The sequence below is a fragment of the Chitinophaga sp. CB10 genome (assembly GCA_001870995.2).
Taxonomy (GTDB): domain Bacteria; phylum Bacteroidota; class Bacteroidia; order Chitinophagales; family Chitinophagaceae; genus Chitinophaga.
Map to the genome: position 1 here is coordinate 115344 of MLAV02000008.1, position 57671 is coordinate 173014.

The 57671-nt window shown below is 50.3% G+C and carries 50 protein-coding genes and 1 tRNA gene (2 of these 51 cut by a window edge); 25 read left to right on the plus strand and 26 right to left on the minus strand.

All coding sequences use genetic code 11. The features are described 5' to 3' along the window. Both BOC67_RS13295 and BOC67_RS13300 read right to left on the minus strand, forming a co-directional pair. On the minus strand, window positions 1-99 hold the 5' end (the start) of the coding sequence (locus BOC67_RS13295; RefSeq protein ID WP_291910819.1) for an MFS transporter. 1128 nt of this gene lie to the left of the window's left edge; the window shows 99 of its 1227 coding nt (coding positions 1-99); the start codon lies at window positions 97-99; its stop codon lies beyond the left edge, outside the window. A 54-nt stretch (window positions 100-153) separates the two neighbouring features. After that, window positions 154-843, minus strand: a complete 690-nt coding sequence (locus BOC67_RS13300; RefSeq protein WP_291910820.1) for a FadR/GntR family transcriptional regulator — start codon at window positions 841-843, stop codon at window positions 154-156. A 558-nt stretch (window positions 844-1401) separates the two neighbouring features. Here BOC67_RS13300 and BOC67_RS13305 point away from each other — a divergent pair. The 3 genes from BOC67_RS13305 to BOC67_RS13315 all read left to right on the plus strand — a co-directional run bounded on the left by BOC67_RS13305 (window position 1402) and on the right by BOC67_RS13315 (window position 5327). After that, window positions 1402-3795 (plus strand): prolyl oligopeptidase family serine peptidase, encoded by a 2394-nt coding sequence (locus BOC67_RS13305; RefSeq protein WP_291910822.1) that lies wholly within the window; start codon window positions 1402-1404, stop codon window positions 3793-3795. Window positions 3796-3973: 178 nt separating this feature from the next. Continuing rightward, window positions 3974-4852: an AraC family transcriptional regulator gene (locus tag BOC67_RS13310; RefSeq protein ID WP_291910823.1), complete on the plus strand. Its 879-nt coding sequence runs from the start codon at window positions 3974-3976 to the stop codon at window positions 4850-4852. A gap of 16 nt (window positions 4853-4868) precedes the next feature. Next, window positions 4869-5327, plus strand: coding sequence for a DUF983 domain-containing protein (locus BOC67_RS13315; RefSeq protein WP_291910824.1), 459 nt, complete (start codon window positions 4869-4871; stop codon window positions 5325-5327). Window positions 5328-5434: 107 nt separating this feature from the next. On the opposite strand, the gene BOC67_RS13320 is transcribed toward BOC67_RS13315, so the two are convergent. Beyond that, on the minus strand, window positions 5435-5737 hold the full coding sequence (locus tag BOC67_RS13320) for a hypothetical protein (protein ID WP_291910825.1): 303 nt from the start codon (window positions 5735-5737) through the stop codon (window positions 5435-5437). Window positions 5738-5921: 184 nt separating this feature from the next. Between BOC67_RS13320 and BOC67_RS13325 the strand changes: the two genes are divergently transcribed. Beyond that, window positions 5922-6194 carry a hypothetical protein gene (locus BOC67_RS13325; RefSeq protein ID WP_291910826.1) on the plus strand — a complete coding sequence of 91 codons (273 nt, stop codon included), beginning with the start codon at window positions 5922-5924 and terminating at the stop codon, window positions 6192-6194. Between the two features lie 75 nt (window positions 6195-6269). Here the strand turns inward: BOC67_RS13325 and BOC67_RS13330 are convergent, their stop codons facing one another. Further along, entirely contained in the window at window positions 6270-6803 is a 534-nt protein-coding gene (locus BOC67_RS13330) for an SMI1/KNR4 family protein (protein ID WP_291910827.1), read from the minus strand. Between the two features lie 207 nt (window positions 6804-7010). On the opposite strand from BOC67_RS13330, the gene BOC67_RS13335 reads away from it, so the two are divergent. Together BOC67_RS13335 and BOC67_RS13340 are read left to right on the plus strand one after the other, a co-directional pair. Continuing rightward, a complete protein-coding gene (locus tag BOC67_RS13335; RefSeq protein WP_291910828.1) occupies window positions 7011-7298 on the plus strand; it encodes a hypothetical protein in 288 nt (95 codons plus the stop codon). A gap of 178 nt (window positions 7299-7476) precedes the next feature. Continuing rightward, the gene (locus BOC67_RS13340) at window positions 7477-8193 is read left to right on the plus strand and encodes a hypothetical protein (protein ID WP_291910829.1); all 717 of its coding nucleotides are present in this window, start codon (window positions 7477-7479) and stop codon (window positions 8191-8193) included. On the opposite strand, the gene BOC67_RS13345 is transcribed toward BOC67_RS13340, so the two are convergent. Together BOC67_RS13345 and BOC67_RS13350 are read right to left on the minus strand one after the other, a co-directional pair. Continuing rightward, entirely contained in the window at window positions 8194-9468 is a 1275-nt protein-coding gene (locus tag BOC67_RS13345; RefSeq protein WP_291910830.1) for an erythromycin esterase family protein, read from the minus strand. Window positions 9469-9514: 46 nt separating this feature from the next. After that, window positions 9515-10354 (minus strand): AraC family transcriptional regulator, encoded by an 840-nt coding sequence (locus BOC67_RS13350; RefSeq protein WP_291910831.1) that lies wholly within the window; start codon window positions 10352-10354, stop codon window positions 9515-9517. Window positions 10355-10441: 87 nt separating this feature from the next. Between BOC67_RS13350 and BOC67_RS13355 the strand changes: the two genes are divergently transcribed. After that, entirely contained in the window at window positions 10442-11506 is a 1065-nt protein-coding gene (locus BOC67_RS13355) for an SDR family oxidoreductase (RefSeq protein WP_291910832.1), read from the plus strand. 112 nt (window positions 11507-11618) lie between these two features. On the opposite strand, the gene BOC67_RS13360 is transcribed toward BOC67_RS13355, so the two are convergent. The 11 genes from BOC67_RS13360 to BOC67_RS13410 all read right to left on the minus strand — a co-directional run bounded on the left by BOC67_RS13360 (window position 11619) and on the right by BOC67_RS13410 (window position 22812). After that, window positions 11619-11690: transfer RNA gene (locus BOC67_RS13360), tRNA-Arg, on the minus strand. 57 nt (window positions 11691-11747) lie between these two features. Next, on the minus strand, window positions 11748-13562 hold the full coding sequence (locus tag BOC67_RS13365; RefSeq protein ID WP_291910833.1) for a long-chain fatty acid--CoA ligase: 1815 nt from the start codon (window positions 13560-13562) through the stop codon (window positions 11748-11750). 22 nt (window positions 13563-13584) lie between these two features. After that, window positions 13585-13818 (minus strand): 2TM domain-containing protein, encoded by a 234-nt coding sequence (locus BOC67_RS13370; RefSeq protein WP_291910834.1) that lies wholly within the window; start codon window positions 13816-13818, stop codon window positions 13585-13587. Between the two features lie 84 nt (window positions 13819-13902). Next, the gene (locus tag BOC67_RS13375; protein ID WP_291910835.1) at window positions 13903-14568 is read right to left on the minus strand and encodes a YceI family protein; all 666 of its coding nucleotides are present in this window, start codon (window positions 14566-14568) and stop codon (window positions 13903-13905) included. Window positions 14569-14639: 71 nt separating this feature from the next. After that, complete coding sequence (gene paaN / locus BOC67_RS13380) at window positions 14640-16295, minus strand: phenylacetic acid degradation protein PaaN (RefSeq protein WP_291910836.1); 1656 nt, start codon at window positions 16293-16295, stop codon at window positions 14640-14642. A gap of 25 nt (window positions 16296-16320) precedes the next feature. Continuing rightward, the gene (locus BOC67_RS13385; protein WP_291910837.1) at window positions 16321-17337 is read right to left on the minus strand and encodes a tetratricopeptide repeat protein; all 1017 of its coding nucleotides are present in this window, start codon (window positions 17335-17337) and stop codon (window positions 16321-16323) included. Window positions 17338-17510: 173 nt separating this feature from the next. Continuing rightward, window positions 17511-18389: a hypothetical protein gene (locus tag BOC67_RS13390; RefSeq protein WP_291910838.1), complete on the minus strand. Its 879-nt coding sequence runs from the start codon at window positions 18387-18389 to the stop codon at window positions 17511-17513. Between the two features lie 105 nt (window positions 18390-18494). Then, entirely contained in the window at window positions 18495-19739 is a 1245-nt protein-coding gene (locus tag BOC67_RS13395) for a DUF1015 family protein (protein WP_291910839.1), read from the minus strand. 118 nt (window positions 19740-19857) lie between these two features. Next, entirely contained in the window at window positions 19858-20928 is a 1071-nt protein-coding gene (gene serC, locus BOC67_RS13400; protein ID WP_291910841.1) for a 3-phosphoserine/phosphohydroxythreonine transaminase, read from the minus strand. A 193-nt stretch (window positions 20929-21121) separates the two neighbouring features. Next, entirely contained in the window at window positions 21122-22102 is a 981-nt protein-coding gene (locus BOC67_RS13405; RefSeq protein WP_291910842.1) for a zinc dependent phospholipase C family protein, read from the minus strand. A gap of 56 nt (window positions 22103-22158) precedes the next feature. Next, window positions 22159-22812 (minus strand): DUF502 domain-containing protein, encoded by a 654-nt coding sequence (locus tag BOC67_RS13410; RefSeq protein ID WP_291910843.1) that lies wholly within the window; start codon window positions 22810-22812, stop codon window positions 22159-22161. Between the two features lie 195 nt (window positions 22813-23007). Here BOC67_RS13410 and BOC67_RS13415 point away from each other — a divergent pair, with 195 nt between their 5' ends. The 6 genes from BOC67_RS13415 to BOC67_RS13440 all read left to right on the plus strand — a co-directional run bounded on the left by BOC67_RS13415 (window position 23008) and on the right by BOC67_RS13440 (window position 32695). Further along, complete coding sequence (locus BOC67_RS13415) at window positions 23008-23619, plus strand: TetR/AcrR family transcriptional regulator (protein ID WP_291910844.1); 612 nt, start codon at window positions 23008-23010, stop codon at window positions 23617-23619. A 3-nt stretch (window positions 23620-23622) separates the two neighbouring features. After that, window positions 23623-24978: a TolC family protein gene (locus tag BOC67_RS13420; protein WP_291910845.1), complete on the plus strand. Its 1356-nt coding sequence runs from the start codon at window positions 23623-23625 to the stop codon at window positions 24976-24978. A 20-nt stretch (window positions 24979-24998) separates the two neighbouring features. After that, the gene (locus tag BOC67_RS13425; protein ID WP_291910846.1) at window positions 24999-26129 is read left to right on the plus strand and encodes an efflux RND transporter periplasmic adaptor subunit; all 1131 of its coding nucleotides are present in this window, start codon (window positions 24999-25001) and stop codon (window positions 26127-26129) included. 22 nt (window positions 26130-26151) lie between these two features. Then, a complete protein-coding gene (locus tag BOC67_RS13430; RefSeq protein WP_291910847.1) occupies window positions 26152-29700 on the plus strand; it encodes an efflux RND transporter permease subunit in 3549 nt (1182 codons plus the stop codon). A 394-nt stretch (window positions 29701-30094) separates the two neighbouring features. Further along, window positions 30095-31363 (plus strand): kynureninase, encoded by a 1269-nt coding sequence (kynU, locus tag BOC67_RS13435; protein WP_291910848.1) that lies wholly within the window; start codon window positions 30095-30097, stop codon window positions 31361-31363. A gap of 9 nt (window positions 31364-31372) precedes the next feature. After that, window positions 31373-32695 carry a 2'-5' RNA ligase family protein gene (locus BOC67_RS13440; RefSeq protein ID WP_291910849.1) on the plus strand — a complete coding sequence of 441 codons (1323 nt, stop codon included), beginning with the start codon at window positions 31373-31375 and terminating at the stop codon, window positions 32693-32695. A gap of 646 nt (window positions 32696-33341) precedes the next feature. On the opposite strand, the gene BOC67_RS13445 is transcribed toward BOC67_RS13440, so the two are convergent. Next, window positions 33342-34079, minus strand: a complete 738-nt coding sequence (locus BOC67_RS13445) for a Bax inhibitor-1/YccA family protein (protein ID WP_291910850.1) — start codon at window positions 34077-34079, stop codon at window positions 33342-33344. 285 nt (window positions 34080-34364) lie between these two features. Between BOC67_RS13445 and BOC67_RS13450 the strand changes: the two genes are divergently transcribed. From BOC67_RS13450 to BOC67_RS13460, 3 genes are all read left to right on the plus strand, one after another. Then, window positions 34365-36215, plus strand: coding sequence for a 2-oxoacid:acceptor oxidoreductase subunit alpha (locus BOC67_RS13450; protein WP_291910851.1), 1851 nt, complete (start codon window positions 34365-34367; stop codon window positions 36213-36215). 166 nt (window positions 36216-36381) lie between these two features. After that, entirely contained in the window at window positions 36382-36969 is a 588-nt protein-coding gene (locus BOC67_RS13455; RefSeq protein WP_291910852.1) for a DUF6134 family protein, read from the plus strand. Between the two features lie 6 nt (window positions 36970-36975). Continuing rightward, window positions 36976-37359: a hypothetical protein gene (locus BOC67_RS13460; RefSeq protein ID WP_291910853.1), complete on the plus strand. Its 384-nt coding sequence runs from the start codon at window positions 36976-36978 to the stop codon at window positions 37357-37359. 157 nt (window positions 37360-37516) lie between these two features. On the opposite strand, the gene BOC67_RS13465 is transcribed toward BOC67_RS13460, so the two are convergent. From BOC67_RS13465 to gldA, 7 genes are all read right to left on the minus strand, one after another. After that, the gene (locus tag BOC67_RS13465; protein WP_291910854.1) at window positions 37517-38713 is read right to left on the minus strand and encodes a Gfo/Idh/MocA family oxidoreductase; all 1197 of its coding nucleotides are present in this window, start codon (window positions 38711-38713) and stop codon (window positions 37517-37519) included. A gap of 4 nt (window positions 38714-38717) precedes the next feature. Next, window positions 38718-39941, minus strand: a complete 1224-nt coding sequence (locus BOC67_RS13470; protein WP_291910855.1) for a nucleoside permease — start codon at window positions 39939-39941, stop codon at window positions 38718-38720. A 126-nt stretch (window positions 39942-40067) separates the two neighbouring features. Beyond that, window positions 40068-40715, minus strand: coding sequence for an endonuclease III (nth, locus tag BOC67_RS13475; protein WP_291910856.1), 648 nt, complete (start codon window positions 40713-40715; stop codon window positions 40068-40070). Between the two features lie 82 nt (window positions 40716-40797). Further along, a complete protein-coding gene (locus BOC67_RS13480) occupies window positions 40798-41016 on the minus strand; it encodes a hypothetical protein (protein ID WP_291910857.1) in 219 nt (72 codons plus the stop codon). 123 nt (window positions 41017-41139) lie between these two features. Beyond that, the gene (locus BOC67_RS13485; protein ID WP_291910858.1) at window positions 41140-41454 is read right to left on the minus strand and encodes a septum formation initiator family protein; all 315 of its coding nucleotides are present in this window, start codon (window positions 41452-41454) and stop codon (window positions 41140-41142) included. Window positions 41455-41544: 90 nt separating this feature from the next. Next, window positions 41545-42837, minus strand: a complete 1293-nt coding sequence (gene eno, locus BOC67_RS13490) for a phosphopyruvate hydratase (RefSeq protein WP_291910860.1) — start codon at window positions 42835-42837, stop codon at window positions 41545-41547. 85 nt (window positions 42838-42922) lie between these two features. Further along, on the minus strand, window positions 42923-43831 hold the full coding sequence (gene gldA / locus BOC67_RS13495) for a gliding motility-associated ABC transporter ATP-binding subunit GldA (RefSeq protein ID WP_291910862.1): 909 nt from the start codon (window positions 43829-43831) through the stop codon (window positions 42923-42925). Between the two features lie 454 nt (window positions 43832-44285). Between gldA and BOC67_RS13500 the strand changes: the two genes are divergently transcribed. Both BOC67_RS13500 and bcp read left to right on the plus strand, forming a co-directional pair. Then, the gene (locus BOC67_RS13500; protein ID WP_291910864.1) at window positions 44286-45980 is read left to right on the plus strand and encodes a peptidoglycan DD-metalloendopeptidase family protein; all 1695 of its coding nucleotides are present in this window, start codon (window positions 44286-44288) and stop codon (window positions 45978-45980) included. A gap of 20 nt (window positions 45981-46000) precedes the next feature. Beyond that, window positions 46001-46462: a thioredoxin-dependent thiol peroxidase gene (gene bcp / locus BOC67_RS13505; RefSeq protein ID WP_291910865.1), complete on the plus strand. Its 462-nt coding sequence runs from the start codon at window positions 46001-46003 to the stop codon at window positions 46460-46462. Between the two features lie 74 nt (window positions 46463-46536). Here bcp and BOC67_RS13510 read toward each other — a convergent pair whose 3' ends face one another. Continuing rightward, entirely contained in the window at window positions 46537-48087 is a 1551-nt protein-coding gene (locus BOC67_RS13510; protein WP_291910867.1) for an SUMF1/EgtB/PvdO family nonheme iron enzyme, read from the minus strand. A gap of 169 nt (window positions 48088-48256) precedes the next feature. On the opposite strand from BOC67_RS13510, the gene porU reads away from it, so the two are divergent. The 7 genes from porU to BOC67_RS13545 form a co-directional block, all read left to right on the plus strand. Then, entirely contained in the window at window positions 48257-51652 is a 3396-nt protein-coding gene (porU, locus tag BOC67_RS13515; protein ID WP_291910869.1) for a type IX secretion system sortase PorU, read from the plus strand. 119 nt (window positions 51653-51771) lie between these two features. Continuing rightward, window positions 51772-52950: a type IX secretion system outer membrane channel protein PorV gene (porV, locus tag BOC67_RS13520; protein ID WP_291910871.1), complete on the plus strand. Its 1179-nt coding sequence runs from the start codon at window positions 51772-51774 to the stop codon at window positions 52948-52950. Between the two features lie 108 nt (window positions 52951-53058). Next, window positions 53059-53547 carry a 2-C-methyl-D-erythritol 2,4-cyclodiphosphate synthase gene (gene ispF, locus BOC67_RS13525; RefSeq protein WP_291910872.1) on the plus strand — a complete coding sequence of 163 codons (489 nt, stop codon included), beginning with the start codon at window positions 53059-53061 and terminating at the stop codon, window positions 53545-53547. 35 nt (window positions 53548-53582) lie between these two features. Further along, window positions 53583-54026 carry a dUTP diphosphatase gene (gene dut, locus BOC67_RS13530; protein WP_291910873.1) on the plus strand — a complete coding sequence of 148 codons (444 nt, stop codon included), beginning with the start codon at window positions 53583-53585 and terminating at the stop codon, window positions 54024-54026. Between the two features lie 3 nt (window positions 54027-54029). Then, window positions 54030-55757: a tetratricopeptide repeat protein gene (locus tag BOC67_RS13535; RefSeq protein ID WP_291910875.1), complete on the plus strand. Its 1728-nt coding sequence runs from the start codon at window positions 54030-54032 to the stop codon at window positions 55755-55757. Window positions 55758-55776: 19 nt separating this feature from the next. Next, window positions 55777-56592 carry a DUF4292 domain-containing protein gene (locus BOC67_RS13540; protein WP_291910876.1) on the plus strand — a complete coding sequence of 272 codons (816 nt, stop codon included), beginning with the start codon at window positions 55777-55779 and terminating at the stop codon, window positions 56590-56592. A 107-nt stretch (window positions 56593-56699) separates the two neighbouring features. After that, a protein-coding gene (locus BOC67_RS13545; RefSeq protein ID WP_291910877.1) for a peptidoglycan DD-metalloendopeptidase family protein crosses the window boundary here: on the plus strand, window positions 56700-57671 show its 5' portion. The gene runs 495 nt beyond the window's last position; 972 of the gene's 1467 nt are visible here — the first part of the coding sequence; the start codon lies at window positions 56700-56702; the stop codon falls past the right edge of the window.

A 57671-nucleotide genomic window follows, 5' to 3' on the forward strand; every position in this document is an offset into this window, starting at 1 on the left:
GTGCGTAAAGCTCAGGGCTATCAGGATAGAGAACACTGTTTGCTGGGCTACTTTTTCCACCACGGCAGGGTCCTGTTGTTCGGCTAATGATGTTGACATGATGTGTTACTTTTTAAGATCAGATCATCTGATGTTTTAAGGTCAATAATCCGGTTACTTACCGTGTGTTGCGATTTTAGTCGCGCAGGACCATGCTTTTTTAGGGTCTTTGTCCGCAATGGCGTGCAGCAGCGCCTCATGCAGTTCCTGCGTTTCCTTGAATGTATCCGTAGTGCCGTAGCGTTGTACGAATGCCTGTTTAAGCATATTGGCTACGGTGGCGTACAGCTCTATCATCAGTTCATTTTTCGCGGCTTCCGCAATGGCGCTGTGAAAGTTGATGTCAGCCTGGATGCATGCTTCCAGTTGGTTGCTGACCGCATATTCGTAACGCTTTTTCAGGAAGCCTTTCATCTTCTCCACATCTTTTTTTGACCTGAGCAGGGCTGCTTTTTCGGCGATTTTTACTTCCAGCACCAGCCTTACCTCATTCAGGTCCTCAAAATCGGCCCGCTGCAGGCGCTGGGTGAGCGGCTCTCCGGAGCCCGTCTGCGAAGTGACGAAGGTTCCCAATCCCTGTTGCACTTTTACATAGCCCTTGTTGGCCAGTATTTTCACGGCCTCCCGGATGCTGCTCCTGCCTACGCCGAATTGCACCATCAATTCAGGCTCCGTAGGGAGCTGATCATCCACCCGGTACCTGCCGGATTCAATTGCGTCCTGTAAAAGGCCGGCCACCTCTTCGGCCAGGCTTATCCGCTTTAAGGGAGAAGTACTACTCATCATATCATCTGATGTTTGCAAAGGTAAGCGATTAAGCGGTTGCCAAAAAAATTGATTTTGGGGGAAAGATACAGTTTCCAGCGGGCAGGTGCTGCGTAACGGAACGCCTGCCCTGGCGGTTATGCCGGATTTCGGAATCCAATCTGTAACGCTAAAGTTATCCAGTAAAACGCGGGGGCAGGGGCCTCTTTTCCGGGAGCCCCGGCACGGGGAGCCGTGGCCTCATAATGAGCTTCACGAGCGCGTGATCCGGCCACCAGGCTGATTTCCGGAAAACAAAGTACCTGTTCAGGTCTATCCGGGCAGTGGCATTAGGCTGAAAACGTTCCCCGGCATAGGGCCAGGTGTCCGCTGGTGGAGTTTCCGGGAAGCTTTGCCCGTACAGCCTTAATGTCTCCCCATAAAAATCCCCAAACTTATTTTTTTTTCCGCCCCCCGCCCAGGGTAGGATGGAGGTAGATCTCCCGGCATATTTCTCCCCACGCTTATCACAATTGATTTTAATTTTCTGTTATTAAATTCTATTTTGGCGGGATAGCCTATACTGCTACGTTACAACCAGTATTAATAAAATTGCATATGAGAAAATTAGTTCTGTCATTAACCCTGTTAATGTCATTCAGGGTGTATGCACAAGATGCGCTAAAGTACCAGACGCCCGCACAGAGCATCCTGGACCTCGCGATGGCCGCCCCGTCGCCTACAGTGGACTTCAATGGAAAAGGGGACGTGATGCTGATCCTGGAAAAATCCAGCTATCCCACCATCGAGGAGCTGTCGCAGCCGGAATACCGCCTTGCCGGCTCCCGCATCAATCCTGCTAACTTTGGTCCCAGCCGCGCGCCTTACTACACCGCTATCAAAATCAAAAACCTGGTAGCAAAAAAAGAATACAGCGTTACCGGCCTGCCGGCTAATGCCCGCATCAGCGGCATTTCCTGGTCGCCTTCGCAAAAGCGTATAGCCTTTACCGTTAGCGATAACAACAGCATTACCCTCTGGGTAGCAGACGTCGCCACCGGCGCGGCCAAACAAGCCACCCAACGCAAGCTGAACCTGAACAGCGGCAACGGTTTCTCCTGGCTGGACGATAACCGTTTCATCGTATTTGCCGTACCGGAGAACATCGGTAACCCGCCGGTAAAGCCACTGGCGCCGGAAGGCCCTACCACCCAGCAAACCAGTGGTAAAGCTGCCCCTGCGGCCACTTACCAGGATATGCTGAAGAATCCATTCGATGAGTTACTGTACGATTATTACTTTCAGTCAGCACTGGTGATCGTGGATGGCGCTAATGAAACCCCGGTCACTAAACCGGGCATTTTCGTGGATGCCACCCCATCTCCCGATAAACAATACTTACTGGTGGCAGAGCAACACCGCCCGTATTCGTACCTCGTCGGGGCGGACCGCTTCCCAACTGTTACGTCTATACGTAAAATTACCGGGGAAGAGGTGAAAGTCCTTTCCGACAAGCCGCTGGACGAAGTACGGCCCAAAGGTTTTGACGCTACCTCCAACTATCCCCGCCGCTTCAGCTGGCGTGCGGATGCGCCGGCCACCATCACCTGGATACAAGCGCTGGATGGGGGCGATCCTAAGAAAGACGTGCCTTTCCGCGATGAGCTGAAAAGCCTCGCTGCGCCATTTACCGGCGAACCTGTTTCCCTGGCTAAAACCTCCGAAAGGCTCTATGGCGTGCTGTGGGCAAATAATCAACTCGCCCTGCTCATGGAGGCCAATTCCTCCAAACAGCGCAGGAAGCTGAGCACCATCGATCCATCCCATCCGGACCAGGCGCCGGTGCTGCTGTTCGACCGCTCCGAGAACGACCGTTATAACGATCCGGGTACGCCTGTCACCACTAAAAATGAATACAACCGCTCCGTGGTATATGTATCGCCCGCAGGCGACCTCCTGATGAACGCGCCTGGCGCTTCTCCGGAAGGCGACCGCCCGTTCCTCGCGAAATTCAACCTGAAATCCAAGAAGCAGGACATCCTCTGGCGTTCCAAAGCGCCTTATTACGAGCAGGTAACCGATGTGATCGATCCGGCCCGCCTGGTGGTAGTAACCGCCCGCGAGTCCGTAACCTCCCCGGTGAATTACTTCATACAGGACCTGAAGAAGAAAACTGCCACGCAGCTGACCGCTTTCCCGCATCCGCAACCGCAGCTGGAAGGCGTGCAGAAGCAACTGCTGAAATACAAACGTAAAGACGGCGTGGACCTCACCGCTATGCTGTACCTGCCTAAAGGCTACGATCCCGCTAAGGACGGTCGCCTGCCGGTGCTGATGTGGGCTTACCCGCGTGAATACAAATCCGCCAGCGATGCCGCGCAGGTACGTGGCTCCCAGTACCGCTTTACCCGCGTAACCTACGGTTCTCCCATCTTCTGGGTTACCCGCGGCTTTGCCGTGATGGACGCTACGGAAATGCCGATCGTTGGGGAAGGCGATAAGGAACCAAATGATAACTTCATTGAGCAGCTGGTGATGAATGCCGAAGCGGCGGTGAACAAGATCAGCGATATGGGCATCGGCGATAAAAACCGCATTGCCGTTGGCGGCCATTCTTACGGCGCGTTTATGACGGCTAACCTGCTCGCGCATACGAACCTGTTCAAGGCCGGTATTGCCCGCAGCGGCGCTTACAACCGTACGCTTACGCCATTCGGCTTCCAGAACGAACAACGTAGTTACTGGCAGGCGCCGGATGTGTATTATAAGATGTCGCCTTTCTCCTATGCAGATAAGCTGAAAACGCCTATCCTGCTCATTCACGGCGAGGCGGACAATAACTCCGGCACCTTCCCGATCCAGAGCGAGCGTTTGTACAACGCCCTGAAAGGTAATGGCGGCACTGCACGCCTGGTATTCTTACCGCAGGAAAGCCATGGGTATGCCGCTAAGGAAAGTATCCTGCACATGCTGTGGGAAATGGACGAGTGGCTGATGAAGTATGTGAAATAATATTGATTTCGAAAGGCCCGCTGCTTACCGGCAGCGGGCTTTGTTTATAAAAGCCTTGCTCATCCTGGCCGCCCCCCGATCACCGGGCGCGCCAAAACTCCTTAATAAGTAAAAAGTACCATTAAACCTCCTTTTATAACAACACGGTTAACCCGGCCGGCCGTACCTTTGTCACATCATGGCAAAGGCGAATATCCCTACATACGATATCTGTTCCCTGGTAATGGGAAAGCCCACCCAGGAGGACGTTGTTGTAGCCAGGTTCCCGGATTATCTGGCCGCCCATAGCGACATCCATTTTCCGCACCGTCACTCCTTTTACCATCTGGCACTTTTTACCAGTGGCGCCGGTACGCACACGATCGATTTCGAGCGTTTTCCCGTAAAGCCGGGTCAGCTGTACTTCATGGTGCCGGGGCAGGTGCATGGCTGGTATTTTGAAGGTAACGTGGACGGCTATGTGATCAACGTATCCGCCGGTTTTTTCAACGTCTTTCTGAAAGATGCGGACTATATCGAACGCTTCCCGTTCCTGAGCGGGGTAGCGGCGGAAGGAGTGGTGGAATTGACTGCCGCCGCCCTGAAGGAAGTGCAGCCCATTTTTGAGGAGATGTTGCAGGAAGTGGCTGCGGAACGGCCCTTTAACATGGATATGCTCCGGTTGCTGATGCTGGAATTATTCATCCGCGTAAGCAGGAGTACCCAGCAGGGGGCCATCAAGCAGGATATGCTGCATAACAACCTCCTGTTGCGCAATTTCCGCAAGCTGGTGGAGCAGCATTACATGCAGCTCCGGCTCCCGAAGGATTATGCCGCCATGTTGTACGTAACGCCCAATTACCTCAATGCTTTTTGTCAGCATATGCTGGGTAAGTCGGCAGGGGAGGTGATCCGCGACCGCGTACTGCTGGAAGCCAAGCGGCTCCTGGTAAACGCAGATACCAACATCTCCGCCATCGCCTACCAGCTCAACTTTGCGGATAACTCGTACTTCACGAAGTTTTTCCGTAAATACGCCGGCGTTACCCCGGAAGAGTTCAGAAAAAATATTGTTTGATAAAATACTTAAAGCCATGTGTGCAGATAAAACTCACGACAAAAGACCGAATTTTTTACTTTCCCTGCTGGGCAATAAATGCGCGCGTTGCCGCCGTGGCAGCATTTATTCCGGTTCCAATCCCTACGATTTGAAGAACTGTTTGAAGATGCCGGAAGAATGCCCCGTATGCGGTCAGAAAGTAGAAGTGGAAGTAGGCTTTTATTACGGTACCGGCTATGTAAGTTACGCTTTGTCCATTGCGATTTGTGTGGCGAGTTTGATTGCCTGGTGGCTGTTCGTCGGCTTCTCCATATACGATAACAGGATTTTCTGGTGGTTAGGTTTCAATGGTTTGTTGTTGTTGGTGTTGCAGCCGCTGATTATGCGTTTATCCCGCACCGTGTGGATGGCCTTTTTTGTGTACTACGATGAGAACTGGCGGGAAAGGCCGCAGGTTACCGGAAGGGAACATACCACGCTGAAAAGCGCCTGATAGCTTCGTGGTATCAAATCCTGTGTTTCAATAACGAAAAAGCCGGAAAGGAATGATCCTGTTCCGGCTTTTATATTTCGACTAAAACTGGCTTGGTTAGTGAGCACCTAATCTTTCTTATTATGTATCTGGCTTGCTTTCAGGTACACTTTCTTACCTTTTCCGTCTACGATATATTTCCTGTCTTTTTTGTCGATATACACCGTTTCGCCATGCGGGCCTTCCTTGCCTTTATACGTTTTATCTGTTATGGTGGAGGCGCCTTTCACCGCGATAGAGGCTGTTTTGTTTCCAATTTTCTTTGCGGTACTGTCAATTCCCTGTGCAAATGCACGCTGTCCTGTTATAGAGGCCACCACTCCCAGCGAGGCGGCAAAAATCAGCATTGACAAATTTTTTGGAGTTTTCATGTCAATATGTTTTTTTGTTAAACTAATTGAACATGATAGTTTCAACAAGTATGCCAGTTCAGGGCCCCAACTGTTAATGAAGTTCTTATGTATTGTTAAATGTTTGTATGTAGAGATTTGAGCCCGCTGAATTGTACTTGCAGCGAAATCTTCGTATATTCCTGATAGATAATTCGCTATACCAATGAATCGTAAAGGTCTGTACCTGTCTATTCCCTCTCCCTGTGATCAAGACTGGGACGAAATGGTTGCTACGCACAACGGTAGGTATTGCAATAGCTGCCGCAAGAGGGTTATCGATTTCACTCAGTGTACCGATGAGCAGATTGTCGAAATGGTCAAAGGCCGCAAAGGCGCTTTGTGCGGGCGTTTTCATGCCGGTCAGCTGGGTAGGAACCTGTTGCCGGTGGCGCCGCAGCAGCGGCTGGTACCTGCTGTGTTGTTAACGCACCCTTAACAGCAATACCATTCATATATTGAATTGGGATACCCGCATCCCTGTTCCCCATGTGCCTTCGTGGCTGCGTAAACGTTAGTCTTTAAAGTGATAGCGGCTGTCTTTCCGCACAATCCCCCATTTTTTTGCGTACACATATTCCCCCCTTTCCAGCGCATCGAGGTAGTTGCCCAGCCATGCTTCAAAGGAAGGCGCGATCATCTCGCGGTGCGCATCGTCATGCCAGAGTGTAATCACCTGGCCTGCTCTGCCGCCCGGCGCAGGATCAAAGTCCAGGCAGAGGTGATTCCCCAACCCGTCATAAGTAAATGGTATCCAGCGGGGATTCCACCAGTCGTCCTTTATGCCGCTGTCCGGTTCGGAAATCAGCCTGTCCCCGTTATGCTGGAAAGCGCCATTGTCCAGCAGTTCCTGCCAGGTGGTCCACTCATCCAGGATATCCTGGACAGACAGCAACTTGTCCCCGTTTACCAGGCCTGCTTTCGATACCATCTGGCCGTCGTGAATACTGTAAAAATGTTTGAATGTATTGGGTAACAGGACTCCGGTGGCGGATTCCAGCTCGGCAATATCGTTGAGAGATACACCGGGGTTAAGGATACTAAGCATTTTTGGGGCGTGTTCACGCATCCATAACTCCCATCTGTTCCAATATTGTTCCATTTGACAGGGGATTTGTAGTGCCTATAAAGATGTGAAAAAAAATGGAGATTTTATAGGTTAACTTTCTTCTTTTGCTGCCGTTTTTATAACTATTTAATCGATACTTTTGTATTATAATCAACACTGAAATTATTCAACAGTAAATAGCGTATTATGGCACAGCTACCTAAATTCCTGATCGCGGACGACCCGGTTACAGATCCAGAGAACGAATATATCTTTCATACGCAGGCTCCGCGCTTCTTCGCAAAACGCGTAGAAGAAGATGAGGACACTGCCTATATCGACATCGTTCATGAAATCGACAACGTTGAAGAGTTCTTCAAAAATGCTCCTGAAAAGAAGGAGGAACTGCTCGGGCAGTTGGAGGACTGGTACTATTCCTACATGGAATGGCTGGATGACGATGGCGAAGAAGAGGAAGAAGAAGACGAAGAATAAACCTGCTTCATACGTTAAAGGGATCATGTATTACTACATGGTCCCTTTTTTGTGCTGCATAGCCGGCTGTAATAAAACCGCAGCCAATGGCAGGCAATCCAACAATTCTCCCGGGCTGCTGCTTTAATTTAGAAGAATCATTGTTATATTAGGTTCACAATCACTGTTTAAGTACTACATGGCGATTTATAAATTCAGCGAAGAAAGGATCAGGGACATGAAGAGGCGGATCATCCGCCGCCAGGTGATAATTTTTGCCGTATTGGTTGCCATGCTATGCTACTTTTACTTCTACCGGGATGATGCGCCCAACCGGATGGAGATGTACCTCATCTTCGGCGTACTCATCATCTACTCCGCCTGGAGCAGCATACGCCGGATTAAAATATCCGTTGATGTTTACAAAAGCTTTGAAATTGAGATCAACGACCTTCATATCGTCCGCCGGCAAAAGCACTCGCCGGACCTTACGCTGTCCGTATTCGAAATAGCCCGTATGGCCGAAACCCGTGGCGGTATTGTCGTACGGGGCGAGTCCCCGGATGCGGTAATGGTCATCCCGGACGGGCTGGAGAACTTCGGGGAGCTGGAAAAGCAACTGGCCGCCATCCGGACCTTCGATGAAACGGACGAAAAGTCGTTCCATGAACAATTCTGGTGGCTGGGAATGATCCTGCTGCTGGGAGGAATTGCCGGCTTCTACCTGAGTGATAACAAAATTATCATGTGTATCTCCGGACTGTCTATCCTCGTATTCATGAATGTATTTGTACGGGGCGCTTACAGGAACCGGCTCTATTCCGACGAGCGCCGGAAAAGAGCCAATTTCACCCTGTATGTGCTTTCCTTTATGATACTTGCTTTCACCATATTGAAAGTGATCGGTTACATCTGATCAGCGGGTTACCGGCGTGGAGGTGTGGATAAAGAACAGCCCGTCGAATATCCGTGGCCATATCGCGGTGGCAGGTACGAAGTCCCCGATGCAGCCCACCTGGTTTTGTTGCAGGATTTTTCCTGCCGTTCTGTAATCCAGCAATGCCGCGGCCTTATTAGTACCGGCCAGCGCTGCTTCAATACTACCGGCCGCCGGAGCAGGTACATCCACTACTTTCAGGCTCACATAATCCATATATTTACCGGCCGCGCCCGAAAACCCTAACGCATATACGTTATTGCCGTAATGCTTTTTCAGTTTTGCGCCCATGGGTATGAAGGTATTGTAAAAATCTTCCAGCGCGCCTTTGCCTTCACTATTGCCCATGGTATTGGCAATGTGGCCGTTGTGCGCCCAAACGATGATCTTCTTTCCCGCGTACACCGTATCTGCCAGCCATATCAGGTTATCCGCCATTTGCAGGTCCCGGTAATTGATTTCGTTACCCTTTGCAAATCCCCAGTAACGGATCGCCTGCGACTCAATGCTGCACACCACCCGGTACCAGAAGCCCTGGTCCTGCAGGAGATCGGCGTTTATCTTATTGGATGCCGGTTTGAGCGCTGCTTTCAGCGTGGCAATCTCCTTGAAGAACAAGCCCATGGAAGCAGTGTCCGGCCTGAAGTCCCTGCTTTTAAAAGTTGGCGGGCAGAGGGTTTTGAATACCTGCCACCCTGTGTCTATTAACCCGGTATGATGGCCGGCCAGGAATTGCTCCATATCCGGCATCATTTCGTTAATCGCTTTTGCGCCGCTGTGTTGACTCTCAAAACCGGTAACTGCCAAGGGTTTGGCGCCCTTCACCTGCTGTTGCAGGTAGTTGAACAAGGGGAACATTTCTTCGCTGGTGGCGTACATATAAAACAGGTTGCCGGGAACCAGCGCTTTAAAGGAAGCGCCTTGCTCCGCCTGCGGCCAGATCTTGTTGATATCATAAAATCCACTTTCAAAAGCCAGCACATCAAACCCCAGCTGTTCATGGAGGTATTGGATGATGCGGGTCTTTGCAAGAAACGTAGAGCCTTCACCGTGAGTCTGCTCGCCCAGCATAACGATACGGCTATTACCGATAGCTTTCTTCAACGCCTGCAGGTCCGAATAGTCCGTATAGGCCGGATCAATACTTGCAATAGCAGCCGCATGTTTGTTGACATAGGCGGGAAGCGCCTGCTGCGCCTGCGTTTGCAGGGAGAGCGCCACACAGCATACAGCGATGATTAATTTTTTCATCATGAGTGGATTTATGTAGGTGAGATGTCGGTTCAGCAGGGCGGAAGTACTACTTATCCGCAATTTTGCTCCTGAAGCTGGAAGGACTCATCTGGTGGTGCTTGCGGAAGAACTTATTGAAATGGCTCATATCGCTGAAACCAAATTCATTGCTGATCTCCTTCAGTGAAAACGAGCTGTGTTTAAGCCTGTTTTCGATGAGGTGCAGTTTATACCGCGTTACATATTCCCGGAGCGTTACGCCGGTTTGCTCCTTGAAGTATGCGCCCAGGTAGTGTTTGGAGTAATCGAACGCCGCTGCCAGCTGCTCTGTTTGTATCTCTTCCGCCTGATGGATATGTTCGTGAATATAATTCAACAGCTGCGTGATTTTCTCACTGTGTTTGCCGGTAATAGTTTGGGTGGTGGGGGAGATGTTATTTTGCACCATGGACAGCAGCGCCTGCACGAGCAATCGGATCGTATGGTTATGCTCATTGTGCTCATCCTGCCATTCCGCTACAATCAACCGGATCAACTGGTCTATTCTTTCTTTTATTTTGGGGGAGAGATGTAAGCGGTCCTGTTGAAAAGCCTGCAGTAAATTTTCCGTGACGCTGTTCCACTGCCGTTGGGTCGTGGCATCTCCTGCGCCCAAATAAGCATTTGTAAATTTCAGAAAGGTGAACGTCGTAGGGGTTGCTATCTCGAAATGATGCGCATCGGAAGGCCCCAGCAGGAATAAGTCCAGTGGCCCGTAGGGAACAGTGACTCCGGATACAACATGCATTCCCGTTCCCTGGTGTACGAATATCAGTTCAAAGTGGTTGTGGTTATGCACGGGATGGTCCCAGACCTTTCCGGTGAAGTGTGATATTTTCAGGTATTCATGTTGTATGTAACGTTTCATCCCCGCTAAGTACAAATTATTCCTACTAAAGTACAACAGATACCCTTTTTGCCCAACTGATCTTTGTGGCATAAAACAACGTAGCATATGAATACCGGAAATAAAAGAAAAGTAGCACTGGTAGCCGGTGCGCAGGGAGTAATAGGCAAGAATTTAATCAACCATCTGCTCACTTTGGATGACTGGGAGGTAATCGGATTATCCAGGCGTGGAGGAAAGGGCGGGGAAAAGGCACAATACATCGCGGTAAACCTGCAGGACCGGGAAAATACCCAGCAACAGCTCCAACATCTCACCACAATAACCCATATTTTTTATACCGCTTACCAGGATGCCCCTACCTGGGCCGCGCTGGTACCGCCCAACATGGCCATGCTGGTAAACCTTATGGAAGCCGTGGAGCCGGTGGCCCAAAACCTGGAACATGTAAGCCTGATGCAGGGGTACAAGGTTTACGGCGCCCACCTCGGGCCTTTTACTACGCCGGCTAAGGAATCCGACGCCGGCAAGCATATGCCGCCGGATTTCAACATGGATCAGCAGTATTACCTGGAACGCCTGCAGCAGGGCAAGCGCTGGAGCTGGTCGGCCATCCGCCCGTCTGTAGTAGGCGGTACCGCCCTGGGCAACCCTATGAACCTGGCGCTCAGCATTGCTGCTTACGCCAGCATCTCCAGGGAATTGAACCTGCCTTTGCGCTTCCCCGGTAAAACCGAAGCGTACAACAAAATCCTGGAAATGACGGATGCGGACCTCCTGGCCAAGGCCACCGTATGGGCAGCCACCACTCCTAAGGCGGCTAACCAGGCGTTTAATATCACGAATGGGGATTTGTTCCGCTGGGAGCAGTTATGGCCTAAAATAGCCGCTTATTTTGGCCTGGCGGTGGCGCCGCCGCTGCCCATGCCACTGGATACCGTAATGGCGGATAAGGGTCCGTTATGGGAGGCTATGCGTGCCAAATACGGCCTGACCGCTTCGTACGAAGCGGTATCTGCCTGGAAGTTCAGCGATTTCGTGTTTTCATGGGATTACGACTTTTTTGCCGATGGTTCGAAGGCGAGGCGCTTAGGGTTTCATGAGTATGTGGACACGGAGGAGATGTTTATGCGGTTGTTTGATGAGTTGAGGAGGGAAAAGGTGGTGCCGTGAGGGGGGAAGTAATCATTTAAATAATCGGTTAACAACTGGAAGGAATAGTAAACCAGTTAGAAATAAAAACGCTCAAGTACAGTATATCACTGCATTTGAGCGTTTTGTTCAGTAGCCCGGACAAGAATCGAACTTGTATCTAAAGTTTAGGAAACTTCTATTCTATCCATTGAACTACCGGGCCGGTTCCAATCCCATTTCTTAGGATCGGGTGGCAAAAGTAAGGTATTTAAATTAATTTTTAAATACTTTCTATATCCACTTTTCCGCCGGCAGGGGTGTAGATACCGTCGATTTCATGTTTGTACCTTTCCAGGATTACTTTACGCTTCACCTTCAGCGTAGGCGTCAGCTCCCCGGCGTCTACCGTCCACTCGTGGGGCAGCAGGGCGAACTTTTTCACCTGCTCGATGTGGTTAAAGAACTGGTTGTACTTATCCACGGCTTGTTTGAAAAGGTCTTTAATATCCGGGTTTTTAAGCATTTCTTCGTTGGTGGTCCAGGAGAGGCCACGTTTCTCCGCCCATTTCTTCAGGTTGCCAAAGGAAGGCACGATCAGGGCGCCGGTAAACTTACGGTCTTCGCCCACCACCATGATCTGCTCTATATAGGGGGATTCCTTAAACTTGTTCTCAATAGGCTGCGGCGCCACGAACTTACCACCGGAGGTTTTGAAGAGTTCCTTCTTCCGGTCGGTGATCTTTAGGAATTTATTGTCGATGATCACGCCGATGTCGCCGGTATGGAACCAGCCGTCTTTAATAGCGTCTGCCGTGAGGTCCGGGCGTTTGTAGTAACCCATGGTGATGTTCGGGCCTTTGGCGAGGATTTCCCCGTCTTCGGCGATCTTTACTTCCACACCGGAGATGATAGGCCCTACGGTGCCGAACATACGATCTTCTACCGTAAAGCGGTTCACACTGATCACCGGGGAAGTTTCGGTAAGCCCGTATCCCTCCATGATGGGGATGCCGGCAGCGGTGAATATCTTCAGGAGCCGTACCTGGCAGGCTGCGGCGCCGTTAACGATCGCCTGTATATTGCCGCCCAGCGCAGCTCTCCACTTGCTGAAAACGAGTTTATTGGCCAGTTTCAGCTGCAGGTTATACCACAGCCCCTGGTTTTTATTGATTTCATAGCGCTTGCCGAGGTCTACGGACCAGAAGAAGAGGGCCCGTTTAATGCCTTTCAGCTCCAGGCCGGTAGCCATGATCTTCTCGTACACTTTTTCCAGCAACCGGGGAACGGTGGTGAAGATGGTCGGTTTCACCTCCTTGAGGTTCTCGGCAATCTTATCCATGTTTTCCGCGTAATAAATAGGTACCCCTGCCGTCAGGTACAGGTAGGTCACCATACGCTCGAAAATATGGTTTAAAGGCAGGAAGCTAAGCGCTTTGGCGTCCGGGTTTACCGGCAGGTAAGGCTTGCAGGCTACCACGTTGCTAACCACGTTATGGTGACTGAGCATTACGCCTTTAGGCGTGCCCGTGGTGCCGGAGGTATAAATGATCGTCACCAGCTCTTCCGGCGAGATGTTAGCCTTCGTCTGGTCAATCAGGTCGTAATCGGCAGGGTCGCCCATGTCCAGCACTTCCTTCCAATGGCGCGCGCCTTCTACTTTCTCATAGGTGAAGATCTCGCGGATGGTGGGAAACTTGTCACGGGCTTCCATTACCTTGTCCAGCAGTTCCTTGTCGTTAACAAAGAGCAACCTGGCCTCGGCGTTATTGAGTACAAATTCAAGTTCGTGTTGACTGATAGTGGGGTAGATGGGAGTGAGAACGGCGCCCAGCTGCTGACAAGCCAGGTCTGTCATGATCCATTCCGGGCGGTTGGGCGCAATGACTGCAATTTTATCCTTCTGCTCATTTTCCTTTATACCCGGCCTGATACCCAGTTTCAGCAACCCTGAACTGAACTTCATGGCTATTTCTCCAACTTCCCGGGTACTGTATTTCCTCCATTGACCATTCTCCTTGGCTGCCAGCATATCCTGTTTGGGATAATGCTCCAGCTGGTAATTAATGACGTCAAATAGTCGTTGCGGCTGGTCCATACTGTATAAGTTTTGTTTTGGCTTAATAACGTGTTTGCTGTCGCTTTTCATTGTAATACTGGAATGCCAGGAATAATCCCCAGGTAATTACCGGCCATACGGGCCAGGGCACGCCCTGAAAAATTTCGTTGTCCGTAATAAACCACAAGCCCCATAACCCCGCATTCGCAAATAGGTATAGGATAAGATGAGATTTAAACGCAGCATTGGCCCTGATGTGCCATAGTTGCTCCTCCCGTTCTTTGGTTTTTTCCATATTGTCACAGCTTTTACGATAGCGCTGCTGTTCTAAATTTAAACTTTTTTCTGCGTTTTTACCAGCAAAAAAACCTAAAGTGCACTATCTGTATGCGTTGATGGTAAAACTGATATTTACAAGGGAATTTATCAGCTTGTCCTGCACGGACTTGTCCGCCCGGTAGCTGATGCCCCAAAGTGTCCGATCAATATTGAATGTAGCCATGGCTGATAACTTGCCTGGCGAAAAGGTGAGAATGGCAGGGAAAGAAATATTCTTGGTAACTCCCTTAATGGTAAAATTGCCTTTGATGGTATGGGTAGCGTCTTTTAAATTCAGGTCTTCATCTACCGCGGGTTTGAATGGCTCTATGGCCGTCATCTCAAAAGTAGCGGTAGGGTATTGGGCAACATCGAAGAACAGGGGCCCTTTCAGTTCCCTTTCCAGCTTGTTTTTCATAGAGGTATCTGCCGCCAGGTCCACATTCTCCAAAGTTTTCATGTTCATGACAAACTGTGCAGCGGTGACCACGGAGTTCTTTACATATATGACCCCGCTCAGCAGCTTCAGGGTCCCGTGGTGCTTACCCGTAGGCTTGGTCCCAATCCAGCCGATAACGCTGGTGGCCGTGTCCACCAGATAGGCATGTCCTTCTCCTACCTTCACTTGCTGTACATCGCCCACCTTTGCCTTATCGGCACGGGGCGCCTCCTGGCAGGAAGCCAGTATAACCAGCAGGAAAAACGTATATGCTATCCGTTTGATCATGTATATAAATATAACGCATTTTAGTGAAGAACGGCCACCCGCTGGGGTAGCCGTTCCGGTAATATAAGCTGTTACTCTGCCAGTTCCCTGTTGCCAACCCATACAAACCGCTTCAAAATAAATTCCTGGTTGGTAAAGCTGGCGTTGCCCGCCGGGTTACCTCCCGTCACATGGAAGTCGGAAAAGGCAGCATGCTGGTTCACCCAGATGAAGCCGGTCAGGTTAAACGATACCGGCGTAAATACGCTGTTCATTTCATCCCGGATTTCCTCCTTTACCGCAGGGTCAGTGGTGTAGGCGGCGCAGGTGATAGCCCCATGTTTCTGGGCCATCTGCTTCGCCAGCTGTAAGGAATGTTTGGTGTCTTTCGTCTTGATAATCAATACAATCGGTCCAAATAATTCCTGCTCATAAATATTATTGTCCGCGCTGCTCACCTCAATGATTGTAGGGGTGAACATCCGGGCTTTGGAAAATTCTTCGTTATTGATAGACTGCCCCCGGAGGATCACCTTCCCGCCCAGCTGGGCCGCCTCCCTGGCGCGTTCCAGGGTCCTTTCATTCTGCACCGCGCCCAATGTGCCTGCTCCCATTTTGGGATTGTTCACCAGGGCCTCCACGGCTGCCTTGAATTGCTGCACTACTTCGTTGAAGCTTACCATCCCTGCATTGGTTTGAATGCCCTGCTCAGGAATGAAGAAGTTCTGCGGCGCCGTACACATCTGGCCGGAATACAGGCTCACGGAAAATGCCAGGTTTTGGATTACGGCGTCCAGGTCCTTCACACTGTCGATAATTACCGAGTTCACGCCTGCCTTCTCTGTAAACACGGTTTTGCCCTGCAAGGATTCTATATAGTTACCGAAGCTGCTGCCACCGGTATAATCAATCAGTTTTACAGCCGGATCTTCGCAGAGTTCTTTGGTGATCATATGCCCGGAAGTGTCCGCGGCCAGCTGGCAGAGGAGCGGGTTGTAACCCATTTCTTCCAGGGCCTGCTGGATACAGCTAACGGCAATGGCTATCGGTAAAATTGCTTTCGGATGTGGTTTTACTATAACGGGATTGCCGGTGATCATATCTGCGTAGATGCCTGGCAGTGAGTTCCACACCGGGAAGGTAGAGCAGCCGATGACCACGCCCACGCCTTTCGGAATAGCATGAAATGATTTCGCCAGTTTTATGCTTGCCTTGCCCATCGGCTTTTCCCAGAGGAGGTTGCCGGGATACCGGCGAAGCTCGTCGTAACCGGCGGCAATTGCTTCCAGCGCCCGGTCGTTGGCATGCGGCCCCGATGCCTGGAAGCTCATCATAAAGCTCTGCCCGGTAGTGTGCATGGTGGCGTTGGCGATATCGAAAAAGTGATCCCGGATTTTGTCAAGGGTTTCGGTCAACACTGCGGCTCTTTGTTCCGCGGGTACTTTAGCCCAGGCCTTACCAGCCTCGGTGGCATTGGCCACCAGATCCTTTACGGAGAAAAGGGGATAGGTAACACCCAGTACTTCGCCGCTGTATGGAGATACCTCCTCGCCAGCCCAGTCTTTCTCACCGGTTTGCAATAACTGCTTAAACGGCTTGTTCAGCATTTGCTGGTAGCTCTGTACGCCAATGGCATGTGCTTCGTCGCCGTATGCTTTGGGGTGTTCAGGATATTGCGAGTAAAATGTTCTGCTCTGATTGGCTTTTACCGCATTTTCAATTGTGTTTTGGTGTTTAGCAACAAGCATATTTAGATTTTGTGGTTTTCAGGTATCAGTAACCCGCATTCACCAACGAAAACTTCCCATCATTATAATACTCGTCCGGCCTTGGTTTCAACGGATTGTTACGCTGGTATTTGGAAAAAGTGTCATATTCCTGTTTATGCAATGTAGTCCAGCTCCTGTAAGCAGCCTGGTTGATGGCAGGCCCAAACAGCCATTGGTTGTAAGCATCAAATAAGCCTTCCTTCAACATCCTGCGTTGAAAATCGAATAACGCGTACGGATAATTGGAAGCGTACGTATTATCCCAATCCAGCAGGAAGCGGGTGCGTACCATAACCAGTCCATCCAGGTCCACGCCGCCGGTTACCACGCTCATTTGCTTACCCATAGTTTGTTTGTATGCTTGTGAGAAGCCACTGTCGCCGCTTCTGCCTTTCTTCTTTCCTTCGTCCGGTAAAATGCTGTTCAATAATGACGGATCATTAAAGAGTCGCTTATAGGATTCCAGCAGGATATTCCGGATCTCTGCGGTGCGGGTGGTAAAGCTTTCCATATTCATGAAAATCTCCCCATACAGGATGCACCACATCGGGTTATTGCTGTAGCTGTATGTCTTGGTAGCATTGTAGTAGTTGCCGGGGAAGGTAGGGTCTTTTTCAATCCCTTTCAGCCAGCTGTTTAACGCCGCATCATACATCTTGAAGTTCATCAGCAGGTTGCCGTTATCGTTATACAGCTCGCCGCTTTCCGGGAACTTACGCAATGCTTTTTCATACATTTTCTGCGCCACCTTCCAGTCCTCCCGGCTTACGTAAATGTTGCCGGCAATTTGGTACACCTGCACATCTGCTTCCTTACTGCTCAATAATGGCTCTATGATGGCTTTGGCCCGGTTCAGGTCCCCCTTCAGGTAAAAGGTATAGCCAAGCTGTTTCTTGGTTTCAAAATTATCCGGTTCCAGTTGTAATGCCTGGTTAAAAACGAGTATGGCATTGGAGTAATCGCCTGTGCGCTGAAACCCGGTAGCCGTGTTAAACAGCTCCCTGGCATCCTGACCAAACACTGTCTGTGAAAATAATACCCCTGCTATAAAAAATGTTTTCAATAAAGAAGACTTGATATGCATTCCTGTCCGTCGTTTCATGTAAAAGTAAGGAAAATGGGGTAATGTGCCGCAGGTACACCTGCGACATTGCCTGATTACTTTTCTTTAGATTATATTTTTATTGTATATGGTTAGATGGAATTCTTATCGGCCGGCTCCATTTTACGTAAGTCATTGATCAGTACAAACCAGCATAAGCCGGCAATCGCCACTGCCGCCAGTCCGGTCCATCCCGGGAGAGCCGCCAGTGCATCCAGGAAATCTCCCAGGGGCATAACCAGCGTGATCCCCATCATCACCAGGGGTACCAGTACGCCTGGCAGCAGCAAATACATGATGGCGCGGGTGCGGCTGTAAATCAGGAACGAGAGGATAGAGGTAGGCAGGGCTACGAGTATCAATCCCGGTTTGAAATTCAGGAAGGATAATACGACCACGGCTATCAGCACATGGAATGCCTTATAATTCTTTAAAAGCCCGTCGCAGACGATATCATACATGATAATGAAGGATAACACCGGCAGGATCACCCCGTAACAAAGCAGCAGGATACCTGGGCCTATGGATGTTAACTGGTTGTAATATACCTGCATGGTGAATCCCAAGGAGTCCAGGTGCATTTTTTCTGCCGCCAGGTATAAAGCGAGGTTGGTGAGTATGTAGGTCAGGGCGGTTTTGCTCAGGAGGTCCGTCCTGATTGGCTTATTAAAAGTGTATTTATAATCAGGTTCGTGCTTTTTCTTCTGCCATACCATAAACAGGATCATGAGCGCCATCACGCCCACCATCATGGCAAGCCCCATGGATAATGCCGCGGTGGGATTCTCCGGTTCATTGGGTACGTTCCTTACCAGGTAATAGGATAACGGGATCATTGCCAGGATGCAGGCGCCGATAGCCACGGGGATCAGTATTAATAACTGCGTGACAGTCGGATAAGCTTTTCCTTTAATGGGTGTTTCAAATTCCTGCTCTGAGAAGATGGAAGGTTCTTGTTGCTCCAGGGACATAAAATGATAGGTGAATAAGGATGATAAATCGATTAAAAAAGCCTGCTTTTACTCGCAGGCTCAAAATAATAGCTTTCTTTCTTTTTTCCAGCCGGAATCTCCTGGCTAGATAAGATGAGTAATCAGCCCATCCCGCAGCTTAGGTTCAAACCAAGTGCTTTTCGGAGGCATTACATTACCGCTGTCGGCGATATCAAACAACTGCTGTATGGTAACGGGGTAGAGGGCAAACGCCACCTTCCATTCGCCGCTGTCCACACGCTTTACCAGCTCCTGCAGGCCGCGGATACCTCCTACAAAATCTATCCGCTTGTCGGTACGCTGGTCCTTGATGCCGAGGAATTTATCCAGGATATTGTTGGAAAGTATGGTCACATCCAATACTCCGATCGGGTCAGTGGTGTAGGTGCCTTCTTCCGCCACGAGCCGGTACCAGCGCCCGTCCAGGTACATGGTAAATTCATGCAGCATGGCAGGTTGCTGGGGCAGGTGCCCGATTTCCTCCACATTAAAGAAATAGTCCAGGTTAGAGAGGAAGGCCTCTTTGGTTAGTCCGTTCAGGTCCTTCACCACCCGGTTGTAATCCATGATAGCCAGTTGGCTGGCGGGGAAAATGGTGGTGAGGAAGTAATTGGCCGGGTTGTCGATACTGGTGATTTTGCCCGCTTCCTGCAGTTCTTTCTGAACAAGGCTGGCGGAAGCAGCGCGGTGGTGGCCATCCGCGATGTAGGTAGCCGGCACTTTTTCGGCAAAAAGCGTGGTGATGTCCTGCACGGCGGTTGGGGTGTTCACTACCCATACTGTATGCGTAATACCATCGGCCGCGGTGAAATCGTATATGGGTGCATGTTGTTCCTGCCATTGTTCGATAATGGCGTTCACCTCCGGCACATCGTTATAGGCGAGGAATACATTACCGGTTTGGGCCAGCGTGGTCTTAATATGATTGATCCTGTCAAGTTCCTTATCCGGACGGGTGAATTCATGTTTTTTGATGATGCCGTTGTTATAGTCGGCAACGGAAGAAACGCATACCAGGCCGGTTTGGGCGCGCCCGTTCATCACCAGCTTGTAGATGTAGTAAGCAGGCTGGCCTTCCTGGAAGAGGACGCCTTCCGCTACAAACTTCCGGAGGTTAGCCGCTGCCTGGTCATATACCTCCTGGCTGTGGATATCGATATGATCAGGCAGGTCTATCTCTGATTTGGAAACATGGTAGAAGGAATACGGGTTGCCGGCTGCTTCCTGCTTTGCTTCTGCTGAGCTGAGTACATCATAAGGCCTTGCCGCCACCTGGGCAGCGAGCGAAGCTTTAGGTCTTAATCCTTTGAAGGGTCTTATAATAGCCATAGTATTTTCAATATATGTTATACTAAATATAACAATAAAAAGGCCATGACTTTTGTTCCTTCCCGGAAAATTAAAACGCCGATATTAAAAGCTCATTACAATGTTGGAAGGTAGCTGTTTAGGCTTTCTTCAGGCTGAAATATTTCATGGCTTCTACCATTACTTCCACACTTTCGTAAGGCAGTGCGTTGTACATGGATACGCGGAAGCCTCCTGACAGGCGGTGACCTTTGATGCCGACAATATCTTCTTTCTTGCAGAATTTCAGGAATTCCTCTTCCATTTCCGGTTTGTCCATCACGAAGCAGGCGTTCATTTTACTGCGGTCTTCTTTCACAACGGTGCCACGGAACAGTGGGTTGTGATCGATTTCGTCGTAGAGCAATGCTGCTTTTTTGTTGTTTAACTGCTCGATGGCAGCCACGCCGCCCTGCTCTTTGAGCCAGCGGAGGGTGAGCATGGAGATGTAAACAGCAAATACGGGAGGGGTATTGAGCATGGAACCATTCTCGATATGATTTTTGTAATCAAGGATGGAAGGGATTTTGCGTGAAACCTTACCCAGCAAGCTTTTGCGGATAGCTACCATGGTAGTGCCGGCGGCGCCCATATTTTTTTGCGCGCCTGCATAGATGAGGGAATACTTATTGAAGTCCATGCTGCGGCTCATAATGTCGCTACTCATGTCAGCAATAAGCGGCACATCGGTTACCGGGGTCATCTGCCACTGCGTACCGTAAATGGTATTGTTGGTGGTGATGTGCAGATAGCTCGCCTGCGGCGGAATAGTAAACTGTTTTGGGATGTGATTGTAGTTGCTTTCTTTGGAGCTGGCTACTACGTCAACGTAACCGAACAATTTGGCTTCTTTGATTGCCTTATTGGACCAAACGCCGGTATCTACATACGCAGCGGTGGCGCTATTGTCTAACAGGTTCATGGGAACCTGCATGAACTGGGTAGTAGCTCCGCCTTGCAGATACAGCACCTCAAAGTCGTCATCTAGTTGCATCAGTTCCTTCACCAGGCTACGGGCTTCCTCCATCACCGCAACAAACGGCGCTGTTCTGTGACCAATTTCCAGTATGGACATTCCCGAACCTTCAAAATCGATTAGGGCTTTGCTGGCTTTGTACAATACCTCGTTAGGTAATACAGAAGGACCTGCGTTAAAATTATGCACCTTCATGTTGCGATCTAGATTAAATTCATTTTTTGATCTTTCCACTTTGTTTTGGTTTTTCTAAGGAAACGGAAAAAAAACGGCACGGGTGTTAAAACCTGTAAGGCGCGTGGTGTAGGATAGGCTAAAAGCTAGTGCAACAAAGATAAAATATCTTTTTTAAATTATTCAGTAAAGCCTTAATATAATATTTTATCTGCTATTCTTCTGTTCTTCCTTGCATTTGCCCGTGCAACCATTGACGCTGCAAGTTAGTAAAATCCAGCAAATCCTGTATCGTTAGTGTCGCGTGCGATAACTCCCGCAACGGCGGCTGCCCTGCATTCACCCATGCGGTAAACCAGCAGCTGGCCACTGCATGAATGGCCTGCTTCATGCGCCGCTCCACCATACCGCCTAGCAAGTGGTTGTAGGCGATGGTGTATGGACTGCTGTAACTCCGCACCAGCCGACCGTTACGTGGTTCGAAGGCATATCTTGCCGGCGCATCCGGCGAAAGAGATAATTCCTTTTCCAGCCGCAGCACGGTATCGGCGGCCAGCGCACTCTCTGTTACTACCCGCCAGAAAAAAGCCCTGGGATTAGTCAGGTACTCCGCACGCCCGGCCCAGTAATCAAAGGATGCATCCGCCAGCAATTCCGGAATGCGGGACTCCCATAATCCATGTATCCCATGCTGCCCGGTAAACTGCCCGTTGTGATTGGAACAGGCATGCAGCGGCACATGCCCGTCAGCGATGTAATGTCCCAGCTCCGCAGATACCTTCAGTATCAGGTATTGATCCCGCTCCCTGAAAGCCCGCGTCAGCAATGCCAGCTCCTTTTCCAGGTACCAGGGCAGTATGCCGCCCCGCTGCAGCGAATCGTTGGAATACTTTGCCAGCGCCTGCTCCCAGCTGCGTGGTATGTTTTCGTAAGGAGGCCTGTCATAACCATCTATGTCAATATAATGCCGCGGGCCCTCCGCTGCGACCATATACCGGCGCTTGTCCGGATCGGTAGCATGAACAGTAAGGTATTCCAGGTGCGGCTTGTACAGTACGAGCATCTCCGGCGGCAGGCAAAATACCGCCAGCCGGTTGATCCGCTGATGCGCAAAAAATCCCCAGCCATGCAGGCACAGCGCAGGGAGTAATAATAAACTGGTGAAAAATATTCGTATAGTCTTGCGGGTTAACATAACACTTAGTATATAAAACTAAGTTAGCTTATACGATCACTCAAAAATCGCGGATTTCAGGAATTTTGGTCCCGAACCAGATTTTCGTGCGGAGCCGTAGCAGTAATGTTTGTAACGCCGCCGCTCACCGCAAACTTCATGGCGTCGCCGGCAGAAATGTTCGTCAGCTGCTTCACCTTCTCCTTTGGCACCATAAAAACCTTACCGGTAATGGCATACGCATGCGGAACGTACACCGCCATGTATCCCTCCAGGCCGAAATTAGTCACGTCCGATTGGGTAATGAACCCGAGCTCCCACACATCTACCCCATATATTTGTACTAACACCGGGTGGTCAAACTTCTTCTTCTCACCCACAAACGCATCAAATACATCTTTTATGGAAGTATAAATGTACTTGATGAATGGCGTGCGCTCCAGCAAATGGTCAAACAAATCGAAAATCCGCCCGATGATAAAGGACGAACTCAAATACCCCACAATCACAACCAGTAACAATACCACCACAAAACCCACTCCCTTGAAACGCAGTATGCTGAACGCCGAATCCCCCGGGATCAAATCCTTCGGAATCAGGTTATCAATCGTCATAAAGGCCCAGTACAAGGTTAACGCAGTAATCCCAATCGGCGCCAGTATCAGCAATCCCTGGAAAAAATAGCGCAGCAGGCGCGAGGCAAATACTTTAAATCGAAGCTTTGGCGACATGGATAAGAATTGATCCCGCAAAATTACTCAATAAAGCGGAATGCCCACCGCTTTATTAAAGGACATAACCCATTGTTAAACGGACATAAATGGATGTTATGACATGTAAAAAAATATTACTGGAAACTTTTGAAGTATAAAAAGTTTCCATAGTTTTGTTCTGCATTGATCATCTGTTAGCACCCGTAAACTCTTATGGAAATTCAGGAACGCATCATGGAAAAGGCTTTTAGCCTCTTCCGCCAGTTCGGAACCCGGTCCATCACCATGGACGATATCGCAGAAAAAATGGGCATCTCTAAAAAAACGCTTTACGCCCATTTTACCGATAAAGATGATCTCGTCTATCAATCCATATCCGGATTTATCTGCGAGATCCACCGGGAAAGCCTGGTCAACAAACAACAATCCAAAGATGCCATCGAGGAGCTGTTCCTCGTAATGGAAATGATCGACCGGAAACTCAGGAACATCAACCCTGTCATCATCCTCGATCTGCAAAAAGCGCATCCAAGGGCCTATGAAGTGTTCCTGGACTATCAACAGAACCATCTCACCGCCATGATCGCCGAAAACCTGGAGCGTGGCATGAAAGATGGTCTGTACCGGCCGGACCTCAACGTCCGTATTCTGACAAATTACCGCGTGCATGGCTGTACGCTTTGCTTTCAGCCCGACGCCTTCCCTGGTGAGCATGATATGACCAAAGTGCAACAGGTATTGCTGGAGAATTTCTTGTATGGTGTGGCTTCGTCAAAGGGATACAAACTCATTGAAAAGTACAAACAACTATCGCAAAACAAATAAACTATGCTATTCTTCAACAGGGTTACCTGCATCGGGCTGATAGCGTGGCTACTGACTGCTTACTCTGCACTGGCACAACAGGTAGTAAATCCGGAACCCATCCGCCTCTCTGCCCGCGATGCTGTAGACTATGCGCTCGCTAACCAATCTGCCGTAAAAACCGCTAAACTGGACGAGCTGATCCAACTGGCTAAAAACAAGGAAGTAAGCGGACTTGCCCTTCCATCCATTACCGGGTCCGGTTCCTACCAGTACAACCCGATCACACAAAAACAACAGTTCAACATGAAGAACTTCGGGTTGCCCGTAGATTCTTACACTGTTGCCTCTTTCCAGCTTGCTCACAATCTTTTGGGAGAAGTAAGACTCACTCAAACCCTGTTCGACCCCTCCGTCCTCGTTGCCCTGCAGGCCAGGACCACCTTGGAAGAACTGGTGAAAAAGAATGTGACCAAATCTGAAATCGATGTGAAAGCCAGCGTGTATAAAGCCTATTACAACGTACTGTCTGCCCGCAAAGCGCTGAACATCCTCAATGGTACATTGTCGACCCTGAAAAGCCTGCTCAACGAAACCCGCGAGATCTATAAAAACGGACTGGTGGAAAAGCTGGATGTAGACAGGCTGATGGTACAATACACCAACCTGGAAACCGAACAAACCAAACTCAATAATCTCATTGAAATCGGCACCGCCGCCCTGAAATACCAGATGGGCATGCCGCTGAAACAACCTATAACGCTAACGGATACACTTTCTACCGAGCAGATCGTAGCGGATGTGATCAATACGGACCAATTTGACTACCACCAGCGGATCGAATACCAATTGCTGGAAACACAAAAGAAAGCCAACGAGTACGATCTCAAAAGGTACAAACTCAAAGGCCTGCCTTCCCTGCAGCTCTTTGCCGCTACAGGCGCGCTGAGAGGAAGCGACCGGTTCGATTATTTCGAGAATAAAATGTGGTACGGCTACCTCAACACCGGCTTGAACCTCTCCATCCCGCTGTTCACCGGCCTGCAAAGGCGCCGCCAGGTAGACCAGGCAGCGCTGGCTGTGGAAAAGTCCGAAGTCGCCATTGAGAACGTGAAGCTGGCCATCGACCTGGAAAGGGAACAATCCAGCAGTACCTTTAAAAACAATGTGCTCACCCTTCAGGCCCAGGAAAAAAATATGGCCCTCGCGGAAGACGTTTACCGCACCACCCGCATCAAATACCGGGAAGGCGTGGGTTCCAGCCTGGAAATGAGTACGGCGGAAAGTGACCTCCTCACCGCACAGAACAACTATTTCACTGCGCTCTATAACGCCATCGTGGCCAAAATAGACCTGATGAAAGCCTACGGTAAATTATAAATCACTTCATCACTACCTATATGAACACTAAGTATTTTTTATTGCTGCCACTGACAACCATCATCATGGCTTCCTGCGGAGGAAAAAAAGACTCCCGGGCCGAGAAGGAAAAAGAACTGGCGGAACTGAAAGCCGAAAAAGCGAAATACCTGGAGAAAACCAATAAAAAGATTGCAGAGCTGGAATCAGCCCTGGGAACGAACGATAGTGCAAGGGTAAAGGATGTGGTGATCTCTCCCGTGGAAACCTCGCTGTTCGAACACTACATTGACGTGCAGGGTAGCGTGGATGCCCGCGAAAACGTAAATGTATCCGCCCGCGTACCAGGTGTGATTACCAGTATCAACGTACGGGAAGGACAGGCCGTAAGCAAGGGGCAGGTACTGGCCCAGGTGGACGACCAGGTGCTCCGTGCCAACATTGCGGAACTGCGCACCCAGCTGGACCTGGCTAACACGCTGTTCCAGAAGCAACAAAATCTCTGGAACCAGAAGATAGGATCAGAAGTACAATACCTCAACGCGAAAGCAAATAAAGAATCTCTGGAACGCCGCCTTGCCACCATGCAGGATCAACTGGCTCAAACCCGCATTATCAGCCCTATCAACGGTACGGTGGATGCAGTGATCGCCAAGCTGGGCGATAACGCCAGCCCCGGCCTGCCGGCCTTCCGCGTGGTTAATGCCAGCAACCTGAAAGTGACCGCCAGCGTAGCGGAAGCTTATGCGCCGCTGGTAAAAACCGGTGGCCCTGTAATCATCAACTTCCCGGATATTAAACGCGAACTGCGCACCAGCATTGGCTTCGCCAGCCGTACCATCGATCCGCTGAGCCGCACCATCAACGTGGAAGTGCCGCTGAAACCAGCGCCGGACCTGCGCCCTAACATGGCTGCACAAATCCGCATCATCGACTACAGCGCGGCCAACGCCATCGTTATTCCCGTGGGCGTGATCCAGTACACCGCCGGCAAACCTTATGTGATAGTGGCCGCCAACCGCGATGGTAAAATGGTAGCGCAACGCCGCAATATTGAACTGGGCCGCACCTATAACGATAAAGCAGAAGTGAAATCAGGATTACAGCAGGGAGATAAAATCGTAACCACCGGCTTCCAGGGACTCAACGATAATGACCTTATTAAATCTTAGGCCGACTGATTAAAGCAAGCTTATGAAAGATAATCTTAATAAAGAATTTAAGCCTACCAGCTGGGCCATTGATAATAAGGTGAGCATTTATGTGGCCACCTTGTTCCTGGCCATCGCCGGTATCCTGGCTTACATCGACCGGCCGAAGGAACAATTTCCGGAGGTGGTCTTCCCGCAGTTTATCATCACAACGGTAAACCAGGGTACCTCCCCGGAGGATATGGAAACCCTTGTGACCAAGCCGATCGAAAAACAACTGAACGGCATCAGCGGCGTTAAGAAGATCAAGAGTACCTCCATGCAGGACTTCTCCCTGATCAATATCGAGTTTAACGCCAATGAAGATATTGAGTCCGCCCGCCAGCAGGTGCGTGAAAAGGTGGATGACGCCAAGCGGGACCTGCCGCAAAACCTCACCCAGGACCCTTCGATACTCAAAATTGACGTATCGCAGATCCCCATTATGAACGTGAACCTATCGGGCGACTTTGACCTGCCTACGCTCAAACGCTATGCGGATGATATGCAGGACCGGATAGAATCGCTGAATGAAATCACCCGGGTGGATATCGTGGGCGCCCTGGAACGGGAGATCCAGATCAATGTAGACAAATACAAAATGGACGCGGCCCGGATCAGCTTCGATGATATCATCCTGGCTATCCAGGGGGAGAATATGACAATCTCCGGCGGGTTAGTGTCCATGGACGGGCAAAAACGAAGCCTCAGCGTTAAGGGCGAATATAAAGATCCGCGTCAGATCGCCAATATCATCGTGCGCGGCCAATCCGGCGCCACCGTGTATCTCCGCGATATTGCCGATGTGGTGGATGGCTTCCTCGAACAGGAAAGCTATGCGCGCCTCAACGGTAAAAACGTAATCACCCTCAACGTGATCAAGCAGAGCGGAAAGAACCTCATTGACGCCAGCGACAAGATCCGCGCTATCATCGAGGATATGCAGAAAAACCACCTGCCTAAAGGGCTGCATGTGACCATCACGGCCGACCAGTCCAAAGGTACCCGGGTAACCCTGCACGACCTCATCAACACCATTATCATTGGGTTCCTGCTCGTAACGCTGATCCTGATGTTCTTTATGGGCGCGGTGAACGCCATCTTCGTGGCGCTGTCCGTACCTATTTCCATGTTCATCGCGTTCCTGTTGCTGCCGATATACGGGTTTACCCTGAACATGATGGTGTTGTTCTCCTTCCTGCTGGCATTGGGTATCGTGGTGGATGATGCGATTGTGGTGATCGAAAACGTGCACCGTATTTTCAATGAAAGAAAGGACCTCGGTATTGTGAAAGCCGCCAAAATAGCGGCCGGCGAAGTGTTCCTGCCGGTATTTTCCGGAACGCTCACGGTACTGGCGCCATTCTTCCCGCTGCTGTTCTGGCCGGGCGTAATCGGTAAATTCATGTTCTTCCTGCCGGTAACGCTGATTACTACCCTGGGCGCATCCCTGGTGGTGGCTTATATTATCAACCCCGTGTTTGCGGTTGATTTTATGGACAGGCATGAAGGCGAGCATCACCCCAAACCGAAGTTTGATAAAAAGTTCAGGATACTCACTGCCGTATTTGCCGTAGTTGCGCTGATTGCCTATGCCAACAGCAGTCCGGGTGTGGGTAACTTCGTCATCTTTGTGTACCTGGTGATCGCCCTGGAAAAATTCTGGCTGGCCGGCATTGCCCGCAATTTCCAGCAGAAGTTCTGGCCAAGGGTGCAGGAGCGCTATAAACGTATTCTCGAATGGTGCCTGGTAGGATGGCGGCCTGTTTGGATATTGGTTGCCACATTTGGCCTGCTGATCGTGAGTATAATGGTAACGGCTATACGAAATCCGAAAGTTGTGTTTTTCCCCCAGGCCGATCCGAACTTTATTTATACCTATATCCAGCTGCCTAACGGTACTGACCAGAAGTACACTGATTCCATCACGCATATCGTGGAGGACCGCATTACCAAAGTGGTAGGAGCCAATAACCCGATTGTGGAATCTATTATTTCCAACGTGGCGGTAGGCGCGGGAGATCCTAACGAAATGGATCAGAGTACGCAGCCGCAGAAAGGTAAAGTGACCGTCGCCTTTGTGGAGTTTGGAGCGAGGAAGGGGCAGTCGACCGTACAATACCTCTCCAAAATCCGCGAAGCGGTGAAAGGTATCCCTGGCGCGAACATCACGGTAGAGCAGGAGCAGGGCGGACCTCCAACCGGTAAACCGATCAATATTGAAATTACCGGCGATGAGTTTAACGACCTGACTGCAACTTCGTTCAGGCTTAAACGTTACCTGGACTCCCTGCATATCGACGGGGTAGAGGAGCTGAAGAGCGATTTTGAAGATAACAAGCCGGAAGTGATCATCAATGTGGACAGGGAGCGGGCCAACAAGGAGGGCATCTCCACCCGCGTCATCGGCGGAACCTTGCGTACGGCCCTGTTTGGGGCGGAAGCCTCCAAGATCCGCGATGCGGACGATGAGTACAAGATCATGGTAAGGTTACGGGAGGACCAGCGCAATAACATCAACAACCTGATGAACCTGAATATCGTGTACCGGGATATGAATATGGGCGGAGCGGTAAGGCAGGTGCCGTTATCAGCGGTGGCCGATATCCAGTATTCCAATACCTACGCAGGTATCAAACGTATCGATCAGAAACGTGTAATCACCCTGCATTCCAACGTGCTGACCGGCTATAACGCCAACGAGGTAGTGCAGCAGATACAGCGGGCTATCAACGATTTCTCCCATACCCCGGATGTGACCATCCGGATGACGGGTGAGCAGGAGGACCAGATGGAGACCATGAACTTCCTGATGATGGCCATGCTGGGAGCATTCGGCCTGATGCTGATGATCATGGTGACCCAGTTTAACTCCGTAGGCCGCCCGGCAATTATCCTCCTGGAAATCCTGTTCAGTATCATAGGAGTGTTTCTTGGATTCAGCATTTTCGGAATGGATATCTCCATTGTGATGACCGGTGTGGGTATTATGGCCCTGGCGGGTATCGTGGTGAGGAATGGTATTGTGTTGGTAGAATTTACAGACCTGCTGATCCAGCAGGATGCCAAGGTCTACGACGCCGTCGTGGAAGCGGGCAGGACCCGTATGACGCCGGTATTGCTGACTGCTATTGCGGCTATACTGGGGCTGATCCCGCTGGCGGTAGGGTTCAATATTGACTTCGAAGGGCTGTTTACGCACTTCAAACCTAATATATATTTCGGAGGGGATAACGTGGCGTTCTGGGGGCCGCTGGCCTGGACGATGGTGTTCGGGTTGATTTTTGCGACGTTCCTTACCCTGATCCTGGTGCCGGTAATGTATGCCATGAACAAGCGTTCCATAGATGTGCTGGATTATCATCACCTGCCGAGGGGTCTGAAGTACATTCCTTTCCTGGTATTGATTATCAAGCTGTTTACCAAGCGCAGCGTGGTAAGGCAGATGCACGATCCGGAGTATGTATCGCCCAGGCCTTACCATTTCTTCAACAAGCCGGAAGAGGCGCCGCAGCCGGCAAAGGGGAAACTGGATAAAGTGACGATGAATTAGACGATATCGATTTTTTTTATACAGTGTAACAGTTGTAGGTTAACAATAACCGTCCTGATTCTTCGGGACGGTTTTTTTTATTATATTTGGGAAAAACCGGTAAATTTATCCTGATTAACAAATTTTAACATTTGGAAGTGGCTGCATTTCGACAGCCTTTATTACTTTTGGCGCTCAGATTGTTTTTCACGTTACTAGCCTTGTATATCCTAAGCCACGTAACCACGTAAAGTAGTGATTACCAATAGAAAACGTTCTGACTAAAACAGTTATGACCTGTTTGCCTGTTTATAGAGAAATAACGAGATTCGTAAAAAAAAGAGAAGATAAGTAGATATTTAACGGGTAAGGTAGAGCAGCCATTAAAAGATTATAGGTATAAGATTGGAAGACCATGGAGTACGTAGCATCGTTAGCATATGCTAAAGAGCAGGACCAAAAGGATCCGTTAAGAAAGTTTAGAGAGCAGTTTTTATTTCCTCAACGCAAAGGCAAGGACGCAATATATTTATGTGGAAATTCGTTGGGATTACAGCCAGGGAATGTAAAAGCAGCAATTGAGCAGGAGTTGGCGGACTGGCAGCAGTGCGCGGTAGAAGGTTACTGGGGGGCAAAAAATCCCTGGTTATACTACCAGCAGTATTGCAGCAAGCCCCTGACCTCGATCATGGGGGCCAGCCAGCAGGAGCTAACGGTGATGAATACACTGACGGTGAACTTACATTTTATGATGTTAAGTTTCTACCGGCCAACCAAACAGCGGTTTAAGGTGTTAATGGAAGCAGGAGCATTTCCCAGTGATCAATATGCAGTAGAAACCCAGGTTAAGTATCATGGATTTGACCCTGAGAGCGCGATTATAGAGGTTTCACCCCGACCCGGCGAACATTTGATCAGAACCGAAGATATTTTAGAAATTATTAACAGAGAAAGTAATAGTTTAGCATTAGTTTTATTTGGAGGAATAAATTATTATACCGGGCAGTTTTTTGATATCCCGGCAATCACAGCTGCTGCGCACCAAGCAGGTGCATATGCAGGTTTCGACCTGGCGCACGTGGCAGGCAATATTCCGGTAGAACTGCATGATTGGGACGTAGATTTTGCCGTATGGTGTTCTTATAAGTACCTGAACGGAGGTCCCGGCGCTGTAGGCGGCGCTTTTGTACATGAAAAACATGCCGGCAACCGCGGTTTCCCCCGCTTAGGTGGCTGGTGGGGCAATGAAGAGAGCGTAAGATTTAAAATGGAAAAAGGTTTTGTGCCTAAAGACAACGCCGAAGGTTGGCAACAAAGCACCGCCCAGGTGTTCAACATGGTTAGCTTAAAGGCATCCCTGGAATTATTTGAAGAAGCCGGTATAAAGGCTTTAAGGAATAAAAGCATCGGAATGACCAACTATCTGGAGTTCCTGCTGAAACAATTGAAAGGCATAAATTTCGAAATTATTACACCTAATAATTGTAATGAACGTGGCGCACAACTATCTTTGTTATTCAAGGATAAAGGAAAAGAGATACATCAACAGATGACTGACGCCGGTATCATCGTGGACTGGCGGGAACCCGGAGTAATTAGGGTTTCACCGGCTCCAATGTATAACTCTTATCAGGATGTGTTTCATTTTTATGAAATCATAGCAAATATTGCTTCAAACGCTTAATTAAGTAAGATGAATTTTGAGAGAAACGAACGCCCCCGCAGGCCCTACTCTTCTGATACCAACAAAGAGAATGATCCCAATAAGGAGAGAGGTGACTTCAAACCCAACTTAAACAGTGAGCGGGAGGGTGGAAAACCCGACTACAACAGCGGAGACCGCGAAAGCCGTCCGAGCTACAATGGAGACCGTGATGGCGGGTATCGCCAGCGCGATTACAATCGTGACAGTTACAACCGCGAAGGCGGTGGTGGCTACGGCCGCGGTGGCGGCGGTTACGACCGTGGAAACAGTTACAACCGGGAAGGTGGTGGCTACAATCGCGAAGGCGGTGGTGGCGGCTATCGCGATGGTGGTGGCTATAACCGTGAAGGCGGTGGAGGCTACGACCGTGGAGGCGATGGCGGTTACAATCGCGGCGGCGGTGGTTACGACCGTGGTGGTGGCTATGACCGTGGCGGCGGTGGTTACAACCGTGGCGGCGGCGGATACGACCGTGGCGGTGGATATGACCGTGGCGGCGGATACGATCGCGGCGGCGGTGGTGGATACGACCGTGGCGGCGGCGGTGGTTACAATCGCGGCGGTGGCGGCGGTGGTTATGACCGCGGCGGTGGCGGCGGTTACAATCGCGGCGGCGGTGGTGGATACGACCGTGGCGGCGGTGGTGGTTACAATCGCGGCGGTGGCGGCGGTGGTTATAATCGCGGTGGTGGCGGTGGCTACAATCGCGGTGGTGGACGCCAGAACGTTCAACGTCGTAAACCGGAACCAAAACCAGATAATAAAATCTACTTTATCGCGCTCCTGCCAACCGCAGAAGTAGGTAAAGAAATCATAAAAATCAAACAGGAATTCGCAGAGCAATACGGCCCTGTTTACGCACTGAAAGTATTACCGCACATTACCCTGCAGGTGCCTTTCACCGCTGACCCGGCCCTGGAAAAAGCCTTCTGCGATGAACTCACCGAGTTCGCGAAAACACAGGCGCCTTTCGAAGTGTCGCTCAACGGTTTCGGTACATTCCCGAACAAACAAAACCGTGTGCTCTTCATTAACGTGGAAAAGAGCGAAACCATGTCGGCTATGCACCGTCAGCTGATCAACTTCCTGCGTAAGGAATTTGGCTTCAGTACGATGCTGGCACGTACCGGGTTCACGCCGCACGTTACCGTGGCCTTCAAAGACCTGGACGACGAACAGTTCAATAAAGCATGGCCTGAATACGAAAACAAAGAGTATAAGGCTACCTTTAAAGTGAACAACCTTTACTTCCTCCGCCATAACGGCAAATCCTGGGAAGTACTGCAGAAATGCAAACTCGGCGGCGCTTAACCGGCAGCCGTCTGAAAATAATAAAGGGTCCGTACTTCCAGTGCGGACCTTTTTTTTATTGCAATAGCCCCTATTGCAAAATGGGGGTAGCGCAATCCGCCGTTACAGCCCGGCGGATCACACTACAGCATACAACTGAATATCAATATCATCATTAATACCCAGCTGATACCCAAACATGCATAGGCTACAAATACTTCCCGGCCGGAACCGGCTAACTTCGTATGTCCGTTCATGTACTTTTATTATTACGACGTCGTGATGGCGATTTACCCCTATCTGTACAGAAAAATAAACAAGTGAGGAGTGCATACAATAACCGTTTTACAGGCATCCGCCGCAGTGGGAGAGCAGCGCCGGAGTCGCTTAAGGGCCGCGTTGCGCCACTTCAGAAAAGTTGGAAAAAAAACCAAAAAAAAGAAGCCGGTAGTATAGACATACTGCCGGCTTTATGATTAACCCCTATGAAAACCAACTATTGCTCTTTGGCTATAATTGTACTATTGCTTTCTATATACCAATTTTGCAAACACGGTGCCATAAAATGATGACAGCCTGCCATTTAACAATTCTTTTGGTTCAGTTTAACAAAATAAAAAACCCGCCGGATGACCGGCGGGCGCTGTAAATACTTTATTAGAGCGACTTATCGTCTGTTTAACTTACTCAGTAAGCGGAGGATTTCCAGGTACAACCATACCAGTGTTACCATCAAACCAAAGGAGGCATACCATTCGAAATACTTAGGCGCGCCTTGTGCTACTCCCTGCTCGATCATATCAAAATCAAGGATCAGGTTCAGCGCAGCAATGGCCACCACGATCAGGCTGAACACAATGCCAAATGTACCGCTGCCGAAAATTAATGGCATATCGATGTTAAACATGCGCAGCACCATAGCTACCAGGTAAAAGATGCCAATACCCAGTGTAGCGGTGATGATGATAGATTTAAAACGCTCCGTTGCACGGATCACGCCAACGCGGTATAAGATCAGCATGGCGATAAATACGCCAAAGGTGAGTCCTACAGCCTGCATAACGATGCCATGCGATTGTGCATTGTAAACAGCTGAAACTGCGCCAAGGAATAAGCCCTCAGTCAGTGCATATGCAGGCGCCAGGTAACCGGCCCATTCTTTCTTAAAAATAATGATCAGCGCGAGTACAAAACCACCCAACGCACCGCCAATCATCAGTGGAAACGCATTGCCAGTGCCCATCGCGAACTGCCCCCAGGAAAATACGGCAGCCGCTATCAGCAACAATAGCATGAAAGACATTTTGTTAACAGTACCACGGATGGTCATGGCTTCCCCTTGCTGAGCCGCCTTGTTAAACATGCTCTCCTTCAATACAGGGTTGTTCGATTGAAATAATGCCATAGATATGAGTTTAAAATTATACCTGCCAAATTACAACTTCCACCTGATACATAACTATTCTATATATAATTTTTAGAGAAATATTAGCATTTGCCCGGGAATAACTTCTGGTTATCACCCATAACAAGAAGTAATAGCAATCAGCACTTTGGGTTATAATAGTCTACCAACTTTGTGTACTTTTGTGCCTGAAGGGCGGCAAGGCCAATTTTTGAGTGGGATTACTACCTGCCGATTGCCTAAATTTACACCCTGATAAAAGATATACCTTAAAAAGATCAATAGATGCCAAATACTTCGATTCAACAGCTGGAGGATGTAGTAATAAAATTCGCAGGCGACAGTGGCGATGGTATGCAGCTCACGGGTAGTCAGTTCTCGAACAACACTGCCCTGATAGGTAACGACCTGAGTACGTTCCCGGACTTCCCTGCTGAGATCAGAGCCCCGCAAGGAACCCTGGCAGGTGTAAGTGGATTCCAGCTCCATTTCTCCTCTAACAGAATATTCACCCCCGGCGATGCCTGCGATGTACTCGTAGCCATGAACGCCGCCGCTCTTAAAGCCAACCTGAAAGGACTGAAAAAAGGCGGTATCATCATCGCCAATACGGATGGTTTCGATTCCAAAAACCTCCGCCTCGCCAACTATCCGGAAGGCGTAAATCCCCTGGAAGACGGCTCCCTCGTCGATTATCAGCTGCACACCATGGATGTCACCAAAATGACCCGCGAAGCGCTGAAAGAATCTACCCTGGGGATGAAAGAGAAAGACCGTGCGAAAAATATGTTTGTGCTGGGCTTCCTCTACTGGCTGTACGACCGCAACATGGAAAATACCGAAAACTTCCTCCGGGAAAAATTCGGTAAAAAGCCGGAAATCCTGGAATCCAACCTGAAAGTACTCCACGCCGGCTACAACTTCGCCGATACGGTGGAGGCCTTCAGTACCCGCTACCGGGTGGAGAAAGCCCGCATGGAACCGGGTACCTACCGCAGCATCACCGGTAACACCGCCTTATCATACGGCCTCGTGGCAGCAGCCCAGAAAGCCAATCTCCCGATGTTCCTGGGTACCTATCCCATTACGCCGGCTTCTGATATCCTCCACGAGCTTAGCCGCCTTAAAAACTTTAATATCCGCACTTTCCAGGCGGAAGATGAGATTGCAGGTATCACCTCCGCCATCGGCGCGTCTTACGGCGGCCACTTTGCGGTGACTACCACCTCCGGCCCCGGCGTTGCCCTCAAAGGCGAGGCGATGGGACTGGCTGTAATGCTCGAAATTCCGCTCCTGATCGTAGATATTCAACGTGGCGGACCTTCCACTGGTCTTCCTACCAAAACGGAGCAATCCGACCTCCTGCAGGCTTATTATGGCCGTAACGGCGAGTGCCCGATGCCGGTGATTTCCGCATCTACGCCTGCCGATTGCTTCGACGCCGTATTTGAAGCCTCCCGCATTGCCCTGCAGCACATGACCCCGGTGATTTTCCTCAGCGACGGGTATATCGCCAACGGCGCAGAGCCATGGCGCTTCCCGAAAGCGGCGGACCTCCCGGAGATCCCCGTGAAATTCAAAACCGAGCTGGCAGAAGGCGAAGAACAATACCTGCCATACCACCGCGATGAGAAACTGGTACGCCCCTGGGCGCTGCCTGGTACGCCCGGACTGGAACACCGCATCGGCGGCCTGGAAAAGCAAAATATCACCGGTAACATCAGCTACGACCCTGAAAACCACCAGGTAATGGTGAAAATCAGGCAGGAAAAAGTGGACCGGATCGCTGATTACATCCCGCTGCAGAAAATTGAGATCGGACCTGAAAAAGGAAAAGTGCTGGTACTGGGCTGGGGTTCTACCTACGGCTCCATTAAGAGCGCCGTACTGGAACTGCTCGCAGAAGGCTATGAAGTAGCGCACGCACACCTGCGCCACCTCCGTCCGTTCCCGAAAAACCTGGCGGAAATCCTCCATAGCTACGATAAAGTACTGATCCCGGAAATCAACAACGGTCAGCTGATCAAGATCATCCGCGATCAATTCCTCATCGATGCGCAGGGATACAATAAGATCATGGGCGTACCTATCACGAAAAGTGAACTGGTTACCAAGATAAGGGAACTCCTCGCCTAAAGGCATCAGGAATAACACTTTAATATGATTTACAGGGCAAAGTCTGCATAAAGCAGGTTTTGCCCTTTTTATTGCGCACGATACATGGCGTTTTTTTTGTACTTTAACGATATGAAGAGTATTACAGCTACGTCTTCGACTTATTTTATGGATCAAGCGATATTTTATGAATACTTTACGCGTATTACTCTGCACCGTAATCCTAGCTGTAGTATGCTTCCCCGCGTGGGCGCAAACGAATACCTTTGAAGTGAGAATAGCCAACCACCCGGTTGGTACCATCGAAGCCAGGCAGGACGTTAATGGACATGCAAAAAGCATCGTCATTAAAACCCATATCCAGGTGATGCTTTCAAAAGTGAACAGCGATATCGTGAATGAGTACAATAACAACGTACTCACCGTGGCAAAATCAGTCAGGCAATCCGGTAAGAACGGGGACGATAAGCTGACTACCACCCGCCGGGAAGGAGGCAGCTATACCATCGTGGTAAATGGCAGGCGACAGGTGATTAACACCAACGAAATACAGCATTGCGTGGGAGATTTGTATTTTAGTGAACCTAAACATATCAACCGCACCTTCTCGGAAACCCTGGGCCAGTTCCTGCCGTTGAAACCGCTCGGCGGCGGACAGTATGAACTGCAGTTACCTGAAGGCAAAAAAAATATCTATAAGTACGATAATGGAACACTGGTGCAGGTAGAGGTAGACCATGCGCTGGGCAAAGCCATCATTGTCAAAAGTAGCTAACCTCATATGAATACGCATATCCCTGAAATTTACAGTTCGATACACTCACTGCTGGACAATTATGTACCACCACTGAAACCAAGGGCAGACGGTAAAAACAACCGGTATGATATGTATTATCCCTTTGAAGTGACACTTTTCGGCCGGAAGTACCCGGAGCTGTATTTTGGCGGGGTCGCAGCCTTTGAAAAGTACGTAGGACTATACTTCTTCCCGATATATTCCCACCCTGATGAATTTAAGGACGTGCCTCCCTCTCTGCGGCCGCTGCTGAAAGGGAAATCCTGCTTTCATATTAAAAAAGCGGAAGGGGAGGTTATGGGAGATATTAAGGCCCTCCTGGATAAAGGCTTCGCATTTTACCAATCCAAAGGACTCATTAAAAAATAAAGATAAAGTTCGCCTGTAAGCAGTAAGGGCGCGGACCCCACGGCCGCGCCCTTACTGAATTTTATACCTTTTACTCAATGGGCAATCGCCCTCACCTTTGCATATTATGCGTTCCTTTTCTCAATGATACGCCCTTACTGAATTATGTACACCGCGCCTATTCCGCAAGCGTCTTCTCAATAATCTGCCCGGTAGCCTTGTCCTTCAGGATCACTTTCCTGGCGCCGAAATGGGTCATTTCCTCCTTCACGAGATAGTACTGCTCATCGTAGTCCTGCTGGGTTTTTTCTTTCGAAATACCTTCCTTCCCGCGCCAGATTTCCAGTTGTACCGGTTCCCACTGCTTGGAAGCGGCGCTTTTGTAAGCGGCATCCAGGATGGCGTTCACTACATAACCGTCGTAGAACGTTTCCCGGGCGGCCTTCCCGTCTTCCATCGCATTAAACATATCCGTAAACATGTGGTTGTATCCCAGTTCATTGAGCTCATCGCCCACGGGGAACAGCCAGCCGCTGTTACTTTCCGCTTTTTCCGCCACATAATCCGCGCCCTTGCCGGTGGTGAACATATCGAAACCCGTGCGCAGGAAGCTGTTCAGCCAGATGGTGCCTTCCGTACCCATGACTTCATCGCGGAGATCCAGCCCGCCGCGGAATGTCCAGCTTACTTCAAACTGCCCGATAGCGCCGTTTTCATACTTCACCAGGCCAATGGCATGGTCCTCGGCATCAATGGGTTTTACCTGCGTATCCGCCCAGCACATTACTTCCACCGGCTTAATGTCCTTGCCGATGAAGCTGCGGGCAATTTCCACGCAATGGCAGCCCAGGTCCAGGATGCAACCACCGCCGGCCTGCTCCTTATCCCAGAACCATTCGCTATGCGGGCCGGGATGCGTTTCCCTGGATTTCGCCCAGAGAATACGCCCCAAAGCGCCCTGCTGCACGCTTTCCAGCGCTTTCAGGAACTTAGGGGTATATACCAGGTCTTCCAGGTAGCCATGGAAGATGCCGGCTTTTTCTACTGCTTCCAGCATACGTTTCGCCTCGGCTGCATTGCGGCCCAGGGGCTTGGTGCAGATAACGGCTTTTTTATGTTTGCAGCAAAGTTCGACTGCTGCTTCATGAAGGTTGTTGGGCAGGGAGATGCATACGACCTCCACTTCCGGGTTAGCCACTGCCTCTTCCATGGTGGTCGTCCAGTGGTTCACTTTATAATCTTCCGCAAATTTCTTCGCACTCTCTTCCCTGCGGGAATAGATGCTGACGATTTTGTCGCGGCTGCGCTGGCCTTGCAGGGAGTCTGCATAAAAGCGCCCGATGAAGCCCGAGCCGAGCATTGCTATCTTTGCCATAGTACTAGTGGTTTATTGCTGCTGAAGAATCACTACTCTTGTCTTTAAACGCGATCAGGAACAGTACGAGTACCGCCACTGCAATCCCGGCCGGGATGAGCCAGATGGCATGCCAGTCGTGGGAGTCAGGGCCTGTTCTGTATTTTTCAACGATTGGTCCGCTGAGCAGGAACCCGATCAGCATCCCTACGCCATAGGTGGCCAGTGTAACAAAGCCCTGTGCGGAGCTTTTGAATTTCTCTCCTGCCTTGCGGTCGGTATAAATCTGCCCGGTTACGAAGAAGAAATCGTAGCAGACCCCATGCAGCAGGATACCTACCAGCAGCATCCAGAGGTTGGCGTCAATATCCCCGTTGGCAAACAGCAGGTAACGGATACCCCAGGCCAGCATACCGATGCCCAGCATCCATTTCACGCCCAGGCGGCGGAAAAGGAAAGGAATGATCAGCATGAAAAGCACTTCGGACACCTGTCCCAATGATTGCTTGGCGGCGGCAGCCTCCAGGTGAATCTCATTCAGGAAGGGGTTGGTGAAATTATAATAGAATGCCAGCGGAATACAAATGAGGATGGAGGAGATAAAGAATACGCGGTAAGACGGGTCTTTCAGCATACCGATAGCGTCCAGCCCGAGGATTTCCTTTATATCGATCCGGCTGCCTTTTTTCAAAGGCGGGGTTTTGGGTAAGGTAAAGCTAAACAAGCCCAGGATCAGGGACGATACAGCAGCCATTTTGAAAGTAAGCTGCAACATATTGCTTTGTTCCCAACCCAGTTTTCCAATGATCAGCCCTGCAATGATCCAGCCTGCGGTGCCAAACACCCTGATCACGGAGAAGTCCTTGCTGGGATCGGCCATCTGCCGGAAGGAGATGGAGTTGACCAGGGCCAGCGTGGGCATGTAAAGGATCATGTAAGCGAGGATAAGGCCGTAGAACGGGCCAAAGTCCGTCATGTTACCGCAGCACCATAACAGTACCGCGCCGGCGAGGTGAATAATGCCCAGCATGATTTGCGCGGAAAAAAAGCGGTCGGCAAGGATACCCACGATAAACGGTGCAATGATGGCCCCGTACGATTGGGTGAGGAATGCAGTACTTACATTGTTGTCCGTTGTGTTCTGTAAGTTATGCAGCACAAAAGTGCCGAGTGTTACAAACCATGCGCCCCAGGTGAAAAACTCCAGGAACATCATGAATGAAAGCTGCAAACGCGTTGTTAATCTCATAACGTTTAAATCTTAAAATGTGGCTTAAGATAATAAAATCTGGATGAGAGCAGCAAAAAAATATGATAACCCGGCGGAAACCCTGCCTGTTTTAAAAGTTTTGCTGGTGGCGCGTTTGCCGGTGAGCTAGCTGGCTTTTACCAGCGTTTTGTAGTATTTGCAGGCCGGGCGAAGCGGGCATTCCCCGCACTTGGGATTGCGGGCCAGGCAGATGTAACGGCCATGCAGGATCAGCCAGTGATGGGCGATGTAGATCTTATCCTTCGGGATGTTCTTGATCAGCTGCAGTTCCGTCTGCAGGGGCGTTTTGGCATTGGTGGTAAGGCCCAGCCGGGCGCTCACCCGGAACACATGCGTATCCACGGCCATATTCGGCTGCTGGTGTACCACGGAGGTGATCACATTGGCGGTTTTACGGCCTACGCCCGGCAGCTTCACCAGTTCAGGAACGGTGCTGGGTATTTCCCCGTTAAACTCATTCATCACCATGTTGGCCATGCCGATCAGGTGCTTGGTTTTATTGTTAGGATAACTAATGCTTTTGATGAGGGGGAAAAGGTCATCAAAGGTGGCATGGCTGAGGGCCTCCATGTCCGGATATCGCTCAAATATAGCCGGGGTGGTCATATTCACCCTTTTGTCCGTACACTGGGCGGAGAGGATAACGGCAACCAGCAGTTGATAAGGATTATCGTAAATCAGTTCGGTTTCTGCATTCGGCGCATGTTTTTCGAAGTAGTTCAGCACAAATGCGTAGCGCTCTTTCTTGGTCATGCTGTAAAGATAGAGAAAAATGCATTTTCATTCCGCCTGCGGCTGGCAGGGAATCCTGGTCATAACGTGGTGGTATAAACGATTACAGCTGTTTTTCGGTAGTGCCGGCTGCGTAGTCGAAGATGAGCTGCAGGGTAGACATCCGGGGGGAGTAGCTGACCGTGTTAAGAGTAGCCTTCACATGTTCCAGGCTGGCTTCTACCTCAGTGCTGAGGCTGGGTTGTTCCTGGTTGAGATGCTGAAGGTCGCTGGCAGTAACAAGACACAGATTAGAAAGGACAGAATGTGTAAAATTACTCATGCATTACTTTTTTAATATTTAATACAGGAAATATAGTTAACAGCAATATAAACGACAGATGAGCAGAATCTATTGTTAAATTAACGTTTTTTTTTGAGATGGCCAATTGGCGGGGATCCCGGGCTATTTGGCGGGAGGGGCAGGCGTGAGGATAAAAAGGTCTTCGTTGTCCTTTTTCATGAAATACTTTTCCCGGGCGAACTTTTCCAGTTTTTCCGGGCTGGAAAGCAGCTCCTGCTGCTCTTCCTTGGTTTTCTTTATCTCGCTGATAAAGAACTCTTTCTGTGATTCCAGCTTGTTCACTTCAGATTGGAACTGGTACTGGTACATGAGGTTGGTCTTATCCAGAAAAGCGATCCATAGCAGGAACAGGCCACCCGTTACAAAGAAGAAATTCTTTAACAGGCCGGGTACTTTTATGGATTTGATTTTCTGCATACTGCAAAATACGACTTGTAGTTCAAAAATAGAACGCGGGCGACTACTTTTCAGTATGTGCCCGCGTTGAAATTATCTGGAAGTAATCGCTTACTTTTTACCAAATTTGATGGATTTGCCAGGGTAGATCGCGTTCGCGCCCAGCTGCTCTTCGATGCGGATCAGCTGATTGTATTTGGCCATACGGTCAGTACGGGAAGCGGAACCGGTTTTGATCTGACCGCAGTTCAGCGCTACCGCCAGGTCAGCGATAGTGGTGTCCTCGGTTTCACCGGAGCGGTGGCTCATGATGGAAGTGTAACCGGCTTTGTGCGCCATGTTTACCGCATCGATGGTTTCTGTTACAGTACCGATCTGGTTTACTTTGATCAGGATGCTGTTACCGATACCTTTTTCGATACCTTCTTTCAGGCGGATTACGTTGGTAACGAACAGGTCGTCCCCTACCAGCTGTACTTTATCGCCTACTGCCTGGGTCAGTTTTTTCCAGCCTTCCCAGTCATCTTCCGCCATACCGTCTTCGATGGAAACGATCGGGTATTTAGCGCACCATTCAGCCCAGTAAGCTACCATTTCATCGCTGGAGATTACTTTCTGGGAGGATTTGTAGAATTTGTAAGTTTTGTCGGCATCGTTGAACATTTCGCTGGAAGCAGCGTCCAGTGCGATGGCGATCTGTTCGCCAGGAACGTAGCCGGCAGCTTTGATCGCTTCCAGTACTGTTTCAATGGCTTCTTCGTTGCTCTGGATTTCAGGAGCGAAACCGCCTTCGTCACCTACGTTGGTGCTGTAACCTTTCTTTTTCAGCACGGATTTCAGGTGGTGGAATACTTCCACGCCCCAGCGCAGCCCTTCGGAGAAGGTAGCGGCGCCCACCGGCACGATCATGAATTCCTGGAAGTCGATTTTGTTATCAGCGTGTACGCCACCGTTGATGATGTTCATCAAAGGTACAGGCAGGGTGAAAGCGTTTACGCCACCCAGGTAGCGGTACAGCGGTTGGTTGCAAACTTCGGCAGCTGCTTTTGCTACGGCCATGCTCACAGCCAGGGTAGCGTTAGCGCCCAGTTTTGCTTTATTTGGAGTGCCATCGAGTTCGATCAGCAATTTATCAATACCAGCCTGGTCGGTTACATCCCAGCCTTCCAGTTCTGATGCAATAATTTCGTTAACGTTGTTTACCGCCTGCAGTACTCCTTTACCCATGTAAACGCTCTTATCGTTGTCGCGCAGCTCAACTGCTTCGTGTTTACCTGTAGAAGCCCCGGAAGGTACCGCTGCACGGCCAAAATGACCATCTTCAGTTGTTACGTCTACTTCAATAGTAGGATTACCACGGCTATCCAGAATTTGTCTGGCATGGATCTCTGAAATAATACTCATAGTTCGAAAATTATAAAATTGTTATATGGCTAGTACTGTAAACTATTAATAATGAGCATCTTTACATTGCAAAAACCAAGGGGGATCACTTTGTCAGGTCCCGGAATATGGTTTCCAGGCTTTGTGAATTGCTCTGCAAAGAAAGTATGTTCCGGTTATTAATCAAAGCAAATTGTAAGAGGTTTTTTCTGACCGCCTCTACTTCGGTGCTGTACAGGCGCCAGTAGTTGCCTTCCTGCGCTTCTGCCCGGCTGACGCCCGGAATGGCCAGCAGCTCCGCTGCGGTGACCGTTTCCCCGAAGCCCACTTCCAGGTAACCGTTGCCTGCGCCGGCCTGCCGCAGCGCGGCCAGCTTATCATCGGCAATGATATTGCCTTTGTTGATGATCATAACGCGGTCGCAAAGGGCTTCCACCTCCTGCATGATATGGGTAGACAGTACTACCGTTTTGTCTTGCCCCAGCGTTTTGATCAGGTTTCGGATTTCGGCCAGCTGGTTAGGGTCCAGGCCGGTGGTCGGTTCGTCGAGAATCAGGACCTCCGGATCATGGAGCAGCGCATGGGCCAGCCCTACGCGTTGCTTATAGCCGTTGGACAATGCGCCCACCTTCTTTTTGCTTTCCGGGGTTAAACCCGTCAGGTCGATCACCTCCGCTATCCGCCTGGAGGCGGCAGTTCCCAGCTGGTGTACCCCCGCCATAAATTCCAGGAATTCCTTTACATACATGTCGTAATACAGGGGATTGGACTCCGGCAGGTACCCCACCCGTTTCCGCACTTCCAGGGACTCCTTTACAATATCAAAACCGCATACCGTAGCCGTGCCGCTGGTAGGAGGCAGGTAGCCCGTGATCATTTTCATGGTAGTGGATTTTCCGGCCCCGTTCGGCCCCAGAAAACCGGTGATTTCCCCTTTTCTTAACTCGAAGGATATGGCATTCACCGCTGTTTGTTCCCCGTAAATCTTGGTGAGTGACGAAACCTTTATAGACATCAGCGTAGTTTATTGCTTTGCGGCAACTAATGTACGAAAAGCATTCAGGTTTTATTATACTCGATTAAAGTTGTTATGTAGCCCCTGAATAAGATGCTCTTATATATAGAATGCTCATCAAATGACAGCTTAAAAACATGCAATTTTTAACATAGTTTTATAGATTGGCATATCTATTGCACTTGTAGCGACACCTGTACATAAGGACACCCACTAAACCTCTAAACGCCTTACCGATGTAGTTTCTTTTTTCAACGCTACCTGTATGAAGCAGCCGTTCTCCTTCCGCCATTGGGGAACCATGACTTTGTGCGCAGGTCTGTAGTATTTATCCCTTAGGCTGCCTGGCTCACCGCCGGCAGCCTTGCCAGGTTTAACGGTAACGTATAAACGAAAATAATCTGCCTGTAAATCACTAACTTTCAGCTAGTCATTGAATAGTATATTTGCAGGTATGAAGAATGTCATAGGATTATTTTGCTTACTCCCGTATTTGTTAAATGCCCAGACGCCCGGTGCAGAAAAAAACTACCCCCAGGGATACTTCAGGAATCCCCTGAACATCCCCATCGAACTCGCCGGCAACTTTGGTGAACTGCGGCCTAACCACTTCCACTCCGGGATGGATATCAAAACACAGCAACGCGAAAACCTGCCCGTACACGCCGCGGCAGACGGTTATGTGAGCCGTGTAGGCGTATCCCACACAGGCTTCGGCAATGTGCTGTACATTACTCACCCCAACGGCTATACTACCGTATATGCCCACCTCAATACCTTCTTCCCCGCTTTACAGGCTTATGTAAAGCGCCAGCAATACCAGCAGGAAAGCTGGGCGCAGGACCTCGCTATCCCTGCCGGCAAATTCCCGGTCAGGAAGGGGGACCTCGTAGCCTATAGCGGCAACACCGGCGGCAGCGCAGGCCCGCATCTCCACTTCGAAATCAGGAACACCGCCACGGAAAAGCCTTTAAACCCGCTGCTCTTTGGCTTCAATATACCGGATACCAAAGCCCCTGACGTTTATCGCATCGCCGTGTACGACCGGGAAAAAAGTATCTATGAGCAATCGCCTAAGATAGTACTGGTCAAAAAGGTGGGTAATACCTATGTTACCACCCAGCCGGTGATCCAGGTAGCCGCCAACAAAGCGGGACTGGCCGTTGGGGCGATCGACCGGATGAACAACGTTCCCAACACCTACGGCATCTATGAGGCCACGCTGGTGCATAACGATGAGCCGGAAATAGATTTTCAGCTGGATAATATCGGGTATGAAGAAACCAGGTACCTCAATGCGCATATCGACTATAAGGTGAAAAAAGGCGGAGGGCCTTACCTGCAATTGCTGTTTTCCCTGCCGGGCAATGAACTGGATATTTACCGGGATATTAACGGGGACGGTACGGTAGACCTCTCCGATGGCGAAGTGCATCATATGCAGCTGCTGGTAAAAGACGCCTACGGGAACGCCTCTACGGTGAAATTCAACCTGCAGAAATCCGCCGCCCCGGCGCCGGAAGCTACCTGCGCCAACACCATGTACCCCGGCTCCAATAATATCTTCGAAAACAACCGGGTCGAGTTCTACCTCGATGAACAGGCCCTGTACGATAATATCTGCTTCCGCTACGCCGAAACGGCGGCTACCAGCCCTAAAGCCGTGTCCAACAACTTCCGGCTGCATACGGCCCTGGTACCGGTGCACGACTACTTTGGCGTCAGGTTGCATGCCTCCAGACCGGTGCCGGCTAACCTGGAAAGCAAGGTGGTGATGGTTCGGGAAGGAGAAGGCAGCAGCGTATCCGCCACCACCCTGGAAAATGGCTGGTATAAAGGCACTTTCCGCGACTTCGGTACCTTCCACCTGGAAATAGATACCGTGGCGCCTAAGGTAACCCCGCTGGGCATCAAACCCGGGGCTATCCTCAGCAAAGCCGGCAAGATATCCTTCGCCATGAGCGACGCTTCCGGCATCAAAAGCTACCGCGCCGAGCTGGATGGCAAATGGCTGATGTTTTCCAGGAAAGGTAACGTACTCACCTATACGTTCGACGAAAATTGCGGACCGGGCTCCCACGTGCTCGTCATGACCGTTACGGACATTGCCGGCAACGAAGGCGTCTACCGTCTCACATTTAAAAGATAAACACTCAAAATCTTATAGCAATGGCAGCATTAAAAGAAGGCGATAAAGCGCCGGTTTTCAAAGGAAAGGACCAACACGGCAAAACCGTTTCCCTCACTGATTTCAAAGGGAAAAGGGTAGTGCTGTACTTCTATCCGAAAGACATGACGCCCGGCTGTACCGCACAGGCCTGCAACCTCCGCGATAACTACAACGACCTCCTGAAAAAAGGCTACGTGGTAATAGGCGTAAGTACGGACAGCGAACAAAGCCACCAGAAATTCATTGAAAAATACGACCTGCCTTTCACCCTACTGGCGGATGAAGATCACAAGATCGTTAACCAGTACGGCGTTTGGGGCGAAAAGCAAATGATGGGCAGAACCTACGATGGTATTCACAGAACCACCTTCCTCATCAATGGCGACGGCGTGATCGACCACATCATCAAAAAACCGGATACTAAAAACCATACGGAGGAGATCCTGGAAATCTGGAAATAACGTCTGACTGTATTAAAACAAAAAATCCCGGGTACGCCCCGGGATTTTTTGTTTCTGAATTTAATTATTCTTACTTATCTCTTCTGGCGCTGTTTCTTAAACAGGTTACCAGTTTTGAACTTATTACCTTCAGGGCTACCCACGCGGTCCATTGCGCAACGGAAACCTACGGTGTTGGTGGCCATGTCTTCCTGCATGTAACGGCGCGTACCCGGAGAGAGCCAGTAAGCGCGGTCGTTCCAGCTACCGCCTTTGATCACGTGTGATTTGTCGTTGATCAGGGTGGTGATACCATAACCGTATTCCACCTGTGACAGGGAGTCGCCATCGAGGTAGTTGATCACATCCCCTTTCTGGTAGTTAAGACGGTTAGCGCTTTCTTCGTCGGTTACGTCGCGCATTTTCAGACGACCGAGGCTGTCTTTTTCCAGTTCCTTATCAGCATTCTGATACACCGTCTGGAATTTGTTACCACGGAAGTAGTTGAAGTCGTCGCCATCGATAGGGCTCAGCGGACGGTAAACGTCCAGTACCCACTCGCTTACGTTACCTGACATGTTATAGATACCAAATGTGTTCGGGAAGAAGGAGCGAACCGGGCCCGGAATGGAAGCACGGTCGTTCAAACCTCCGGCCACACCCATGTTATCACCGGAACCACGTTTGAAGTTGGCCAGGAACATACCCTGGAAGTTACCGCGGCGGATATCACGCAAGCCGCTGGTGTTGGTGCCCCAGGAGTACACCTGTTTGTTCATGATCAGCTCTTCCCCGTGTTTTCCTTCTTTCTTGGAAGGGCCGGGGTTTTGGCCGATGTAACCCAACGCCGCATATTCCCATTCAGCTTCTGTCGGGAGGCGGTAGTCGGGCAGCATGATACCATCTTCGAACTGGGCATTACGCGGGGTACCATCCGGATTTTTGAATTCCGTTTTGGTGCCTTTGGACATTTTGCCCGGGGTACCTTCGTACAGGCCGGCCATATAGGCTTTGGTGTCGAAAGTATTATCGTCTGTCTGATTGCCAATATCTGCCTTGGAGAGCAGACCTTTGTCCATCAGCAATTTTTCGTTTACGCGGTTGGAACGCCATTTACAGTAGTCGGTAGCCTGTTTCCAGTTTACGCCCACCACCGGGTAATCATTGTAGGCAGGGTGGCGGAAGTAGTATTCTACCAGCGGCTCGTTGTAAGCCAGCTCGCTACGCCATACCAGGGTATCCGGCAAAGCCTGGCGGTAAACATCCGGGAACGACTCCCCGTACACACGGGAAAGCCAGAAGAGGTACTCGCGGTAGTGTACGTTCGCTACCTCAGATTCGTCGATGTAAAAGGAGGATACTGTAATACGACGTGGAATGTTGTTCCAGTCGCCCATTACGTCCTGCTCGGTGGCGCCCATGGCAAAGGTACCGCCTTGTACAAACACGAGGCCAGGACCTGTTTGTTGGTTTTTATTCTTAGCCACTGCGAAACCTCCCATTTTAGGGTCGTTGTAGTTCCAGCCGGTGGCAGAAGATGTTTCTTTCTTTTTGCCGAAAAGTCCCCCGCCGTCCTTACGACAGGCAGTCATGGATAGCATTACGCTGGTACCTACGAGCAATGACAAAGAGGTTAATCTACGCATGTGATACAGCTTTAGTCGATTATATTTACAGTAAACGCAAATGTAATCTTTTTTATTTTATGGTGAAATAATTTAATTTGTAATTAACCCACTACGGCAGCCTGGTTTTCCATATTTACCGGTGTTTTTATACTTTGTGCCTACTTGCGGTCAAGCAGGGAACAAGATAATGAAAGTCCTAAAATTTTATATACTAGCCCTTACCATTTCTGTTTTTGCAGTCAATATTCTTGCTGCTCAATCATTTACCTATCGCGATCACAGTGTGCTGGCCACGGGAAAATGGATCAGGCTGGCCGTATCCCGGCCGGGGATTTATAAAATAGATGCCGCTTTCCTCCGGAAGGCGGGCCTGAATCCCGATCAGCTGCAGGCCGGCCAGATCCGCCTTTTCGGCAACGGGGGCGGAATGCTGCCGGAAAACCACCGCGTACATCCGGAAGCGTTACAGGAGGTGGCCCTCCTGGTAAACGACGGAGGGGATAATATTGTTAACGGGAACGACTATATTCTTTTTTATGCCCCCGGTCCGCACCGGTGGACGTATAATAAAAGTACCGGCGCCTACCAGCATCAGTATAATATTTATACGGACACGGCCTGGTACTACCTGAACGTAGGCCAGCAGGCCGGCGCGCGTATCGCCACTGAGCCTGCCCGTGCCATTCCGGAAAAATTCCAGTATCTCTTTGATTACCTCGCCTTTTATGAAAAGGACAGCCTGAACTTTTTACGCAGCGGCAAGCAGTGGTTTGCAGAGGAGTTCAGCCTGGATCCGGCCGCCGGCCGCCGCCATTCCTACCGTTTTACCCTGCCGGCGCCGCCCCGGGGACTGGTGAACGTAACCATGCGGGTGGCCGCCCGCGGCGCCAACGGGAGCAACTTCAAAGTAAGCCTGAACAAGCAGGAAGCGGCTACGGCCTACCTGTTGCCGGTAAGCGGGAACGTATTTGAGGCTTTTGCCACCGCGGCAACGGGTACAGGCGGCGTGTACCTTACCGATAAAAATATTATAGCGGATGTTGATTTTTTAGAGGGAGATAATAACGCCCGCGGATGGCTGGATTACCTGGAAATTCAGGCACGTTGCCCGCTGGTGCTGCCGGATGAAGGCATACTTTCCTTCCGGACGGATGCCCTTTATGATTCACGGCTCACCGGCATCGCCCTTTATAACGCCAATGTACAAACGCAGGTCTGGGACGTAACGCGGCCCTGTGCGCCCATTGTCTTAAAGTCCCAGCTGGCGGGCGATTCCCTTGCTGTTACCGTTAAAAACGATACCCTGCGGGAGCTGGTGGCATTTCAGCCGGCCGCCGTGCAGCAGCCGGTATTTGCCGGCCCGGTAGGGAACCAGGACCTTATGGCTGCCGCTGCACGGATGTTTATCATAACCGTCCCGGGGCTTGTACCGGCAGCGCAGCAATTAGCCAACTGGCATACCGAGCAGGGACTGGCCACTGTGGTCGTGACCATGGACCAGCTATACCATGAATTCTCCGCAGGAGCCCCAGATCCAACCGCCCTGCGCAACTTCCTGAAAGTCCTGTACGATAAAGGCCGTGCGCCGGAATATTTACTGTTATTCGGGGCCGCTTCCTACGATTACCGCAACCGGGTAAAAAACAATACCAACCTGGTGCCTTCCTGGCAAAGCACGGCTTCGCTGGACCCGGTATCCTCCTATGTGTCGGACGATTACTTCGGGCTCCTGCGGGACCAGGACGATATAAACCGCACGGATATACGAAATGAACTGCAGATAGCCATTGGCCGCATCCCCGCCAGGACTGCCGCCGAAGCGGCCATGGCGGTGAATAAGATTATGGCCTATAAGGAGCAGTCGGCCAAGGGCGACTGGCGGCACCGCCTCGTGTTTATTGCCGATGATGAAGACAATAATTTACACCTGCAGGATGCCGAAGCGCTCACGGAGATCATCAGCCGTCAATACCCGCAGTTCAACGTCAATAAAATATACCTGGATGCTTTCCCCCGGGTGTCCGGCAATACCGGCGCTACTTATCCGGAGGCCGTAGCGCAATTGATCCGGCGCGTTAACCAGGGGGCGCTGATTGTCAACTACAGCGGCCATGGCAGCAATACCCGCCTGGCGGAGGAAAACATAGTGGATGCACAAAATATCGCCGCCTGGAAAAATGCCGACCGGCTGCCGCTGTTGCTAACCGCCACCTGCGATTTTGCGCCTTTTGACAACCCTGCGGTATTGTCGCTGGGGCAAAGTGTACTATTGCAGCGCCCTACGGGAGCGATTGCCCTGATGACGACCACCAGGGCCGTGTTTGCGGCTTCCAACAAGGAAATGAATATTAACTACCTCCATGCGGCGCTGACGCGGAATGCCGATGGCTCCTGGAAAAGTCTGGGGCAGGCGTCAAAAGCAGCTAAAAATATTACCTACGCCACAAGTATAGATATTATCAATAACCGCAAGTTCCAGCTATTGGGCGACCCCGCGCTGACACTGGCGTTCCCGCAATATAAAATAGTGACGGATAGCATCAATTATCAGCAGCTTGATAACAATACGGTGGAGGCGCCGGCAAATTCCCTGTTAAATGTGACAGGGCATATTGAAGATGAAACCGGGGCAGTGGCAACCGGTTATAACGGTCAGCTATATACGACGATCTTCGCCCCGCCGGCGGGCAGCCATACCCTGGGGAATACGGCCGGTAGCCAGGTCGCGGCTTTTGAGCAGCAGGAAAATATTTTTTTCCGGGGAGAACAAAAAGTCATTGCCGGCAAATTCCGCGTAACGGCACGGATGCCCGTGGATGCTGCCGTGGCACAGGGTATCGGAAAGATCAGCTACTACGGGACGGGCAACCTGGCGGATGCCGGCGGGCAGTCCGAACGCATCCGGGTAACGGGGCAGCAGGCTCCCGCCACTGACCGCGCCGGACCTCAGTTGCAGGCATGGCTTAACAACCGGCTTTTCAAAAACGGGGATATAGTGGCTGCCGACCCGCTGCTGATCGCCGACCTTGCGGACAGCAGCGGCATTAACATCTCCGGTATAATAAAAGAACATAAACTGCTTGCATTATTAGACAGTTCGGAATATATTGTATTAAATGATTATTTTAGCGCATCTTTAGATGATTACAGGAAAGGGACAGTGGTGTATCCGCTGGCAGGCATTGCCCCCGGTAAACACCGCATCACTATCACCGCATGGGACAACCAAAATAATCCGGCCAATACCACGATCACGTTTGAAGTAACTGAAGCCGGGGCCCTGGTGGTAGACGATATCGCAAACTATCCCAATCCGTTCCATAGTGAAACGAGGTTTGTATTCACACATAATCAACAGGGTATGCCGTTGGAACTTACCCTGCAGATTTTTAACCTGGAAGGCAAACTCATGAAAACTCTTTTTAACACAATAATTCCGGGAAGCAACCGTTTTGATGGCATGCCCTGGGATGGCGCAGGGGATTCGGGAGCAAAATTATCCCCAGGTATATATCTTTATAGACTAACTATTAGCAGTAATGGTAAGAGAAAGGTTAAGAGCGGCAAAGTAATGTTATTTTAAGTAATACAACCTATGCAGTATGAAGTGGTCTGGCGTCCGGCTTCCTTATCAAACCCCTTAACTGATAATCATATTATAAATTACATTATTTTTACATCCTATCAAAATACGAACATTGCATGATCCGAAAGTTAACTTTGAGCCTGGTGTTCATATATAGTACTTTCACAAGTTTAAGAACCTCAGCCCAGACAATAGACTCCACAGGTCAATTAGATGGTCGTACCAACACTATTAATACAGCTGTTCCTTTCTTGCGTATCACTCCGGATGCCCGCAGTGGTGCAATGGGAGATGTGGGTCTTGCCATTTCTCCGGATGCCAATTCCATTTATTATAACCTGTCGAAGTTGCCGTTCTCCGATGTCAACTCCAGCATTGCCGTAACCTATACTCCCTGGCTAAAAGAGCTTGTAAACGACGTATTCCTGGCTACTGTAAGCGGTTATACCAAAATAGATGAAAATCAGGCCGTCTCCGGATCGCTGCGTTACTTTTCGCTGGGTACCATCAATTTCAGGGACATTACCAACACTGACCAGGGTAATTTCCGGCCACGTGAATTTGCTATCGATGCAGGTTATGCCCGCAAGCTCTCCGAACATTTCGGGGTAGGGCTGACCGGTAGATTCATTTATTCCAACCTTGCCGGCGGGCAAACGGTTAACGACCAGACTATCCGCCCGGGTAAAGCCTTTGCGGCAGACGTTTCCGGTTACTATACCAAGGACTTTGAAAAGGACGACGGCACGGTGAACAAACTGAGCGTAGGTTTGGCGATCACCAACATCGGTACCAAAATCTCCTATACCAGCTCCGCGCAGAACAAGGACTTCATCCCTACCAACTTCGGTTTGGGTGCGGCCTACAAGCTGTCTCTCGACGAAATGAACACCCTGACCTTTGCACTGGATATCAATAAGCTGATGGTGCCTACGCCGGATACCAGCGGCAAGTACAAAGATAAATCCGTGCTGGAAGGGATGTTCTCTTCCTTCGGCGACGCGCCGGGCGGCTTCAAAGAAGAGCTGCAGGAACTGATGTATTCCGTAGGAATGGAATACTGGTACAACCAGCAATTTGCCGTGAGAGCCGGTTACTTCAATGAGAACAAGAACAAGGGTAACCGTAAATATTTCACGGCGGGCGTAGGTATCAAGTACGATATCTTTGGCCTGAACTTCTCCTACCTGGTGCCTTCCGGCTCCGGCATACAGCGTAACCCGCTGTCCAACACCCTCCGCTTCACCCTTACTTTTGACCTGGGGCCAAGAGAAGAGAGCAGAACGGGTTGGTAATACCTTAAAAATTGCGTTAAAATACATAAACGAGTCCCTCCGGAAGGAGGGATTTGCTTTTTATACCGTACTTTGCGGATTGGCAAAACGATTAAAAAATAATATCTTATGAGTAGCATTCGTATCGGATTGGGTGTCGATTTCCATCAGCTTGTTGAAGGCCGTGAATTCTGGCTGGGAGGGGTGCTGGTGCCCCATCACAAGGGCGCACTCGGTCACAGCGATGCAGACGTATTGCTGCATGCTATTTGCGACGCCATGCTGGGAGCTCTTGCCCTGGGCGATATTGGGGTGCATTTCCCGGACACGGACAATGCGTATAAAAACATCGACAGTAAAATCCTGCTGTCGCGCTGCGCCCAACTGATTGGCGAAAAAGGTTACCAGGTGGTGAATGTGGACAGTACCCTTTGCCTGGAAGCGCCGAAGATCAAGCCGTATGTGCCGCAGATGCAGGCCGTTATTGCGGAGCGTTTGCGTATCAGCGTGGACGACGTATCCGTAAAAGCTACCACCACCGAGAAGATGGGCTTCGTTGGCCGCGGGGAAGGGGTGATGGCCTATGCTACCGTACTCCTCGAAAAGTATAATAATTAAGGTTAAACTCTACCATAAAAAAATATCTTTGCTGAATGGCTGAAGTAATTGTGAAAATAATTAATAAGTCGGCGAACGAACTGCCGGCTTATGCGACCGCAGAAGCTGCGGGAATGGATCTCCGGGCCAACCTGGAAGCGCCGCTGACCCTGCAACCGCTGGAACGCGCCCTGGTACCCACCGGCCTGTTCATGGAGCTGCCTACCGGTTATGAAGCGCAGATCCGCCCACGCAGCGGCCTGGCTATCAAGCAGGGACTGACACTATTAAATACTCCCGGCACTATTGATGCTGACTACAGGGGAGAGATTAAAATCATCCTGATCAACCTGTCCAACGAACCGCAGGTAGTGCAACCCGGCGACCGTATTGCGCAAATGGTGATCGCACCGTTTGTGCAGGCGACTATTCAGCCGGTGGAAATACTCAGCACGACCGAGCGTGGCGAAGGCGGATTTGGTCATACCGGTAAATCCTGATAAATGCGTGTGTACGTCACAGTGATAGGACTATCTTTAACGTTGGCTTTTGCTGCATGCAGCGTGGGCAAGCGGGCAGGCGGCCATGCCGCCGGCGATCCCGCGCTGCTCAAACAACGTACGGATAGCATCTTCTTTGCCGCTCAGCGTTCGAAGATGATTGGGGATTACCGCACGGCGCTTTCCCAATATTCCGACTACCTGAAGCTGGACAGAACCAACGCTGTGGTGTTTTATGAAATAGCGCGCCTGCTGATGGATTCCCATAGCGGGCCCTATGCGCTCAATTTTGCACGCAAAGCGGCTACCATGGATACGGCGAACCACTGGTTCCAGCAGCTCCTGGCAGACGTTTACGCCGTTTCGGAGAAATTCGACAGCGGCGCCCTCGTGTATAAAAACCTGGCCGCCAAATACCCGGAGAACGATGATTACCTCTACAACCAGGGTATTTTGCTCGGCAAAGCCAATAAGCCGGAAGCGGCACTGGCGGTATTCAACCAGCTGGAAGCCAGGACGGGCGTAGTGGAAGAACTCACCTACCAGAAGCAGCGCCTGCTGCTCCGGATGAGTAAAGCCAACGAAGCCGCGGCGGAAATAAAACGGCTGATCGAAACCAACCCCGCTGAAACACGCTACTATTACCTGCTGGCAGAAGTCTATGATGCCAACGACCAGATCGCCGATGCGACTGCTGTTTACAACGACATCCTTTCCCGAGATCCGGAAAACGCCCGGGCGCTGATTGCGCTGGGCGCCTACGCCAGGAAGCGGAAGGATACGGCGGCTTACTGGGATTATATGACCCGCGCCTTTGCCAACAGCAGTTACAGTATTGATGAAAAAGTAGCGTACGTTTATCCTTACCTGCGCATGCTGGAAACGGATAGCACCAAACTGCGGGAAGGGCTGCAACTGGCGCACCTGATCGTGGAGGCGCATCCGAAGGACGCCAAAGCCTACGCGCTGCTTGGGGATATGTATTCCCAGGGGGATGTGCTGGACAGTGCGCAGCTCAGCTACCAGCGTTCGCTGGCGCTGGACTCCACCCGCTTTTCCGTATGGTACCAGCAGATGTGGATCTACTCCCGCAAGGATGATCCGAATGCCTTGCTGGCCCTCAGCGATACAGTTACCCGGCTCTTTCCGAAAGAGTTCATGGGATTTTATTTCAACGGCCTGGCCAATTACCTGCTGCGGCAGTACCCGGCTACCATCGCGTCCATGAACAAAGCGCTGGCATTAGGGGATGATGAAAAAAGGTTTACGGCGGATGTTTATTCCCTCCTGGGCGACGCTTATCACGCTACGGGGCAGAATGCATCGTCGGACAGCAGCTATGAAAAAGCCCTGCAGCTACGCCCCAAGGATGCCACGGTGCTGAATAATTACAGCTATTATCTGTCGTTACGGGGCGAAAACCTGGATAAAGCGGCTGAAATGTCGCGGCGCTCCCTTGAAATAGAACCAGACAGTCCTACCTTCATGGATACCTACGCCTGGATATTATTCCGCATGGAAAAATACCAGGAAGCCAAAGAGTGGATGGATAAAGCATTTACCTATCCGGCATCCCTCCAGAACGCCAGCATGCTGGAACATTATGGAGATATACTCTACAACCTGAAAGATGTTAATAAAGCGGTTGAATACTGGCAGATGGCACAGGAGAAGGGAGCTTCCTCTGTTGCCCTCACCAAAAAGATCGCGGAGAAAAGATATGTTCAATAGGCAAAAGATGCATGCTAGTATGAGATTATTGTTATTCGTGGGGTTAATCGGCATATTGACCGTTTCCTGTCGGCGCCCTAAAGAACTCGCCCGTTCCACCTTTCCCGCTGCGGACAGCGGCCGGGTAACGGTTATCGCGGATAGCGCGGACGGGGAACTCAACCGGTTCAAAGACTCCATGCTGGCCGGTATTCAGAAGAATCATATTGATTTCAATTCCTTTTCCGGCCGTGCAAAATTTGCCTTTGAAAATGAGCAGGACAGCAAGAACGGACTTTCCGTGAATGTGCGCATGAAGAAAGACAGTATCATCTGGATTTCCATTTCCGCGCCGGTGATCGATGAAGTGGTACGTGCCGTCATTACGCCGGACAGCCTGAAATTATATAACCGCCTGAAAAAGCAGCTGGTGCTGCGCAACCTGGCGGATGCCAAAGACCTGCTCAATGTGCCTTTTGATTTCAATACCCTGCAGGATTTGCTCATAGGTAACCCCGTATTCCTGACGGACTCCATCTACCAGGTGACCAAAACGCCTTCCATTATTTCCTTTAGTTGCGATGCGCCGGATTTTACCAGCCTGTTCAACGTATATGCTGATGACTACGGCCTGCAGCAAAGCAAAGTGATGGATAAGGACCCTGCGGTGCGCCGCTCCTGCGAGCTGACCTATGGCGATTATTCCCGTACGGGCAGCAGGAAATTTCCTACTACCCGCCGCATATACGTAGAGGAAAAAGGCACCACGAAAGTGGCGCTGGATTTCACCCGTTTTGATTTTGATGTGCCGGTTACTTTTCCGTTCAGCACGCCATCAGGATACAAGCGGATGTAGCAGTACTGCGGTAAATGTTCCGCAGCTTTAAACTAATAAACGTTGTATATTTAGCGTTTATATACCTGATTTTAATTTCGCAGTTACTAAATATAGTCATGTTGTATTTGAAGAAGATTATCCCGTTTATGTTGGTTGTATGGTTGATGCCCGCAATGGTGGCGGCCCAGCAAAATGCTGGTCAGCAACAGCCTTCGCAATCAAGGGAAGAACTGGAACGTCGTAAGAAAGAACTGCAACGCGAAATTGATGAGGCCAACGAACAATTACTTGCCACCAAAAAATCTACCCGCGAAAGCATGGGGCAACTGCGTGCCCTGCGCGATAAAATTACAGCGCGTACCCGCCTGATCAACAACATCAACGATGAAATCAATTTCATCAACGGTGATATCAACAGCGCCTACCGCGATGTAAATACCCTGAAAAAAGACCTGGATACCCTGAAAGCGCAATACGCGCAGCTGGTAGTATATGCGTATAAAAACAGGAGCACGTACGACCTGCTGAACTTCGTGTTTTCCGCATCCAGCTTTAACGATGCCGTTAAACGTTTTCAATACCTGAAGCAATACCGGGAGTACCGCCGCCGCCAGGCCGATAATATTGTGGCCACGCAGGAGCTGCTGAAGAAAAAGATCGGCAACCTGGAATCACAACGTATGAAGCGGGGCGATGCGCTCAAAACCGAGCAGGAACAACGCTCTATCCTGGAAGCGGATAAGAAGGAGAAGGATGAGGTACTGAATAAGCTGAAAGGCCGTGAAAAAGAACTGGTACAGGATATCAACCAGCGTAAGAAAGATGCCCAGAAAGTACAGATAGCCATCCGTAACGTAATCCAGCGCGAGATCGAAGAGGCGCGCCGTAAGGCAGCGGAAGAAGAAGCCGCCCGTCGCAAAGCCCTTGAAGAAAAACGCCGCCGTGAGGAAGAAGCGCGCAAAGCCGCCCTTGCCGCCGCCGCTGCCGAAAAGGCCCGCGCCGCCGCTGCGGAAAGAGCCGCCAACGCCAATAACAATACGGCTGCTACGCCGCCGCCAGCGGAAAAACCGGCAGAGAAGCCGGCAGAAAAACCTGCT

Excerpts from the sequence above, each read along its gene's own strand:
- BOC67_RS13305 (WP_291910822.1), top strand. The coding sequence starts at position 1,402 with ATGAGAAAATTAGTTCTGTCATTAACCCTGTTAATGTCATTCAGGGTG.
- BOC67_RS13310 (WP_291910823.1), top strand. The coding sequence starts at position 3,974 with ATGGCAAAGGCGAATATCCCTACATACGATATCTGTTCCCTGGTAATG.
- BOC67_RS13315 (WP_291910824.1), top strand. The coding sequence starts at position 4,869 with ATGTGTGCAGATAAAACTCACGACAAAAGACCGAATTTTTTACTTTCC.
- BOC67_RS13320 (WP_291910825.1), bottom strand. The coding sequence starts at position 5,737 with ATGAAAACTCCAAAAAATTTGTCAATGCTGATTTTTGCCGCCTCGCTG.
- BOC67_RS13325 (WP_291910826.1), top strand. The coding sequence starts at position 5,922 with ATGAATCGTAAAGGTCTGTACCTGTCTATTCCCTCTCCCTGTGATCAA.
- BOC67_RS13330 (WP_291910827.1), bottom strand. The coding sequence starts at position 6,803 with ATGCTTAGTATCCTTAACCCCGGTGTATCTCTCAACGATATTGCCGAG.
- BOC67_RS13335 (WP_291910828.1), top strand. The coding sequence starts at position 7,011 with ATGGCACAGCTACCTAAATTCCTGATCGCGGACGACCCGGTTACAGAT.
- BOC67_RS13340 (WP_291910829.1), top strand. The coding sequence starts at position 7,477 with ATGGCGATTTATAAATTCAGCGAAGAAAGGATCAGGGACATGAAGAGG.
- BOC67_RS13345 (WP_291910830.1), bottom strand. The coding sequence starts at position 9,468 with ATGATGAAAAAATTAATCATCGCTGTATGCTGTGTGGCGCTCTCCCTG.
- BOC67_RS13350 (WP_291910831.1), bottom strand. The coding sequence starts at position 10,354 with ATGAAACGTTACATACAACATGAATACCTGAAAATATCACACTTCACC.
- BOC67_RS13355 (WP_291910832.1), top strand. The coding sequence starts at position 10,442 with ATGAATACCGGAAATAAAAGAAAAGTAGCACTGGTAGCCGGTGCGCAG.
- BOC67_RS13365 (WP_291910833.1), bottom strand. The coding sequence starts at position 13,562 with ATGGACCAGCCGCAACGACTATTTGACGTCATTAATTACCAGCTGGAG.
- BOC67_RS13370 (WP_291910834.1), bottom strand. The coding sequence starts at position 13,818 with ATGGAAAAAACCAAAGAACGGGAGGAGCAACTATGGCACATCAGGGCC.
- BOC67_RS13375 (WP_291910835.1), bottom strand. The coding sequence starts at position 14,568 with ATGATCAAACGGATAGCATATACGTTTTTCCTGCTGGTTATACTGGCT.
- paaN (WP_291910836.1), bottom strand. The coding sequence starts at position 16,295 with ATGCTTGTTGCTAAACACCAAAACACAATTGAAAATGCGGTAAAAGCC.
- BOC67_RS13390 (WP_291910838.1), bottom strand. The coding sequence starts at position 18,389 with ATGTCCCTGGAGCAACAAGAACCTTCCATCTTCTCAGAGCAGGAATTT.
- BOC67_RS13395 (WP_291910839.1), bottom strand. The coding sequence starts at position 19,739 with ATGGCTATTATAAGACCCTTCAAAGGATTAAGACCTAAAGCTTCGCTC.
- serC (WP_291910841.1), bottom strand. The coding sequence starts at position 20,928 with ATGAAGGTGCATAATTTTAACGCAGGTCCTTCTGTATTACCTAACGAG.
- BOC67_RS13405 (WP_291910842.1), bottom strand. The coding sequence starts at position 22,102 with ATGTTAACCCGCAAGACTATACGAATATTTTTCACCAGTTTATTATTA.
- BOC67_RS13410 (WP_291910843.1), bottom strand. The coding sequence starts at position 22,812 with ATGTCGCCAAAGCTTCGATTTAAAGTATTTGCCTCGCGCCTGCTGCGC.
- BOC67_RS13415 (WP_291910844.1), top strand. The coding sequence starts at position 23,008 with ATGGAAATTCAGGAACGCATCATGGAAAAGGCTTTTAGCCTCTTCCGC.
- BOC67_RS13420 (WP_291910845.1), top strand. The coding sequence starts at position 23,623 with ATGCTATTCTTCAACAGGGTTACCTGCATCGGGCTGATAGCGTGGCTA.
- BOC67_RS13425 (WP_291910846.1), top strand. The coding sequence starts at position 24,999 with ATGAACACTAAGTATTTTTTATTGCTGCCACTGACAACCATCATCATG.
- BOC67_RS13430 (WP_291910847.1), top strand. The coding sequence starts at position 26,152 with ATGAAAGATAATCTTAATAAAGAATTTAAGCCTACCAGCTGGGCCATT.
- kynU (WP_291910848.1), top strand. The coding sequence starts at position 30,095 with ATGGAGTACGTAGCATCGTTAGCATATGCTAAAGAGCAGGACCAAAAG.
- BOC67_RS13440 (WP_291910849.1), top strand. The coding sequence starts at position 31,373 with ATGAATTTTGAGAGAAACGAACGCCCCCGCAGGCCCTACTCTTCTGAT.
- BOC67_RS13445 (WP_291910850.1), bottom strand. The coding sequence starts at position 34,079 with ATGGCATTATTTCAATCGAACAACCCTGTATTGAAGGAGAGCATGTTT.
- BOC67_RS13450 (WP_291910851.1), top strand. The coding sequence starts at position 34,365 with ATGCCAAATACTTCGATTCAACAGCTGGAGGATGTAGTAATAAAATTC.
- BOC67_RS13455 (WP_291910852.1), top strand. The coding sequence starts at position 36,382 with ATGAATACTTTACGCGTATTACTCTGCACCGTAATCCTAGCTGTAGTA.
- BOC67_RS13460 (WP_291910853.1), top strand. The coding sequence starts at position 36,976 with ATGAATACGCATATCCCTGAAATTTACAGTTCGATACACTCACTGCTG.
- BOC67_RS13465 (WP_291910854.1), bottom strand. The coding sequence starts at position 38,713 with ATGGCAAAGATAGCAATGCTCGGCTCGGGCTTCATCGGGCGCTTTTAT.
- BOC67_RS13470 (WP_291910855.1), bottom strand. The coding sequence starts at position 39,941 with ATGAGATTAACAACGCGTTTGCAGCTTTCATTCATGATGTTCCTGGAG.
- nth (WP_291910856.1), bottom strand. The coding sequence starts at position 40,715 with ATGACCAAGAAAGAGCGCTACGCATTTGTGCTGAACTACTTCGAAAAA.
- BOC67_RS13480 (WP_291910857.1), bottom strand. The coding sequence starts at position 41,016 with ATGAGTAATTTTACACATTCTGTCCTTTCTAATCTGTGTCTTGTTACT.
- BOC67_RS13485 (WP_291910858.1), bottom strand. The coding sequence starts at position 41,454 with ATGCAGAAAATCAAATCCATAAAAGTACCCGGCCTGTTAAAGAATTTC.
- eno (WP_291910860.1), bottom strand. The coding sequence starts at position 42,837 with ATGAGTATTATTTCAGAGATCCATGCCAGACAAATTCTGGATAGCCGT.
- gldA (WP_291910862.1), bottom strand. The coding sequence starts at position 43,831 with ATGTCTATAAAGGTTTCGTCACTCACCAAGATTTACGGGGAACAAACA.
- BOC67_RS13500 (WP_291910864.1), top strand. The coding sequence starts at position 44,286 with ATGAAGAATGTCATAGGATTATTTTGCTTACTCCCGTATTTGTTAAAT.
- bcp (WP_291910865.1), top strand. The coding sequence starts at position 46,001 with ATGGCAGCATTAAAAGAAGGCGATAAAGCGCCGGTTTTCAAAGGAAAG.
- BOC67_RS13510 (WP_291910867.1), bottom strand. The coding sequence starts at position 48,087 with ATGCGTAGATTAACCTCTTTGTCATTGCTCGTAGGTACCAGCGTAATG.
- porU (WP_291910869.1), top strand. The coding sequence starts at position 48,257 with ATGAAAGTCCTAAAATTTTATATACTAGCCCTTACCATTTCTGTTTTT.
- porV (WP_291910871.1), top strand. The coding sequence starts at position 51,772 with ATGATCCGAAAGTTAACTTTGAGCCTGGTGTTCATATATAGTACTTTC.
- ispF (WP_291910872.1), top strand. The coding sequence starts at position 53,059 with ATGAGTAGCATTCGTATCGGATTGGGTGTCGATTTCCATCAGCTTGTT.
- dut (WP_291910873.1), top strand. The coding sequence starts at position 53,583 with ATGGCTGAAGTAATTGTGAAAATAATTAATAAGTCGGCGAACGAACTG.
- BOC67_RS13535 (WP_291910875.1), top strand. The coding sequence starts at position 54,030 with ATGCGTGTGTACGTCACAGTGATAGGACTATCTTTAACGTTGGCTTTT.
- BOC67_RS13540 (WP_291910876.1), top strand. The coding sequence starts at position 55,777 with ATGAGATTATTGTTATTCGTGGGGTTAATCGGCATATTGACCGTTTCC.